The organism is Pedobacter gandavensis, assembly GCF_032678745.1.
GTDB lineage: Bacteria > Bacteroidota > Bacteroidia > Sphingobacteriales > Sphingobacteriaceae > Pedobacter > Pedobacter gandavensis_C.
In genome coordinates this window covers 115,343-173,013 of the sequence record NZ_JAVTST010000003.1, presented here as the reverse complement: position 1 = coordinate 173,013, position 57,671 = coordinate 115,343, and the positions used below count along the sequence as shown (strand labels likewise).

The 57,671-nt window shown below is 39.5% G+C and carries 44 protein-coding genes (2 of these 44 running past the window's edge); 36 read left to right on the top strand and 8 right to left on the bottom strand.

Annotated features, from left to right (window positions below):
- From R2S10_RS12095 to R2S10_RS12060, 8 genes are all read right to left on the bottom strand, one after another.
- Positions 1 to 523 carry the 5' portion of an adenylyl-sulfate kinase gene (locus R2S10_RS12095; RefSeq protein ID WP_316840698.1) on the bottom strand. 41 nt of this gene lie to the left of the window's left edge, so the window shows 523 of its 564 coding nt (coding positions 1-523); its start codon is at positions 521 to 523; its stop codon lies off the left edge, out of view.
- Position 524: 1 nt separating this feature from the next.
- Complete coding sequence (locus R2S10_RS12090; protein WP_316840697.1) at positions 525 to 1,478, bottom strand: phytanoyl-CoA dioxygenase family protein; 954 nt, start codon at positions 1,476 to 1,478, stop codon at positions 525 to 527.
- The gene (locus R2S10_RS12085) at positions 1,456 to 2,442 is read right to left on the bottom strand and encodes a hypothetical protein (RefSeq protein WP_316840696.1); all 987 of its coding nucleotides are present in this window, start codon (positions 2,440 to 2,442) and stop codon (positions 1,456 to 1,458) included. Before R2S10_RS12085 ends, R2S10_RS12090 begins: the two co-directional genes overlap by 23 nt.
- Positions 2,426 to 3,118 (bottom strand): aspartyl/asparaginyl beta-hydroxylase domain-containing protein, encoded by a 693-nt coding sequence (locus tag R2S10_RS12080; protein ID WP_316840695.1) that lies wholly within the window; start codon positions 3,116 to 3,118, stop codon positions 2,426 to 2,428. Before R2S10_RS12080 ends, R2S10_RS12085 begins: the two co-directional genes overlap by 17 nt.
- A gap of 91 nt (positions 3,119 to 3,209) precedes the next feature.
- A complete protein-coding gene (locus tag R2S10_RS12075; RefSeq protein ID WP_316840694.1) occupies positions 3,210 to 4,100 on the bottom strand; it encodes a PorP/SprF family type IX secretion system membrane protein in 891 nt (296 codons plus the stop codon).
- Positions 4,101 to 4,136: 36 nt separating this feature from the next.
- A complete protein-coding gene (locus R2S10_RS12070; protein WP_316840693.1) occupies positions 4,137 to 12,083 on the bottom strand; it encodes an MBG domain-containing protein in 7,947 nt (2,648 codons plus the stop codon).
- A gap of 45 nt (positions 12,084 to 12,128) precedes the next feature.
- Entirely contained in the window at positions 12,129 to 12,695 is a 567-nt protein-coding gene (locus tag R2S10_RS12065; RefSeq protein ID WP_316840692.1) for a phage tail protein, read from the bottom strand.
- Positions 12,696 to 13,169: 474 nt separating this feature from the next.
- Positions 13,170 to 14,162 carry an LCP family protein gene (locus R2S10_RS12060; RefSeq protein WP_316840691.1) on the bottom strand — a complete coding sequence of 331 codons (993 nt, stop codon included), beginning with the start codon at positions 14,160 to 14,162 and terminating at the stop codon, positions 13,170 to 13,172.
- A 385-nt stretch (positions 14,163 to 14,547) separates the two neighbouring features.
- Here R2S10_RS12060 and R2S10_RS12055 point away from each other — a divergent pair, with 385 nt between their 5' ends.
- From R2S10_RS12055 to R2S10_RS11880, 36 genes are all read left to right on the top strand, one after another.
- Positions 14,548 to 15,249, top strand: coding sequence for a hypothetical protein (locus tag R2S10_RS12055; protein WP_316840690.1), 702 nt, complete (start codon positions 14,548 to 14,550; stop codon positions 15,247 to 15,249).
- A gap of 303 nt (positions 15,250 to 15,552) precedes the next feature.
- The gene (locus tag R2S10_RS12050; RefSeq protein ID WP_316840689.1) at positions 15,553 to 15,903 is read left to right on the top strand and encodes a hypothetical protein; all 351 of its coding nucleotides are present in this window, start codon (positions 15,553 to 15,555) and stop codon (positions 15,901 to 15,903) included.
- A gap of 6 nt (positions 15,904 to 15,909) precedes the next feature.
- Positions 15,910 to 16,104, top strand: coding sequence for a hypothetical protein (locus R2S10_RS12045; protein WP_316840688.1), 195 nt, complete (start codon positions 15,910 to 15,912; stop codon positions 16,102 to 16,104).
- A 370-nt stretch (positions 16,105 to 16,474) separates the two neighbouring features.
- On the top strand, positions 16,475 to 17,611 hold the full coding sequence (gmd, locus tag R2S10_RS12040; protein WP_316840687.1) for a GDP-mannose 4,6-dehydratase: 1,137 nt from the start codon (positions 16,475 to 16,477) through the stop codon (positions 17,609 to 17,611).
- A gap of 95 nt (positions 17,612 to 17,706) precedes the next feature.
- Positions 17,707 to 20,223, top strand: a complete 2,517-nt coding sequence (locus tag R2S10_RS12035; RefSeq protein ID WP_316840686.1) for an SLBB domain-containing protein — start codon at positions 17,707 to 17,709, stop codon at positions 20,221 to 20,223.
- 34 nt (positions 20,224 to 20,257) lie between these two features.
- Complete coding sequence (locus R2S10_RS12030) at positions 20,258 to 21,349, top strand: lipopolysaccharide biosynthesis protein (RefSeq protein ID WP_316840685.1); 1,092 nt, start codon at positions 20,258 to 20,260, stop codon at positions 21,347 to 21,349.
- On the top strand, positions 21,342 to 22,619 hold the full coding sequence (locus tag R2S10_RS12025) for a nucleotide sugar dehydrogenase (protein ID WP_316840684.1): 1,278 nt from the start codon (positions 21,342 to 21,344) through the stop codon (positions 22,617 to 22,619). The genes R2S10_RS12030 and R2S10_RS12025 overlap by 8 nt, the downstream gene beginning before the upstream one ends.
- 16 nt (positions 22,620 to 22,635) lie before the next feature.
- Complete coding sequence (gene wecB, locus R2S10_RS12020; protein WP_316840683.1) at positions 22,636 to 23,727, top strand: non-hydrolyzing UDP-N-acetylglucosamine 2-epimerase; 1,092 nt, start codon at positions 22,636 to 22,638, stop codon at positions 23,725 to 23,727.
- A gap of 118 nt (positions 23,728 to 23,845) precedes the next feature.
- Positions 23,846 to 24,367 (top strand): acyltransferase, encoded by a 522-nt coding sequence (locus R2S10_RS12015; protein WP_316840682.1) that lies wholly within the window; start codon positions 23,846 to 23,848, stop codon positions 24,365 to 24,367.
- A 1-nt stretch (position 24,368) separates the two neighbouring features.
- Positions 24,369 to 25,679 carry an oligosaccharide flippase family protein gene (locus R2S10_RS12010; protein WP_316840681.1) on the top strand — a complete coding sequence of 437 codons (1,311 nt, stop codon included), beginning with the start codon at positions 24,369 to 24,371 and terminating at the stop codon, positions 25,677 to 25,679.
- A 5-nt stretch (positions 25,680 to 25,684) separates the two neighbouring features.
- Positions 25,685 to 27,514 (top strand): asparagine synthase (glutamine-hydrolyzing), encoded by a 1,830-nt coding sequence (asnB, locus tag R2S10_RS12005; RefSeq protein ID WP_316840680.1) that lies wholly within the window; start codon positions 25,685 to 25,687, stop codon positions 27,512 to 27,514.
- Complete coding sequence (locus tag R2S10_RS12000; protein ID WP_316840679.1) at positions 27,514 to 28,836, top strand: glycosyltransferase; 1,323 nt, start codon at positions 27,514 to 27,516, stop codon at positions 28,834 to 28,836. Before asnB ends, R2S10_RS12000 begins: the two co-directional genes overlap by 1 nt.
- A 91-nt stretch (positions 28,837 to 28,927) precedes the next feature.
- Positions 28,928 to 30,223 (top strand): O-antigen ligase family protein, encoded by a 1,296-nt coding sequence (locus tag R2S10_RS11995; protein ID WP_316840678.1) that lies wholly within the window; start codon positions 28,928 to 28,930, stop codon positions 30,221 to 30,223.
- Between the two features lie 7 nt (positions 30,224 to 30,230).
- On the top strand, positions 30,231 to 31,406 hold the full coding sequence (locus R2S10_RS11990; protein ID WP_316840677.1) for a glycosyltransferase: 1,176 nt from the start codon (positions 30,231 to 30,233) through the stop codon (positions 31,404 to 31,406).
- A gap of 6 nt (positions 31,407 to 31,412) precedes the next feature.
- Positions 31,413 to 32,339 (top strand): glycosyltransferase family A protein, encoded by a 927-nt coding sequence (locus tag R2S10_RS11985; RefSeq protein ID WP_316840676.1) that lies wholly within the window; start codon positions 31,413 to 31,415, stop codon positions 32,337 to 32,339.
- A 42-nt stretch (positions 32,340 to 32,381) separates the two neighbouring features.
- Positions 32,382 to 33,233: a hypothetical protein gene (locus tag R2S10_RS11980; RefSeq protein ID WP_316840675.1), complete on the top strand. Its 852-nt coding sequence runs from the start codon at positions 32,382 to 32,384 to the stop codon at positions 33,231 to 33,233.
- 50 nt (positions 33,234 to 33,283) lie between these two features.
- Positions 33,284 to 33,685 (top strand): FdtA/QdtA family cupin domain-containing protein, encoded by a 402-nt coding sequence (locus R2S10_RS11975; RefSeq protein WP_316840674.1) that lies wholly within the window; start codon positions 33,284 to 33,286, stop codon positions 33,683 to 33,685.
- Complete coding sequence (locus tag R2S10_RS11970) at positions 33,685 to 34,794, top strand: DegT/DnrJ/EryC1/StrS family aminotransferase (protein WP_316840673.1); 1,110 nt, start codon at positions 33,685 to 33,687, stop codon at positions 34,792 to 34,794. The genes R2S10_RS11975 and R2S10_RS11970 overlap by 1 nt, the downstream gene beginning before the upstream one ends.
- The gene (locus R2S10_RS11965) at positions 34,794 to 35,804 is read left to right on the top strand and encodes a hypothetical protein (RefSeq protein WP_316840672.1); all 1,011 of its coding nucleotides are present in this window, start codon (positions 34,794 to 34,796) and stop codon (positions 35,802 to 35,804) included. Before R2S10_RS11970 ends, R2S10_RS11965 begins: the two co-directional genes overlap by 1 nt.
- A gap of 5 nt (positions 35,805 to 35,809) precedes the next feature.
- The gene (locus R2S10_RS11960) at positions 35,810 to 37,015 is read left to right on the top strand and encodes a glycosyltransferase family 4 protein (protein WP_316840671.1); all 1,206 of its coding nucleotides are present in this window, start codon (positions 35,810 to 35,812) and stop codon (positions 37,013 to 37,015) included.
- A complete protein-coding gene (locus R2S10_RS11955) occupies positions 37,008 to 37,607 on the top strand; it encodes a GNAT family N-acetyltransferase (RefSeq protein ID WP_316840670.1) in 600 nt (199 codons plus the stop codon). Before R2S10_RS11960 ends, R2S10_RS11955 begins: the two co-directional genes overlap by 8 nt.
- A gap of 2 nt (positions 37,608 to 37,609) precedes the next feature.
- Positions 37,610 to 38,818, top strand: a complete 1,209-nt coding sequence (locus R2S10_RS11950; RefSeq protein WP_316840669.1) for a DegT/DnrJ/EryC1/StrS family aminotransferase — start codon at positions 37,610 to 37,612, stop codon at positions 38,816 to 38,818.
- A complete protein-coding gene (locus R2S10_RS11945) occupies positions 38,818 to 39,414 on the top strand; it encodes a sugar transferase (protein ID WP_316840668.1) in 597 nt (198 codons plus the stop codon). The genes R2S10_RS11950 and R2S10_RS11945 overlap by 1 nt, the downstream gene beginning before the upstream one ends.
- A gap of 91 nt (positions 39,415 to 39,505) precedes the next feature.
- Positions 39,506 to 40,615, top strand: a complete 1,110-nt coding sequence (gene gmd / locus R2S10_RS11940; RefSeq protein ID WP_316840667.1) for a GDP-mannose 4,6-dehydratase — start codon at positions 39,506 to 39,508, stop codon at positions 40,613 to 40,615.
- Between the two features lie 156 nt (positions 40,616 to 40,771).
- A complete protein-coding gene (locus R2S10_RS11935; protein ID WP_316840666.1) occupies positions 40,772 to 42,730 on the top strand; it encodes a nucleoside-diphosphate sugar epimerase/dehydratase in 1,959 nt (652 codons plus the stop codon).
- A 13-nt stretch (positions 42,731 to 42,743) separates the two neighbouring features.
- Positions 42,744 to 44,369 (top strand): gliding motility protein RemB, encoded by a 1,626-nt coding sequence (locus R2S10_RS11930; RefSeq protein WP_316840665.1) that lies wholly within the window; start codon positions 42,744 to 42,746, stop codon positions 44,367 to 44,369.
- Between the two features lie 120 nt (positions 44,370 to 44,489).
- Entirely contained in the window at positions 44,490 to 46,166 is a 1,677-nt protein-coding gene (locus tag R2S10_RS11925; protein ID WP_316840664.1) for an AMP-binding protein, read from the top strand.
- An 80-nt stretch (positions 46,167 to 46,246) separates the two neighbouring features.
- Entirely contained in the window at positions 46,247 to 47,395 is a 1,149-nt protein-coding gene (locus R2S10_RS11920; protein ID WP_316840663.1) for a cytochrome P450, read from the top strand.
- A 1-nt stretch (position 47,396) separates the two neighbouring features.
- Complete coding sequence (locus R2S10_RS11915) at positions 47,397 to 47,648, top strand: acyl carrier protein (RefSeq protein ID WP_316840662.1); 252 nt, start codon at positions 47,397 to 47,399, stop codon at positions 47,646 to 47,648.
- Complete coding sequence (locus R2S10_RS11910) at positions 47,641 to 49,320, top strand: carbamoyltransferase (RefSeq protein WP_316840661.1); 1,680 nt, start codon at positions 47,641 to 47,643, stop codon at positions 49,318 to 49,320. The genes R2S10_RS11915 and R2S10_RS11910 overlap by 8 nt, the downstream gene beginning before the upstream one ends.
- Positions 49,321 to 49,329: 9 nt before the next feature.
- Positions 49,330 to 50,919, top strand: coding sequence for an MBOAT family O-acyltransferase (locus R2S10_RS11905; protein WP_316840660.1), 1,590 nt, complete (start codon positions 49,330 to 49,332; stop codon positions 50,917 to 50,919).
- Positions 50,906 to 51,874, top strand: coding sequence for a hypothetical protein (locus R2S10_RS11900; RefSeq protein WP_316840659.1), 969 nt, complete (start codon positions 50,906 to 50,908; stop codon positions 51,872 to 51,874). The genes R2S10_RS11905 and R2S10_RS11900 overlap by 14 nt, the downstream gene beginning before the upstream one ends.
- A 140-nt stretch (positions 51,875 to 52,014) precedes the next feature.
- Positions 52,015 to 54,588 (top strand): TonB-dependent receptor plug domain-containing protein, encoded by a 2,574-nt coding sequence (locus R2S10_RS11895; protein ID WP_316840658.1) that lies wholly within the window; start codon positions 52,015 to 52,017, stop codon positions 54,586 to 54,588.
- Between the two features lie 8 nt (positions 54,589 to 54,596).
- Positions 54,597 to 55,805 (top strand): DUF4876 domain-containing protein, encoded by a 1,209-nt coding sequence (locus tag R2S10_RS11890; RefSeq protein ID WP_316840657.1) that lies wholly within the window; start codon positions 54,597 to 54,599, stop codon positions 55,803 to 55,805.
- Between the two features lie 38 nt (positions 55,806 to 55,843).
- Positions 55,844 to 57,370, top strand: a complete 1,527-nt coding sequence (locus tag R2S10_RS11885) for a DUF6850 family outer membrane beta-barrel protein (protein ID WP_316840656.1) — start codon at positions 55,844 to 55,846, stop codon at positions 57,368 to 57,370.
- A gap of 8 nt (positions 57,371 to 57,378) precedes the next feature.
- A protein-coding gene (locus tag R2S10_RS11880; protein ID WP_316840655.1) for a cytochrome-c peroxidase crosses the window boundary here: on the top strand, positions 57,379 to 57,671 show its 5' end (the start). 829 nt of this gene lie beyond the right edge of the window; the window shows 293 of its 1,122 coding nt (coding positions 1-293); its start codon is at positions 57,379 to 57,381; the stop codon falls past the right edge of the window.

The following is a 57,671-nucleotide window of genomic DNA, read 5'->3' as shown; positions in this document are numbered from 1 at the left end:
CTTCAACAACCTTGTTCGATAAAAAGGAATACAAGCAATCCAGGCTTTCGGCTAATGACAACACATCTGTTTCAATGATCAATCCTGCTTGTTGAGGTATTTCAAAAACATCATTTACACCGGTCAGGTTATAGATTTTATCCGGATGTCCATCAGGTAAATAGGCTTTAAAGTACAATCCTTTTGTGTCTCTTTTATTTAGAGTAGGTAAGCCACATTTAATCCAGATCAGCTCCGCAGGGCCTGCTACAGAACCCCTTCCTTCTTCATATGGATTGATTAAGGCCATTAATATCAGGTCATAATCTGGAATCAGTTTTAGGGCTTCTTCCTTTATCCTGCGCACATTTTCCAGCCGATCTGCTTTACTAAAACCCAGATCTTTACACAGCGATTGTCGATATTGATCCCCATCCATCACCAATACATTTAACCCTTCTGCCTCCATTTTTGAAGCAAGGGCAACTGCTAAGGTCGTCTTTCCGGCACCCGACAATCCACAAAACTGAACAAGGATCCCCATCTTATAACTTGCTATAACTTATATATTGCACAAATCTTGGCAGGTCAGAATAATTTGGACTTGCAGCATGGGGACACGTATTTCGCCATAAGATTAAATCTGCTTTTACACCAGGCACTAATATTGGTTTTCCGGTAATTCTGATATATTCATGTGCTCTTTCCAGCGAAGAAAAGTCCTTTATCCATTCTTCAAAATGGCGATGAAATCCGGGGATGATTTGTAGTGGCCCTCGGTTTTCAGGAACTTCATCCAAGTATACCATTCCTTGAATACGGAAGTCTATGGCTTTCTCGAGGTTCAGGTCCCAGTGTAATTTTATCTGTGCTGGCACCCAGTTCTCTGTTTGTGGCGGGTTATATCCTAGTTTTTCCGGTACAGCAACCAAATGGTTTGTTTGATAGAGTTCTGCAAAAATCTGCCTGATCAATGGCGACTGCCTGATCACTTCTATATCTTCATTTTGGTAGAGTTGTAGCATCGTCCCCTGCCAGTTTGGATGTGGGTTATACCAGGTCTGAGGATAATCCATATGTAAGTTCAAATACTTGCAAATTCGTTCTTTCACACGATCACAATAGATGTCTTCTACCACCGCTGGAATTCTTAAATAGCCATTCTCTTCCCAAAAACTTAACTGAGCGTCGCTGAGGACTCTTGGAATATCCTCTTCATCAGCAAGAGGAATGTTTTTATGCGTCTGCCAGTTATTAAACACCTGACTTGCATTACTGATAAAATCGGCTCCTTTTAACTGTGTTGCCCATTCTATAAAATGAGGAAAATCGAGGCAATCACGATAGATAAAAGCATAAGTCTCAAACTTGCCGAGGCCATAAATATTCAGCCATATCTCTTCTGTATGATGAAAATCTGTGGATGGTGGATTTGATTTTCCTTTTTTTATGAGTTCATGGTGTTGGTAAAATAAGCTACTGAAACTGCAGTCTTTCATGGTTATTCTTTATTTGTTGGTAAGCCTCCATACAATCTGGATACTGGTGTTTAAGTTCCGGTTTCCGATCTTTCTGGAAAGGCATTGTGGTTGATTTACTATGATAATTTAGGCGATTGTTGAGTTTTTCCCGATCTCTGATACTAATCCCAGAAAATATTGAAAACCGCTCGATTAATGTAGATACTCCCTCGGCATAATCTGCAAAAGCATTCTTTGGATGTTGCGATTGCTGAATGGCATAGATCTGTTGGTAAAATCCTTTTAGAACATCGGCTGTAAACCGACTAAAGTTGCCGCCATAGTCCATCTGGGGATCAATTTTAAGTAGTTGTTTATTGACCATTCCGGGAACGGTGTGTATGCCGGCCTGCTTCTCGTGTGATGCGAGAACCTCATCTGGTCTCCGCGATAAAAAGAAAAATGGGGTATCTGGGAACCAGCTGCGGAGCTTGTCATAAAAGTGCAGGTGCCAGCTGTCGAGCTTAATGATATAGGCTTTCTCTTTTCCTGTTCTAAGTTGTCCCATCAGCTGGACTGCGGCCATAAACCACTGCTTTCTCTCCAAATCCGTTACATGCGTTTTTTCCGGGGCCCTTAGAATCTGATCCAATAAAGGCGCTTCAGCGATGATAATATTTTCTTCATCCTCAGTAAAAGCCTGACTGATCAAGGTAGAGCCGCAGCGTGATACGTGAAACACAAAAGCTGTGGGAGGGAGGTGTGGAATTCCAGCGGCTACTTCCGAAAGAAAATCCAATGTACTAACGCTTGGCAGTCGTTTTTTATCTTTTCTTCGCCAGCGACAAATGCCAATGGTATCGTCAAAGAAGGGTTCTGCCGCCCGGCGGTCTTCCATGTCCATCCAATTGAGCACCCATTCCTTATCCTCTAAAAGAGATAGTTGGTAAGGAAACCAGTTGATCAATGGGTGTAGGGAATTACGATTATTCAGCTGTTCCATTACTTTTCATTTTTTGAATGATACTTCTGGCCGTATCACTATCCAGTAGCTCCAGTTCTGCGATAATCTTACGTTTAGTATCCTCATCATAAGAGGGGCCTTGTGGCTCCTGTTGAATAGGATATCCATGCTCTTTAAATAACTCGTCAGTCCAGGCATTCCTAAGCCCATCTATAATCAGGTGAACGCGGGTTTCATCTCCCTCATTTATGATGCTATGTGTTTCATTAAAATCCAGGTACCAGCATTCTCCTTCCTTCAAATACAGGCGTTGTTCATTAATCATAAAATGAACTCCTGGATTGGTTACAATAGGAATGTGGATCCTAAAGTTCCCTTCAGCATAACTACAACCACGATCCCGGTGTGGCTTGATGATACTCCCTGGGGCGAGGGCAAGGAGACGAATGGATTCCTTTTCACATCTCCATGAGCCGATAATACTATTAAAATATGGGCTGTCTTTTAGCAATTGTGTGTCCTGATAACTGCCTCCATGGGCATATATATCATTACTGCGACCGGATGCAGAGCGCAAAGAAATACTCCGCCAATCTCCATTGAAATCTGCGGTATTGAAATGCATTGGCCATTCCTGTTGCAGGCAATAATTCAATTCTTGTTGCAACTGACTGCGGTCGTAATTGATGTTAAATTTGAGATGAGTTGGGAGCATAATTTTATAATTCTAATATATACAAAACAGGAGATTAAAATAATCTCCTGTGCTGATTCATCATGAATATTTTACAACCAATAGCTAGTTTTTATTTGCTGAGGTTGAGTCTGAGGTTGAGTTCAAAACTGCCATTGGTATACCCGCTTAACGCAGAAGTTTGCGTAGTATAGTTTCCAGAGATCAGGTATTTCTTTTTAAAGTCCATTCCCAGACCGAATGTCGCATTTTCTGTGCTGTGGTATAATGCGGTTAGGAACACCTGTTTGTTGGCGATTTCCAGTTGCGCACCGGCATCCCAGATGTTATCATAACCTTGAACACCTCTATATGCCACCTTAGGTTCAAGATCGAAACCATTTAATCCTTCTGATAAATTGAAGCGGTAACTTGCTGCGGCATAGAAAGTAGAAACATCGGCCAGTTTAATCACATCCTTTTTCAGGACGCTTTTTAAATTGGGAATAGAAGCCTGCAGGGTCAGTTTTTCGGTGGTATACGCCACTCCGAAATCACCGTCCAGGTAAGTTTTACGATCGTTATACTGACCTACCGATGGATCATTCGGGTTGCCATAAAGGTCGCTGTTTTCCAAGCGTTGACTCATAAAACCGATAGACACCCCGAAATGAAGTTGATTTGCTTCATTGTTCATTTTCAGGTGATAAGCATAGGTTCCTACTACGCGTGTTTGCCTTTGCAGACCAGCACTTTCATTGTAGACATTTAATCCTATCCCCACTTTATTAAAACCGTAATCTGCAGTGATGTTTTGGGTGAGTGGGGATCCCGGAACATTGCTCCATAATTTACGATAGGCACCATTCAGTTTCAGCCCCTGATCAGTTCCAGCCATGGCTGGATTGATCAGATATTGATTGCTGTAATATTGTGCTGCTAATGGATTGAGCTGTGCTTTAGTGGTGCTACTTATGGCGAAAACCATAAGTAGCCCTAAGCCATATTTATAAGTATTTTTCATCTTAAAGATGTTTGTTCAGTGAATTTAAAGCGTTCATTAGTTCTGTCTTACAATGGTGATAAATCCTTTGAATCTCGGTCTGTCTTTACCAAAGTCAATCACGTAGTAATAGGTGCCTTCGGCAAGCGGCATGCCGTTCAGCATTCCGTCCCAGCTATTGTCATAGCTCTTTTTACCATACACCATTCTTCCTGATTTGTCAAAGACTTTGACTTCATTATTCGGATAGAAATCAATGTTGTCAATCACCCATTTATCATTGTAACCATCGCCATTAGGAGTTAAAATATTGGTGGCTCTGATGGTCACCAGGTCATCCAATACGTTAACGGTAAAGCTTTTCTGTTCCGAGCAGCCATTTGCATTCGTTACAGTAACGGTGTAAGTTGTGGTTTCTCTAGGTCTAACCACAAGGTTGGCAGTAGCTTGACCGCTAACAATGCTATTGTCAAGTGCCCATGCATAGCTGGTGCCACCTACAGCAGTTAATCCCACTGATTCTCCTTTGCTTATCGTTGTGCTGTTACTGTTATTGTTGATACCCTTGTTGGCATTAATAGTGATTACTGGTAAAGCATTTACGGTGAGTACAAACGTTCTGCTGTAAGTATCTATGCCACCATTGTCGGTACCGCCATTATCTTTTACAGTAACGGTGATTGTACTTGTTCCAGAAGCACCATTTTTAACTCGATAGCTAATTGTTCCTGTGCTGCCACCGGAACCTACAGTTAGGCTTTGCAATAGTGCAGCGTTGCTACCAGTTACAGTAACCATGGTATTCTGACCTGCATCCGGACCCGCACTGATACCTGTTAGGTCGATAGTCTGACCAGTAGTTGTATAGCAAATGGTTTTATTGGCAATGGCATCCAGCGTTGGAATTTCATTGACATCACTCAGGTTGATGGTAATCGTTTTGTCTAGAGAGAAGTTATGTTGAGTAGTACTCCTTACCTTCACACTGTATACCTTTTTATCTTCATAATTCAGGCTTGCAGTCGTTAACAACTGATCACCATTAATGCGGAAGGAAGCATTGTCTGTGTCGCCGTTTCCGTTAACCAATGAATAAGTGAAGGTCGCATTTGGATCATCAGAGGTGCTACTTAAAGTACCTGCTCTGCTTCCTGCAGCCTGGTTTTCATAAAGTGTAGTTCCTGCAAATAACACTGCTGTTGGCGCACCTGCTACTACGGTTAACACCCCATTTATTTGGGTAATTGTGTAATTCGCGGCTACTGCTCCAGAAGTCACAATAGGATAGGTTCCAATCTGACTGTTTATCGTGGCAGCAGAAGTAAATGTTGCCGGACTAGTTAAGACAGACTTCGTTTCGCCATTTACAAAACCGGAATACTGACCATCGAACACTGGATTTGCAGTACCTACAAATTTCGTTTTCGGATTGGCAGTAATCGTTAATGGTGCTGGATCAATAACGAAATTGGCATTGTTAAACGTTACGGAATAATCGGTGCTTGCTGCTAAAGTACCTTTGGAAATCAGGTAAGTTCCTTTGTTTTCTCCTGGGGCTCTGCTGATGGCGCCGGTAAATACATCACCACTTTCCAATAATGGTATACTCGTATAATTCAGTTGTGGCTCTGCAGCACCGTAAGTTTTACCACCTGCCGTGATTTGAACAGCTATTGACTTAGCTGTAATGGCCAAATTGGCTGGCGTATAATTCAGGGTGTAATTTGAACTTAAAGTAAGGTCTCCTTGTTCGATGGCATAGGTACCCACATGGTTACCTGCAACACGTGATAGCGCACCACTAAAACTATCGCCAACAACCAACGTTGGATTAGAATTATAAGTTAATGAAGGATCGTTACTGCCATAAACTTTAGTTTGCGCCTGGGCAATTACATTGATTTCTTTTTTGTTGATGGTCAATGATGTACCAGGATTTAAAGTCAGACTATAATTGTTGTTCACTTTCAAATTGCCTAAGGACAGGGCATAGCTGCCTACTTCTTCTCCTGTAGCTCTACCCAATTTTCCGGTAAATACATCTCCGCCAATTAAAGTTGCGCTACTTGTATAATCAAATTCCGGATCGTTATCCCCATACGTTTTGGCATTACTTACCGCAGTAATCACAATTCCTTTCGCCGTAATGGTAAGATCTGCAGGGCTAAAGGATAGGTCGTAATTTGTACTTAATGACAGGTTCCCCTGGTCAATTGGATAGCTTCCTATATCAGTTCCTGGAGTTCTGCTCAGTTTACCAGCAAAAGCATCTCCGGTTTCTAAAGGAGTAGATAATGTATAAGGTAAGGATATTGGATCTGCAACACCAAAAGCCTGACTTACTGGGGTAGCGGTTACCATGATTGGTTTCTTGGTAATTGCATAATTTTCAGTAGCGAGTTGCAGGTTGTATTTTTGTGGATTACTGGCTACAAGGCTACCGATTCCGATGGAATAATTATTCACAGCCGAACCTGCAGCTCTGCCTAAAGCACCACTAAAGGTATCGCCATCTAATAAAGCCGGACTCGAAACATAATTGATCGTTCCGTCTACCTCGCCGTATACTTTCCCCTGACCCGCGGTAGGCGTAATGCTGATGTTCTTCTTAAGCACGGTAAAGTTAGCCGGGACAGCACTAAAGTTAAGGGTGTAATTGCTACTTAAAGCCAGGGTACCTTGATTGATCAGGTAAGTGTTTGGCATGTTCCCAGGGGCTCTTTCCAATGTTCCTGTAAAGGCATCGCCAGTTTTCAGTGCGGGTACGTGGTTGTAACCTAACGTTGGTTCTGCATCCCCATATTGTATACTTGCAGTGATTGGCGTTACCGTAATCACAGACTTATTGATGGTGAATTGAGGCGATGGGCTTAAGACCAGGTTATAATTTGTACTTGCGGTGATGGTTCCTAAATCGAAGTTATAAGTGCCAGCATCTTCACCAGGTATTCTTGCTATTGTTCCACTGAGGACATCTGGTGATACCAATGGTGTAAAATTAAACTCTAATACCGGTTCTGTTGCACCATAAGTTTTTGAATAGGCTAGTTTTGGCGTAATCGTTACTTGTTTCTTGCTGATCGTAAAATTAGCAGGAACATAAGTCATTGCGTATTTGTAAGGATCTAAGGCAAAGGTGTTCTGCTGAATTTCATAGCTACCTACATTTTCTCCAGGCGCTCTGAGTAAGATTCCCGTAGCAAGGTCTGTACCTACAAGTACTGGGCTGATAGCAGGAGTAGCTAAGGCCGGCTCGGTATCGCCAAATACTTTCGTCTGTACGTTAGCGGTTACTGTAACGGGTTTTGGCAGAATTTGTAAAGATCTGACAACCGATGGTGCAGCAGAATGAGTAAGGTCTCCGCTTTGTGAAGCAGTGATAGAGACTGATTGCAAACTATTTGCACCTACAACCGTTACTATGTTGCCTGAAATAGTGGCAAGTGCAGTATTGCCGGAGGTTAAAGTAACCGGTAAACCGGAAGTACTTGTTGCATTGATGGTAAATGAACTTCCGTATTCTGCTGGTGCCGGTTGACTAAAAGTGATGGTCTGTCCAGGTAAAGGCCTTCCAAGAGTTGTTAGGCTGGTGATGGCATTACCAGCTGCATCAGTTACCCTAAGCGCATAGTAATAAGTAGTTAAATTGGTCAAACCAGTTTGCGTAAAGGTCATTGGGTTAGTCGCATCTGCAACAAGAACGGTGTTTAGAACGCCGCTGCCCAATGAAATAGGAGTTCCACCGATCAACTCATATTTGGCCACATCATTATCTAAGCTCCAGGTCAGGGTGTTTTCCTGGTCTCCGGCTGTTGCAACTAATGAAGTTGGTATTGTAGGAGCGGTTTTATCAAAAGTAACAGTAGAAGCATCATTGGTGCTACTTACTGGCAGACCAGCATTTCCTGCATAATCTGAAAACTGGATCCCAAATGGAATCAACCCGGTTGTATTAAGGGTAGTTAGTGCTAAAGTTGCCGTCCACACATTATTTGCTAATGAAGTCACAGTTGCCGGCATTCCATCAATTGATACGGTTGGTGTACCGATACCTTCTGAAGCCGTAAATGTCACTTTAACCTGATCGCCGGGTTTCGCTAAACTAGTGTTAGGATTATTGCTGATGATGCTCACATTACTTAGTGTAGGAACAGTTTTATCCAAAGTAACCATGCTACCAGTAGTCACTGTACTTTGTTGAATTCCATTATTTCCAAATGAATCTTTGAAATTGATGGTAAAAGGAATTTGGCCTTCTGCTAAAGTAGGAGGTACCGGATACATGGCCATCCAGTTCAATCCACCCATTGGCAATACTGTAGGCGTAACGCCTCCAATTGTTACGGTAGGAGTAGGGACAATCTCAGAAGTAGTGAATAATAAGGTTAGCATAGAGCCAACTTTTGCATAAGCAGGATAGCTAACAATATTAGATGCAATAGTTACTGAGGTTAAGGTTGGTGCAGTTTTATCAAAAGTTACTAAAGAAGCATCGGAGGTACTTGTACCTGCTGTACCCACATTCCCAGCTTTGTCCGTATAGGCAATATTGAAGGGAATCACGCCATTGTTATCGGTGGCCAGAGTGGTATAGGTAGCTACCCAGTTATTCCCTGAGGGGTTTTGAACTGTGGCTGTACCTCCATTGATGGTCACAATAGGAGTAGAGATGATTTTAGAGGCAGTAAAGTTGAGGGTAATGATGTCACCAGGTATTGCGATAGTCGGAATACCGGAATGATTCGATTGTATGGTAATGGTGCTGAGTGTCGGTGGAGTTTTATCTATTTCATAGACCTCATTCGAATAAGGAGTGATTTCCACTGGATTTCCAAGGATGGAGACAATTCCGGTAGACACAAGCGTTTTCAGCTGGAAGCCTATAATGCCATTCCCTGTTCCTGTGTTTGCAATTAAAGTATAGACGCTTGGACTAACAGGAGTTACCGATGCAAAAGTTGCAGTTGGTCCGGTGCTATTTAAATTAAAGTCAGCTAGGTCTACACCTGTTACAGCCTCTGAAAATGTTAAAGTGAAGCTTGCGGTACTCGCATTTGTCAAATAAGGAGCAGCTCCTGTGCGAACAATTCCAAGGACAGTTGGTCTGGTAGTATTGATGACAATATTTCTGCCATTTCCTAATGAACCAACACCTCCTTGAGGAGGAAGTGTTAATGACACAGCGCTGCCAGTCTCATCGACAATTGTTCCTGAGTTTAGGCGGAAGGGGTTGTTAATGTGGTAATCTAGTTTACTGGTCACTTGATTTGCAGCTACCGTATAATTGAAGGTCAGAACTGTTGTGCCTGAACCAGAGGTGTAATTTGCAACACCTATTGAATTTAAATTAATAATTGGCATTCCAGTGACTACTACTGGCTCATTAAAAGTAACCGTGATTGGAATCATATCTCCAATTACATAGGTGCCATCTGGAGTTGTCGTATTTACCGAAGTAGCCGTTGTTGCTACGTTATCTACGATAACTTTACTGCTATTACTAGTACTCGTAACTTGTGTCGCAAAATTCCCAGCGAAGTCATTACCATCCAAAGTAAAAGTAATGCGACCTTCTGTAGTACCAGCGGTTACAGGATAGCTTACGGTGTAGTTGAGTCCAACTGGACTGTTGGCGTTAACTGATTGCCCATTAATCGTAGGTGATACTGAGCCAAGTGCTTCAGAGGCAGTGAAAGATAGGGTAACTATATTTCCTGCTCTTGCGATTTGAGGGTTAGCATTGTTGGAGACAATACTAACTGCTGAAAGCGTAGGCGCCGTCTTATCGACAGTATAGGTTTGGCCAGTGGTAAATCCACCTGAGATGGCATTCCCAGAGGCCACACTCGTAATACCTGTACCCGAAGCTTTTAAATCAAAGCCAAGAATTCCGTCTCCAGTTCCAGTGTTTGCGATAATGGTAGCAGTTAAACCACCGCCAATTGCAGGAGGAGTAAACGTGGTGATACCGCTACCCGTAGGTGCGCCTGCTTTAATACTGAAATCACTTAGATCTACTCCAGATACTCCTTCGGAAAATGTGACCGTGAACCTCACCTCATTAGCTTTGGTTAATTCAGCGGCATTGCTTTCCCGGACAATACTAACGATTGTTGGACGAACTCCATTCACCACGATGTCTGAGGTGTTCGCCAGAGAGTTGGTCAATCCAGGGCTTGCCAGTGTTAAAGTGGCAACATTTCCTGCAGCATCCTTAATCGTCCCTCCAGCTAAGGAAAGTGCAGTCGTGTTGGTATAGTCCAGATCAGCACTGCTCTGACCAGCAGCTACCGTATAATTGAAAGTTAGCGTTGTGGTTCCCGTGCCACTGCTATAATTAACATTCGCAGCTGGGCTACCAGCATCAAGAGCTAGTGTAGGTGTACCGGTAACGGCAACGGGTTCTGAAAAAACAACGCTTATTGGCACAGTTGTACCTATATTATAAGTCCCGTTTGTGCCGCTTACGCTGGCAACAGTTGGGGTAGTGGTGTCGATAATGATAGCCGCATTGGCTCCTAAAGAGCCGGGTGTTCCTGCGGGAGATAAAATGAAGGCGCCACTATTCCCTACAAGATCTTTGAGGGTTGCGCCGCCGGGTAAGGTTAATGCAAAACTATTGACATAATCAAGGTCAGTAGTATTCTGACCTGCTGCTACTGTATATCTGAATTCTATAGTGGAAGTTCCAGATCCAGAATTATAACTTGCATTTACTCCGGTGTTTAGGGCAAGTACCGGTATGCCGGTGATGTTGACAGCTTCATTGAAATTTACGTTTATGAAAATATTGGCTCCTTCACGATAACTGCCATTTGCTGTAAAGGCGTTAACAGAGGTTATGCTTGGTGGAAGAGCGTCAATCACAATGCTGCTGCTACCGCCTAATGATGAGGCGCTGTTTACAGCTGGTAAGGTAAGAACAGCATCATTATTATTTGGGTCTTTCATTGTCCCTCCAAATAGTTCTAATGCAGTAGTGCTGCCATAATTAAGGTCGGAGGTAAATTGGCCTGCACCTACTACATAGTCGAAAGTAATCACCTCGGTACCACTTCCTGAGACATAATTGGCAAAGGCAAATTCGGTACCTGCGGCTAGTTTAATTCTGGGAAATCCAGTTACTGTAACCACATCACTGAAGGTAACCGATATAGCGATATGCTCGCCAAAGGCTTTAGTACCTGTTGAAGGGTTTGAAGTTACCGTCTGTGGTACACTTCCCAATGTGAAAGTAGGCTGTGTGACCGGGAAAACATTTCCTGCACCTGGTCTAAGGTCTGAGGGTGTTTGCCCACTTTGTGTCCAGTTGTTTCTATCTTTAATAGAACTGAGTATGCTGGCTTTTGAACCTACAAAAGAACCAGAGTAATAACTATAAATCAGAAAGTTTGGACCGGCTAAATTATTATGATAATCCCCTGTTTTCAAAGCATCAGGAAGATAGGAAACAGAGGCATTGGCAGCTGTGCCACTGCCTACCCATCCAAAGGAATCTGGTGCGGCACCTAGTGGATTTAGGGTAGCCCAGTTTGCCAGGCCATAGATAAAGTTTGGTGTAGCCTCCGCTCCGGTGTAGATCAGCCAGGAATCACCTGCATTACCAGCTAACGTAGCTCCGGCCCATACCCCAGGATCAATAGCAATAGTTCCCACATTTGGATATACAGTAGCTGTGGGAGTTGCCCCACCGGTTATCGTAAAGGTAAATGCTGTACCTGCAGTAATCCCGATTGTGGTCAGGGTGATGGTACCATCAGCACCCGAAGTAGTAAGCGCCTTGGTAGCGCCCAGCCATCCTTTATCTGTAAATTTGATCACAGTATTGGGCGCGATAGTTTTTAAAGCAACCACAGCCAGGTTGGCAGAAGGTCCATTATTGTTAATTCCAATAATCGCTAAATCACCGGGATTGAGCGTCGTTTGTGCAGTGCTGAATTTTGCTGAAAAGCAAAATAAAGAAAGCAGGATCAATACCGCCGTATTTCGTAGTCGTTTGTTCATAATGAGAGCGTTAATTTATTATGGCTTTAATTCAAAGAATTAAGTTTAGTTTCTGCTAGGGAAGCCACCCTCGATACACATAATATAAGTGATGGCAAGTGTTGGTTGTAGTATAGATATCGGCTGACTACCACCAACAGCGGCAATGGTTGTCGCTACTGTGGCACCTGCAATTTGAATGGTTGGCGCTGCTGCATTGTAACCATTTACCAGATCAGTGTTGGTATCTACCATTGCGGCAATCGAATTTCCTGCTACCGGAATCCCTAAGTTTCCTTTCTCATCACTCACTTTTACCGAAACTGTAGAAATCACAGGATGGTTGTGATTTGGCATGTTTGTGATTAAAATAGAGGTATTTTCTGTACCTATTTTCTCTCCTAGAGCGTGATTAATCTGTAATCCAGAGCCTTGTCCGATACCAATCATAGAGCGGCCTCTAAGGTCTGGGACGCCAAAAGTTGTTTGTCCGTCTCCCCCATAGTTGGTGCCCAAAAGGGCATAAAGTGCCGAATATTGTGCAATTGACATCATTTGACCATTGCAAGGAACATATCCCCTTGGTGTAAAATTTCCAGCGAATGCTTTGATCATTCCTAAGTACTCATCCATAATGAATTTTGGTTTAATATAATTGATTGGTTAATTTGAGATGCGAGAAACAATTCAGATCCATCAGGATAGAGGACTTTTGAATTGCAATCAAGATATTTTATTGGAGAATTGAGGATATAACTAAGCCCTAAAAGAGCAAATTCGAAAATTTGATCTTTTAGCAATTTGCCTTTAATATAAAAGGAAATGTCCATGAGACAATTAGGTTGAGGCGTTAATTATCAATACTTAAGGTAAAATTATGTAAAAAAAAGTAAGTTGTGTAATTTTGTTGAAACTTATTCTGTTGGTTGTTTGGATGTAATGAAAACAGATATTCTCTGATTATTTGATGATTTATTTTATAATTGATGTAAAATTTTGATCAATAAAATTTATTTCGGCTTTTTTTGAAAAGCCAGAGTAGTTCATTTATGCGCTGTTTGCTATCGGATTGTCTTGTTTTTTTGCAAATGGTTGCTGTGGTTTTGGCTATCTTTTTGTTTTTACCGCGTTTAAACCATAAATAAAGGTATGTAAGGAAGCAGTGGTTGCTTTTAAGTCGGTAGTCAGATACCAGATATTGTCAATTCTTTTTCCAATACTTTGTTTATCCAATGGAAATCTGGCCTGTTCTATCGTTTTGTTTTTTGAATTTAAAATACTTCCTGCAAAACTAAAAAGCGTAAAATTGTTCATACTGGTTTCCAGGTTAGGGAGTACTTCTGTGGCAAAAACGGGAAAAATTTCCTTACCCTTTATCTTTAATTGATTAAAAATAGCGATGAGTACCAGGCGCTGACGTTCCGTTCTTTGGGCATCGCCATGGCCAACCGCACGGATTCGGGTATAAGCAACAGCCTGTTTCCCATCGAGTTTTTGTAAGCCTGGCTGTTGAAGAGCAACTGCGGGGATTTTATCATAAATAGACAATTCAGTCAGGTAGTTATTGAGGTAGGAAAGCTCTTCTGTTTTTACCGGAATTTGTACCCCTCCCAATGCATCTACAATCTTTGCGGCGCCATAGAAATCAACGTTAATATAATCTCTGATATCCAGGTCGAAGTTCTGATTGATGGTTTTGATCGCAAGCTGCGGGCCACCTATTGAGAAGGCTGCATTGAGCTTATTCATGCCTGAACCCTCAATATTCACATAAGTATCCCTCATGATGGACGACATTTTGATTTTCCCGCTGAGCTGATCGATAGAAATGACCATCACCACATCGGAGTTTCCAGCCTCTGCTGCAGTACGTCTGTCGACGGCAAATAAGGCAATATTTATAGGAGGATTCTGCTTGCTTTTTTGCCTGGTTATTGCTTTCGCCGAAATGCCTAAGGCCGCATCGGAACGGTTCAAATGAACGACTGTTTTTGCAGCTGGAGGAACCATAAAATCGACTTTGTTCTCCGTACTGTCCTGCGCTTTTAGCTGGAACAGACCGAAATACATACACACTGTCGTTAGGATGATTGTTCTCATTTTTTCTGGAGAGGATTTAAAAACCTCATCCTTGTACTTCAATAACCGTACCTCTCCGACCTCTAAAATAGGCTGTAGCTTTAAATGAATGCTTGTAATTTTAGTCAATGAAACGGAACCTTCATTAATTGAAAAATTCTTATATTGTGGCACGTTTTTAGTAGTCTTCAGGAAAATATAAATAATTCAATGTTCTACAGCCTTCTTATGGTACTTTTTCAGATGAAAATGGGCCTATCGAACTTAATGCGGTGCTTAAAATGACACCATTAATGAAGGAATTCTACACCGATATCTTTGATGTCGAAATCAAATCTTTAGCTATTGTCTATGTTAATTATTGCTGTATTTTTATGGCTCAATTAAAATCCGTGGGGGAAAATTAATGAAAAAACAACTACTCATTCTAGTGCTGATTTTATCTGGGGGAACTGCGTTTTCTCAAATGAATGCTGACTACAACTATTCCATCACCCTGAGGGGGTATGGGGCAATGCAAATGCCAAAACTCTTTAATGAAACAGATCCTGTAAAGTATGTGAATACTTACTTTTCAGGGATCATGGTGAAGTTCAATGACAACCAAATCAATTACCGCTTGTCGGGAAGTTACATCAAGCAAGGAAAAACGTTCTACAACAATTGTAGCAATTGTGAGATTGTAACGGGTAACATGACGGATTATACTTTTAAAGTTGGTTTTGAAAAGAATATGAACTTCTCAAGGGTACAACCTTATGTCGGCGCAGATGTAGGATACAGAGCGCATCGTTTTATCGGCACTTCTGAAAATGTAAATGCCTTAAAAGCTGGCCAATCTGCTGCGGTGGTGCTGCCGCCAAATAAAATGGAAACTACAAAAAATGGATTTGTACTTGCTCCGGTAATTGGTATTAAAGTTCATCCAATTTCGCAGCTGACGATTTTTGTGGAAAGTAGCCTGGATTTCTTTTACTCTTATGAGCGACAAGAAGCTGTTACGGACGACGCAAACAACTATCGGTCCCTTGCAAGAACCAATAAATCGGAGTTTCTGTTGAATCCGATTTCAGTAGGAATAAGCCTTCATATCGGAAGCAATAAGTAAGATAGTATTATAGTATCTGTTCGAATAAGGGGAAAGCAAAACCAGTCAGACAAACCTGACTGGTTTTGCTGCGTATCCCCCCAATTTCCCAATCATCCATAACATCTTTTAGTTAGTGTTTGATCTAGGTCCCTTAATTGGGTCAAGACTTTCAGTTAATTGATATATTCATAAGAAAGCTCTTCAGGTACCATCTTTTTAATATCATTGACCAGTTCTCTCAACATCTGTTCCGGATCTACAGCAGGAATGTTCTCAGGGAGGATTGGATCCAAAGTCTATTATGTTAGAAACGGAAAACAGATGGTGAAGGATTTACCAGATCCATTAGCTCCTAAGCGGCCACCAACAGTAGCGCAAATCCAACATCGCAAGAAGTTTAGGTCTCTGCAGGAATTCTTAAAACCTTTTTCCCCAGTGCTGGAGATCGGATTTAAAAATCCTCCACGACAATTTACGCCTCAATCAAAGGCTTTTTCGGTCAATTTCCCTAAAATCTTTAAGGATACTGAGCTGAAAGTAAGTTCCGCTGATTTGCAGCTTAGCGATGGTTATGCTGCACAACTGTATAATTTGCAGTTGGAAGATAGGGGTGATGGACTTTTTGGTTTAAGCTGGAACGAGTGTAGAGATTCGATAGGTAGGTATAATTAGGTCGCGTTGGTACTGTACGACGACATCCAGCATAAAGTGTATTATACACTAAACCTTGCCCCTGTTGGCCATCAGAAAGCAGAGTTTCAGTTAAACGAAATCAGCGGACATCGCGTGCATGTTTATGTATTTACGGTAGGGCCACAATTGGTGCCTAAAAGTCCGAATTCCAGGAGCCAATATTTAGGCGTATTATTTTAGGGAGTTTTTGTGTTTTGAAATGTCTTTGGCAAGCTGTTCTCTGATTCAAAGAACAGCTTTGCTAAATGACTCATTGGTTTTATCCAATTTTATTTGTCATGAGGGGATTTTAAGTGAGAAGCAGACGCTGCTTTGCTTCTGTCTCTGTCCAAAATAAGCCAGCAAGGATAATCTGTAATAATTTATTTTGCGTTTAAAAAATTTCATGATTTTGTCTAATTCCTGTATTTTTTTTACATCAACAAAATTCCTACAGAGAATCATCCATTTTTCTGTTATAAATTTCGAGTGTCCCATTGTCATGAATTTCTAACAATTCAAATAAATTCATATATATTTGCTTCTTACACCAAGACTATACGAATACTAAATGAAAGTTGCATTAATAACAGGCGTCACAGGACAGGATGGAGCATATCTTGCTGAATTTTTACTGAAAAAGGGATATTTTGTGCATGGATTGAAAAGACGTTCTTCTTCTTTTAATACAGAACGTATTGATCATTTGTACCAGGATCAGCATGAGAAAAACCTAAACTTTAAATTGCATTATGGCGATTTAACTGATTCAACGAATCTGATCAGGATTATTCAGGAAACTCAGCCGGATGAAATTTATAATCTTGCGGCAATGAGCCATGTGAAAGTGAGTTTTGAAACTCCTGAATATACTGCTAATGCAGACGGTATTGGCCCGCTAAGGTTACTGGAAGCGATCAGAATTTTAGGTCTTGTTGAAAAAACTAAGATTTATCAGGCATCGACCTCAGAATTATATGGATTAGTACAGGCAGTTCCACAAAGTGAAACTACGCCTTTCTACCCGCGTTCTCCTTATGCAGTAGCAAAAATGTATGGTTATTGGATCACTGTAAATTACAGAGAAGCCTATAATATGTATGCTTGTAATGGGATTTTATTTAATCATGAAAGCCCGGTTAGAGGCGAGACTTTTGTAACACGTAAAATTACTCGTGCAGCTTGTAAAATCGCTTTAGGTTTACAAAACTGTGTATACCTGGGTAACTTATCTGCTCAGAGAGACTGGGGGCATGCAAAAGATTACGTGGAAGCAATGTGGTTGATTCTTCAACAAGAAAAACCAGAAGATTATGTGATCGCAACTGGTGTAACCACTACCGTTCGTGATTTTGTGAAAATGAGTTTTGCAGAATTAGGTATCGAAGTCGAATTTAGCGGAAAAGACCAATATGAACGTGGGGTAATCATTGATGTTGATCAGGAAATTATACAAAAATTGGGATTAAATGATGAATTTTTAAAACCGGGTACGGTTGTTGTTCAGGTGGACGAAAAATACTTCAGACCAACGGAAGTTGATTTGTTATTGGGAGATCCTACAAAGGCAAATACACAGCTGGGTTGGACACCAAAGTATGATTTACCTGCATTAGTTCAAGATATGGTTCATTCAGACCTGCATTTAATGAAGAAAGATGAATACTTGAAACAAGGTGGATTTAAGACTTTAAATTACTTTGAATAATATATAAAATAGTACAATACATTATTAGGGGGGCGGCTTCCGCTCCTTAATAAAAGTTCTGATCAGATCAGAATGGGGGCCACAAATTTTACTATATGAACGTTAGAAATACCTTTACCGCTGTTCTTTTTTTTGTTACGGTGTTGATTGCACAAAGTGCTTACTCACAAACTAATTATGCTGATGTTAAAGTTGATGACTTGACGGATGCGCAAATTAGACAATTAATTCAGCGCGCTGAATCGATTGGATATGGTGATGCCCAGTTAGAACAAATGGCCGCTGCACAAGGTATGAAACCTGCTGAAATTGAGAAGCTAAGGGCCAGGGTAGACAAAATAAGAGGAGGAGCAGGCAACACTGGAGCGAAAACTGTTTCTGAAAAAGGCGATGTAGAGCAACCAACCGATCGTGAAGTAGATATCTCTTCCGGTAGAACCGATGCCAACAAAAAATCCGGGGATAAAAAGACCGCTGCTAATCCATCTGCCGATATCTTTGCAGACCTTAAACCGAAAATATTTGGTGCAGAGTTGTTCGCTAATAGTGACATCTCTTTTGAGCCTAACCTAAGAATGGCCACACCTAGAAGTTACGTAATTGGTCCGGATGATGAACTATTGATCGATGTTAGTGGTGATAATGAAGCCAGTTATAAGTTAAAAGTAAACCCTGAAGGAGTTATTCGGGTACAATATGTAGGTCCGATCGCTGTAGGCGGACTTTCGATAGAACAAGCCATCTCGAAAATCAGTGCGAAGATGGCAAGTACCTACCCTGGATTGAAAAACGGTAGAACCAATATCTCTGTTAATCTTGGAAATATCAGAAGCATTAAGATCACGCTACTCGGCGAGGTTGTCAAACCAGGATCTTATACCCTTTCCTCTCTATCAACTGTATTTAATGCGTTAAACGCATCTGGAGGACCGAATGTTAATGGTTCCTTTCGTAAAATACAGGTTATCAGAGGGAATAAAGTGGTGAGTACCATTGATGTATATGACTTCTTATTAAATGGAATTCAAAAAAATAACATCAGATTGCAAGATCAGGATGTCATTAACATTCCAGTATATCAAAGTAGGGTGGAAATTGCCGGAGAGGTTAAACGCCCTGCACTATTTGAGGTATTGAGCAATGAAAGTTTATCAGATGTGATCAGATTTGCCGGCGGATTCTCTAACAGAGCGTATACTGCGCAAATTAAAGTGTTGCAAAACACCAATAAAGAGCGTAAGATTTCTGATATAACTGCTGAAAAGTTTGATGTTTATGGTCCACTAAATGGCGATAAATATATTGTAGAAGGTATTCTGGATAGATTTGAAAATAGAGTGGAAATTGTCGGTGCAGTTTTTCGCCCGGGAGAATTTGAACTGGATAAAGGACTAACCTTAAAAGGATTGATCGGAAAAGCCGATGGAATTAAAGAAGATGCCTTTTTAAATAGAGGTTATATTTCAAGGTTAAATTCTGACAACAGTCTTTCTTTAATTTCTTTTGATCTGGATAAGGTCCTGAAAGGTACAGAACCAGATGTACCGCTTTACCGTGAGGATAAAGTAACGATTTCATCGATTTTTGATTTACGCGACGAATATAAAGTAAGCATCCAGGGTGAAGTAAGATTCCCTGGTTCATTCGATTACGCAGATCATATGAAACTGGAAGATATCATTCAAATGGCTGGAGGATTTAAAGAAGGCGCAACACCAACACGTATTGAAATTTCCAGAAGAATAAAAAACAGCGATGCCATGTCGGCCTCTGCCTTAACTGCCGAAGTATTCAATGTAAGCGTAGACCCAAACCTTAAAATCGTAGATAGCGATTTCGTATTGAAACCTTTTGATGTAGTGTCTATTCGTAGTGCTGAAGGTTACCAGGTGCAGAAACAGGTGAAGCTGGAGGGAGAGGTTTTATATCCGGGTACCTATACCATCATGCAAAAAAATGAACGCATTTCTGATGTGATCAAAAGAGCTGGAGGTTTAACGCAAACAGCCTATGCAGATGGTGCTTCCTTAAAGAGACCAGGTGCGGAAAAAGTGAATCCAAATGATAAAAATGCGATCAACAATAGAGAAGAAGACGATAAGAAGTTTTTAAATCTGAAACGTGCACAAGAGGTAGGTGTAAAGGATACGGTGAAACCAGATGTGGAACAGAAATTAATTCAATCAGATTTGGTTGGGATAGACCTGGCTCAGATTCTGAAAAAACCGGCATCAAGATATGACCTGATTGTAGAAGATGGTGATGTGATTCGTGTGCCAAGACAATTGCAAATTGTTAAGGTAACTGGTGAGGTGCTGAACCCGAACGGAATCGTTTTTCTCCCAAGTAAGAATTTTAAACAGTACATCAATGGTGCTGGTGGTTATACCGCCAATGCCTTAAAGAAAGGTGCTTATATTAAGTATGCAAATGGTTCTGTAGAGTCAGCAAGGAAATTCTTATTCTTTAATAACTTTCCAAAGGTGAAGCCTGGTGCTGAAATCTTAGTACCTAAGAAAGCGGAAAGAGAAAGAATGACCGCACAAAGCTGGATTGGAATTGGAACAGCTGTGGCTTCATTAGGTGCCATCATTGTTTCTTTACTCCGATAATTACTAGTTATTTATAGCATTTGCATTTTATATAATGGATTCTGAAAATCAAAAAAACATAGGAAACGGAGCTGACGAGATATCAATGAAGGATGTCGTTTTTAAAGCCAAAGCATTGTTCTCCTATTTACTCTCTAAAAGCTTAATTATTATATGTTTTGTTATCATCGGTAGTGTATTAGGCGTACTTTATTCGATGTCTAAGAAAATGATGTACACTGCCACCACTACTTTTGTATTAGAAGAAGCAGCAGGTGGTGGAGGTGGGGGCTTAGGAGCCTATGCAGGCCTGGCTTCCATTGCAGGAATTGATTTAGGCGGTGCCGGAGGGGGAATTTTTCAGGGTGATAACATCCTCGAATTGTACCGTTCCAGAAAAATGATTCAGAAAACATTATTGACGGAAGTTCAAAATCAGCAAAAAAAGGAATTGCTGATCGATATGTATATTGACTTTACAGGGCGTAGAGAGCTTTGGCAGGAAAATGCTGCGCTAAAGAACATTACTTTTAGAAATGAAGGGTCATTTACGAGGTTACAAGACAGTGTTTTAGGGGCTGTTTGTAGTGATATTGCTAAGAATTATCTGATAGTAAGCAAATTGGATAAAAAATTGAGCATTATCAAAGCAGACATTAAAGCAACCAATGAAGTGTTTGCCAAGGTTTTCAATGATCAGATTGTTGCCAATGTAAATGACTTTTACGTACAGACAAAGACGAAAAAATCATTAGAAAATGTAGCCATTCTCCAGCAAAAAACAGATTCTGTAAGAGCGGTGATGAATGGTGCAATATACACTGCAGCGGCAGTTACAGACGCTACGCCAAATCTTAATCCAACCCGACAAGTTCAAAGGGTTGCTCCTGTTCAACGGTCTCAGTTTACAGCAGAAACCAATAAAGCTGTATTGGTGGAGTTGTTGAAAAATCTGGAGATGTCAAAAATTGCACTCCGCAAAGAAACACCTTTGATTCAAGTTGTAGATGAACCCATTTTTCCTTTGTATAAAGAGAAGTTTGGTAAATTAAAAGGAATAGTAGTAGGAGGTTTTATTTTCGGCTTCCTGACTGTTTTATTCCTGATTTTGAAATTAATGTTTAAAAATACTTCACCTAATGAATAATCAATATATTGCCGTTATTGGCTTAGGCTATGTGGGATTACCACTGGCTATAGAGTTTGCTAAAAAATATCCCGTTTTAGGATTTGATATCAATACCACTAGGGTTACTGAACTATCTAATGGAGAAGATCAAACCAGAGAAGCAGATTTAACTACTTTAAAACAGGTGTTAAATGCTGAAGGACCTGCTTTCTTAAACTTTTCAGCAACAGTTGAAGATCTGAAAAAAGCAAATATTTATATTGTAACAGTTCCTACTCCTATTGACCAATTTAAAGCACCGGATTTACGCCCATTATTGAAAGCCTCAGAAATGTTAGGTGGCGTATTGAAAAAAGGAGATATCGTAATCTATGAATCAACGGTATATCCTGGTTGTACAGAAGAAGAATGTGTGCCAGTATTGGAGAAATTCTCCGGATTAAAATATAACGAAGATTTTTATTGTGGTTACTCTCCGGAAAGAATCAATCCTGGAGATAAAGTAAATACACTTACTAAAATTAGAAAAGTAACTTCTGGTTCTACACCTGAAATTGCAGATGTAGTAGACGATTTATATGCAAGTATCATCGAAGCAGGTACACATAAGGCCCCAAGTCTTAAAGTAGCTGAAGCATCAAAAGCAATTGAAAATGCACAAAGAGACGTAAATATTTCTTTTGTAAATGAGCTGGCCTTGATCTTTGACCGTATCGGTATTGATACCACAGATGTAATTGAAGCAGCAGGAACAAAATGGAACTTCCTAAAATATAAACCCGGACTTGTTGGTGGACACTGTATTGGTGTTGATCCATACTATTTGGCACATAAAGCAGAATCATTAGGCTATCATCCTCAGGTAATCCTTTCGGGAAGAAGAGTTAATGACAATATGGGGATGTTTGTGGCGAATAAAGTGATCAAACTGATGATCAGAAAAGGTCACAGAATTGATGGCTCTAAAGCGCTTATTTTAGGGATGACTTTCAAAGAAAATTGTCCGGATATCCGCAATTCAAGAGTGATCGACATCTATAATGAACTAAAGCAATTTGGTTTACAGGTAGATGTTTATGATCCACATGCCGAAGCGATTGAAGTGAAGAAAGAATACGGTATTAATCTAACGGGAGAGCTGGTAGCTGCTTACGATACGATTGTGCTGGCCGTTTCTCATGATGAGTTTTTACACCTTGATTATACGCAATTGAAAAATGGAGCCCACTCCGTAATTTTTGACACAAAATCCTTTTTAGATAGAGGAATTGTAGATGCGCGTTTATAATTATTTTTAAGATAATATGATTTTAATAGATATCATTGCTGGTGCAAGGCCAAACTTCGTTAAAGTTGCGCCAATCATTAGTGCCATACAAAAAGCCAAAAAAGAAGGTCATGAAATTGACTACCGATTGGTTCATACCGGTCAGCATTACGACCCGAAAATGAGCGGCAGTTTTTTTGAGCAATTGGAAATTCCTATGCCAGATGTGAATCTGGAAATCGGATCCGGTACTCAAGCAGAACAAGCTGCAGGTATTATGGTGAAGTATGAAAAGTTATTATTAGAAAGCCCATGTGATTATTGTCTGGTAGTAGGCGACGTGACTTCTACGATGGCCACCGCCATAGCCGCTAAGAAATTAGGGATTAAAGTGATCCATGTGGAAGCAGGAATTCGCTCAGGAGATTTAACAATGCCTGAGGAGATCAATAGGATCGTTACAGATTCCATTACAGACTACTTCTTTACTACAACAGAATTGGCTGGTCAGAACCTAATGAATCTAGGCGTTAAAGCATCGCAGATTTTCTTCGTTGGGAATACCATGATAGATACGTTGTTAAAACAGCAACCTAACTTGAAAAAACCTGACTTTTTTGATGAGTATGCCCTGGTAGAAAAAGGATATATTGTAATGACCTTACACAGGCCTTCAAATGTAGATGAGGCCAAAAACCTTAAAACATTATTAACTGCAGTTCTAGATGCTGCCAGGACCACAAAAGTGGTTTTCCCTGTTCATCCAAGAACAGCGAAGAAATTGGAAGAGATTGGCTTTGTAAGTGATCAAATCCATTTCGTAGAGCCAATGGGATACCTGGAGTTTAATTATTTAGTGAAGCACGCCTTGGCAATCATTACAGATTCTGGTGGAATCACCGAAGAAACTACAGTCATGGGTGTACCTTGTATGACATTAAGGACATCAACTGAAAGACCTGAAACTTGTACGATTGGAACGAATGTCTTGCTTGGCATTGATCCGGAAGCGATCAAACCAGCAATGGATTTACTATTCGCAGGAAACTGGAAGAAAGGTGCTATCCCAGAGAAATGGGATGGTAGAACTTCTGATAGAATCGTTCAGGAAATTTTAAAATTAGGATAGCCTAAATTTCACTGCTTCTAGCTTAGAGGCAGCGAAATTTAAATATTGATACCATAATAATGTTATAGGATATATGAAAAAGGTGGTTTATCTAAAGATTGTATATCCTTTTTTAAAAATGATATTTGGTCTTTTCTTTGATAAAAAATACTTGAGAGGGAGATACTTTGAACAGAGTATAATGGGTTGGAAATGGGTGTTCAGAAGTATGATTACCCAGAAATTATGCCGAAATAATGCACATATTCCATGGCCCGCAAGTACTAAGCTGGCGATAGATTATCCGGAGGGAATTATTTTCGATCCTGATGATCTCAATAACTTCCAGCATTTTGGATGTTACTTTGCCAACACTAATAATGGCATTATTCATATCGGAAAAGGAACCTGGATTGCGCCGAATGTAGGAATTGTGACTACAAATCATAAACTCAGTAATTTTGATGAACATGATCCTCCAAAGGACATTCGGATTGGCGAACGTTGCTGGATCGGAATGAATGCAGTTTTATTACCCGGAGTTCAACTCGGCCCCAACACGGTGGTCGGTGCAGGAAGTGTCGTGACAAAGAGCTTTATTGAAGGTAATTGTGTAATAGCAGGAAATCCTGCGAAATTTATAAAGAATATAAGCGGATAATATGTCTAAAAAACTAGTAAGTAATAGTGCTTTTTCCATATTAAATAACCTGGTGCAATTGGTCGTATCCTTAGGGTCCGGAATGCTGATTGCAAGGAGCTTAGGTCCAGAGGGAAAGGGTGAAGTCTTCTTGATCACCCAGATTTTTAATTTAATTACTGTTATTTTTTCCTTTGGATTTGGACCCGCAATCATCTATTTTTTAAAAAATGAGATGATTAATAAAGCCCGTGTCAATTCTTTTATTCTATACTATTCTCTTGGATTAGTCGTATTATTTGCTTTGAGTTTAACCTTTTTTGGTGACCAAATCGGTAGGCTCTTTAACGAAAATTTCCAATTTAAATTGTTAGTACTCACATTCTTGATCGCACATTTGAATATTGCTTCCTCATTGGTAGGTAATAAACAAATGGCTAAGGAAAATGGAGTAAAAAGATGGTCGGTGATCACCTTGATCAGTAACCTTTGTTATCTAATTGCATTAGTAATATTCTTGTTGTTATTTAGCTTGCAGATTATGGGGGTGGTTTATGCGCTGATCTTAGGAGGTGTAGTGAAATTACTCTTACTTTTTTATAAAACCGACCAGGTTGCAGATGAAGGATATCAGCGGATTTATATGGATGATGTCAAAAGATTGGCAGGTTTTGGCTTCAAGATTTTTCTTTCCAATTTATTCCTAACCACTGTATTTCGGCTAGATACGTTTTTCTTAAATAAAATGGTCTCACTATCCGAGCTAGGTTTATATTCCGTATCGGTAAATGTTGGTGAGCTTTTATTATTGATTCCTAGCGCTATCGGAGTCGCATTATTTCCCCATTTATCGGGCCTGGAGAAAGAAGAACAAAAGGAAGCCATGTGTTTAGTGGGAAGAATTAGTTTTGTGATCGGATTTATAGGAATCGTAGGTTTGGCAGTGATTGGTTATCCATTTATTCTGGTAGTTTTTGGCCGTAGTTTCCTCCCTGCATTTGTTCCATTCTTGATGCTGTTGCCAGGATTAATGGCGATGACCTTAAATTATGCCTACAGTAATTATTTTAGTTCTGTGGGTCGGCCTTTAACCGGTGCGATGATATTCATGGTTGGATTAGTGGTGAATGTGTTGCTAAACCTATGGCTAATCCCAATATTTGGTATCTCTGGTGCGGCAATTAGTTCCTCGATCACTTATTTAGTGATTACTGTAGGATTTATTGTAAAGGTGAGGCAAATGCATCGAATTCCATTGACGGAGTTTGTTTTCCCCAAGCTTTCAGATTATTTCTATATTAAAAATCAAGTTGTTAAATTCTTAAAAAGATAATATTTATGTGCGGTATAGTTGGATATTGGAATATCCGTAATGGGGTAAACGCCGAAAATGAGATTTTACATAAAATGGCGAAAACCATTGCTCATAGGGGTCCTGATGATGAAGGATATTATATCAATGAGTATGGCTTAGGCTTGGCTCATAAAAGACTTAGCATCATAGATTTAACAGCTCAAGGTCATCAGCCTATGGTGAGCCATGATCGTCGTTTTGTGATGGTTTTTAATGGCGAAATCTATAATTATATTGAATTAGCCGAACAACTATCAAAAGAAGGGGTGCAATTCAAAGGACATTCTGATAGCGAAGTGCTGTTGGAATGCTATAGACAATACGGCGAAAGTTGTCTGACCATGTTTAATGGGATGTTCGCATTTGTGATCTGGGACAATGAAAAGAAAGAAATTTTTGCGGCCAGAGATCGTGTAGGGATTAAACCCTTGTATTATTATTACAACCAGGAATTGTTTGCCTTCGGCTCTGAGATTAAAGCAGTCATTGCGCATCCAAATATCCCGGTTAAACCTAATCCTATCGGGATTAATAGCTATTTAACGCTATCACATCAGGTCGATAACCAAACCTGGTATGCTGATGTGTTATTGTTAGAACCAGGTCACCAGTTAACTATTAAGGCAAATAACCTGGAAAAGAAATGCTACTGGAAACCCGAAGTGGCCATAGATTATTCACGTAGTTATGATAGCTTCAAGGAAGAATTAACCGGGAAAATTTACGATGCGATCAAATTACACCAAAGAAGTGATTTGCCAATTGGTGCCCATTTGAGTGGTGGTATAGATTCTAGTGCCATTGTAGCCATTGCCAGTAAAATGAGTACCCTAGGTTTTCATACCTTTTCTTCAGCATTTGAAGGATTAGGAAAGCAGTTTGATGAGAATAAAGAGATACAAGAAGTACAAAAGAAATTCAATACCATACACCATCAGATTTCTGCGAATCCTTTAAAGGTAATGGAAGTACTGCCAGATCTGATTTCTTATCTGGATGAGCCTGTTGCCGGTCCGGCAATCATTCCCATGTATTTTGTGAATGAACTGATCAATCAGCACGGAATTAGGGTAGTGAACGGTGGACAAGGGGTAGATGAATTGTTTGGAGGTTATAGGCCTTCTTATACTTTAGCTGCAAGAAACCTGTTATCCTTAATGAAAAGTGGTCAAAAGGTACCCCTTTCAGAAGTGGCAAGAATTCCTGGATACCTGCATAAAGGAGGAACTTTTAAACGATTATACAATAGGGCAAGTCCAGCCGCTTATTCCATTTTCCGTAATGCCAAAGCTTCGGAAGAGGTATATGGAAGATATTATGAGGTAGTGAAGGGCCTGGGTGCGGGAATGTTAGGTTTTGAACAGAACATGTTGATGTCTCTTAAGTTCTATTTGCCGGCATTACTCCATCAGGAAGACCGCATGAGCATGAAGTGGTCTATTGAATCCAGGGTTCCATTTTTAGACCATAGGTTAGTAGATTTTAGCATGACCATCCCTAGCTATTATAAAGTTAAAGCCGGGACTTTAAAATCGATTTTCAGAGAATCATTAAGGGGAATAGTACCTGATATGATTCTGAATAATAAAATTAAAAGAGGCTATCCTACGCCAATTAGCGTCTGGTCTAAAAAGGAAATGGCTCAGTTTTTTAGAAATAACCTGCAGAAAGATAATTCTATCATCAATGAATATATAAACATGGATGATATTCAATTGATGTTAAATGATCATATGAGTGGTAAATCAGATTATACCATTCCACTATGGTCAGTTTTATGTACAAAAATCTGGTTTAATAAGAACTTCGGATAATGAGTAGAAAAGTGCTATTTATAGTTGGTGATTTTTGGCCAACTCGTACAGGGGGAACTATTAGAGTTGAAAAACTAATTAAGTATTTACCAGCACATGATTGGAAAGGGGTTGTTTTTACTAAGAAAATGCCACTAATGAACGATTATGAGCAGATTGATGGCACATCAATTTATAGGAGTAATGCTTATAATCTTCCCTCAGTTTATATAAAGATTAAGCAGTTCTTTCAGCGGAAAAATAATAATAGAACCCCTGTATTGGATGCGAAGGTTAAACCGGGTACAGAGAAAAAAAACGGAACTAAAAGTCCAGCAGCAGCAGCTGGCAATGCAAATAATCGTTTAGCAGATTATGTTTTTGTACCAGACGTAGATATCTTTTGGGCATTAGGCGCTTTAAGGAAAATTCGGACTACGGTTAAAAAGGAAGAAATAGAGGTGATTTATTCAAGTTCTCCCTTTGCTAGTGTACATATTGCCGCATTGCTGTATAGGAAGTTCATGAATAAGTCTATAAAATGGGTGGTAGAATTTAGGGATCCCTGGACATTTAATCCATTTAGAAACAATAAACTGCCCTTTTTTGAACAAATGGATCATAAATTGGAATCTATTGTTCTGAAATCCTGTGATCAGATCATTGTAACATCAGAAGCATACAAAGTCGAATTTCTTGAAAAATATCCTTCGCTGCCAGCAGATAAGATCACGTTTATCCCTAATGGTTATGATTCTGATGATTTCTCTAGTTTAAAACCGAAGGATACAGTCTTAAATTCCAAGCTGAAAATCATTCATGCAGGTAATTTTTATGGAAAACGCTCCATAAAACCATTTTTAGAGAGCTTAAATGCCATTTATTTACAGCAGCCAGATCTTATAAATAAGGTTCTTGTTACCCAATATGGTGTAATTGACCCTGATGGCGAAGCTTATAATTTGGCAAATCCTAATCCTTTATTTGAATTGAAAGCAGCTATTCCACATAAAGATAGCTTACAAGAGATAATGAATGCCGATTGGCTATTACTTGTTCCCGGTCCCGGAGCAGGAACAATGCCAGGGAAACTTTATGAGTACCTTGCAACAGGGAACCCAATTATTGCATTGGTAGAGGAAGGTCCGGCCAAAGAGTTAATTTTGAAATTGAATATTGGATATATCTCTTCCCCAGAAAGGGTGGATGATTTGTCGAAAATTCTACTAGAGGTTATCGAAGGTAGATCTCCTTATAAAAGATTGGATAATGACAGTCCTGAATTGAAGAGATTCGATAGGAAAAATATAGCCCAGGAGGTCGCACAACTCCTAAATGTTTGAGTTGTTTAATAGGAATTAAAACTATTGATTTCGAATATGAATTTGATTAAAAACATACCAGGGTACGCGATATTAAAGGCTGATAAAAAAAATGAAGATTTATAAGTTACTGACGCTTCTTGCACTTTCTTTGTTTTTTGCTGCTATCCTGCTAGTAAGGATACAATTTGGCAGTTATAGCTTTTTTCATTTGGGTCTGGTAACTGTTCTGTTCTTATTGGTACTTTTCCCCAAACAGGGGGCATTCAAATCTTTTTTTAAACTGGATCAACTGCTGATTTATCAGTTGATTTTTTTTCTGGTGGTATTGATCAGTTTTCTCTTGAACATTCCAAATGTTGACTCAGTATCAAGTATTTATTCAGCGAATACAGGGGAGACTCCTAGCTTTTTATATTGGAAAATTATGCTCAACGGGCTGATATTTGTCCTTAGTACGATAGTCGCTTACTTATTAGGCCGGACGGTATGTACTTCTAAAGAGCGATTTATAAAAATATACAATTTTGTAATTGCACTTTGTCTGTTCAATGCGTTTGTAAATGTGGTCACCTGGTTTTTCGCAACAGGAGGGTCAATCGGCAGGTATAATTTTGTACCTCCCATTACTTTTTCTCCAGGTATGAGTATTCAATATAGTTCTATTGGATTTCTACTCGGATTAGGAGCCTTAAGCGCAATCCAGCTTAAAACTAAAAGAAAGCTGATGAGATTTGCATTGGCTATTTTGTTGTTTAGTATTCTGATTATATTAACCAGACAGAGCCAGGTTAGTTTTGTGATCATGTGCATCTGGTATTTCTGTAAAACAACCAATATGTCCATTAAAAAGATGCTTTGGGCAGTTCCTCTATTGATTACTGGTTTGATCGGTGGAATAGCAGTACTTTTTCTTACCGGGGCATTTGACTCTTATGGAGGAATAGACTCCACTGAGAGTGTGGATGTCGCCATCAGGATCTTGATGTTAAATTCTGCTTATGAGATCTTTATGAATAACCCCATATTTGGAATCGGATTCGGGATGTTTGTAGGACACAATACCACGCCAATTGTAATTACCGGGGTACCAATTTATCTTGCCAGTCCGCATAATGGCGTAGCAAGTATCTTATGCGAACTCGGTTTGGCAGGAGTCATCACGGTATTTTTCATGACACTGGCTGTGATTAGAAAAATGGGACAGGCAATAAAACAGGTACAAGATCAGACACTTTATAAATATTGCTGTGCCATTTATGTGGTACAGGTTGTTTTTCTGCTCTCTATTTTTATTAGTAATTCGAATTTATACGGTCCTCCATCAGAGGTTCCTTATCTATACCTTTCTTTTATCTCCTGGTTTATGATCGGTTCAGTTATTGGAATTAAAAACGCTAAATTATAGGATACACATGCATATTTTAATCATACCATCATTTTACCCTGAGAAAAATACGCCTGTAAATGGATTGTTTTTTAAGAACCAATCCAAAGTGTTGCTTCATAAAGTAGGAAAAATTGGAACGGTTTACACGGAACAAAAAAGCCTAAAGAAGGTGTTTTCTGGTATCAATGAAAATCTGTACCAGCTGACTAAAGAAAAGGAAGATGGCTTGTTAACCTATCGCATTCGCGGTATAAATCTTCTCAATCAATACCCATTAGGTAGCGCGATCTGGATAAAGGTTACGCTATCCTTGGTGAAAAAATATATAGCAGAAAATGGTAAGCCTGATATCATTCATGCGCATAATGTATTCCATGCAGGTCGGGTGGCAATGGCTTGCTTTAAAAAGCACCAAATCCCATATGTAATTACCGAACACGATTCGGCCTACTTACTAAATGATTATACAGCTGAAAAACTAAAGATTGCGACTCGGGTCTTGAAATCCTCTGCAGGTAATATTGCCGTCAGTAAAAATCTCGCAACTGCAATTGCTAAATCTTGTAATGTGTCGCCACTTCAAGTGATCCCCAATGTGGTGAACCTTGGTCTTTTTCAGTTGGATTTTTCCAATAGAAAAGAAGATCAGTTTAAAGTGATTTCCGTAGGCAATCTGTTGAAAAATAAAGGACATCATATCCTCATTCAGGCCTTTAAAATTTTCAAAGACACAGGTGTAAATGCTGCCCTTGAAATTTATGGAGAAGGACCGGAGTTTGAAAATTTAAGTCAGTTGATCCTCGATCTTGACCTCAGCGATTGTGTAACGCTGAAAGGGAAAATTAGTCCCCACAACTTAGTTGGCTGTTATCAAACCTCACATTGTCTGGTATTGCCTTCTTTTAGGGAGACTTTTGGTGTAGTGATTATCGAAGCAATGGCCTGTGGCCTGCCAGTAATTGCAACGAAAAGTGGTGGTCCAGAGGATATTATCATTCCGGGGACAGGAATTCTCATCGAATCGGGCGATATTTTAAAGATGGCAGCATCTTTGTCTGAGCTGCATCGTAATTACTCGGCCTTTGATCCTGCAGAAATTAGAAAATTTATAGAAAGAAATTATAGTGAAGATGTTGTTGCGGATCAACTACTCTCTTTATATAGAGCAGTTGAAAACTCAGCTAACGTCGAAAAGAAATAAAACCATATGAAATTAGCACCTATTGTAGTATTTGCGTACAACCGCCCCTTAATATTGGAAGAAACATTAACCTCTCTAAGCACTAATAAAGAATCAAAAGATAGTACATTATATGTTTTTTGTGATGGACCAAAACCAGATGCATCAGAGCAGGAACTACAGCTAATTAGAGAGGTGAGGGAAATGGTGAAAAGCAGACAGTGGTGTAAAGAAGTGATTGTTTTTGAAAGTGAAGTAAATAAAGGGCTTTCTAAAGCAATTATCAGTGGAGTAAATCAGATTATGGAAAGCCACGAAAGCATCATTGTATTAGAAGACGACCTGGTTGTGTCTCCATTTTATCTGGATTACATGAACCATGCTTTGAATCTGTACAAAGACAATGATCGTGTGATTTCGGTTGTAGGATACAATTATCCATTGGCTTTTAAAAAGGATTTTCCGGAAACCTACTTTTTGAGAAATGCAGATTGCTTAGGATGGGGAACATGGAGAAGAGGCTGGAAGCTATTTGAAGAGAATGCTCAGGTACTGATGGATAAAATCGAAAGTATGGGAGCAGAAAAGGAATTTGATTTTGATGGTCAATATCCATACTGTAAGATGTTACAGCAGGTAGCAGATGGAACGGTAAACTCATGGGCGATCCGTTGGTATGCAACCTCTTTTGTATATAATATGCTCACCTTATTCCCGCAAAAATCTTTTGTAAGACACATTGGTCATGTTGGAAGTAATATCAAAGCAGATAATAGCGATGTTTTTGGCTGGGATATCAATATGGAGAAGGTGACTTATTATGAAGAAAATACCAGAGAAATACCAGAAAATCGCTTAAGACTATCAAAGCATTTTAGAAAATATAACCGTAGAAGATTATCGTTATCAAGTATAAAATATGCATATAAAAGATTTATCTTGTCAAGATTCTAATTTTGATCTAATCATCCTTTAACCTAAAACCGCTACTATAGAATGGCCACTTTATTAAAAAAAATTCAATTGTTTTTGCCCCCCATTGTCACCGATTTTCTGAAGAAAAATATTGGCTATGTGGGTAGAGCACCATGGGAATATTTTCCTGATGGATTTGATAGTAAAATTAAAACTGGTGGATGGGGATTAGACAGTATTGCTGCTTTACAAAGAGAAAAATGGGGTTCTTATGCAAATCGCATTGGCTCTGCCAATGCCTTGGGCGTTAATCATGAAAGTCCGCAGGTGTCTCATGAAAATGACCCCTTCTTTCATAACTTGTTGCTCTCTTTTGCTTATGTACTGGCTTTATCTGCTATAGACAAAAAACTAACCCGCGTATTGGACTGGGGTGGAGGAATTGGCCATTATGGATTATTAGCAGAAGAACTGGTAAAAACTACAAATGTAGAAGTGGATTACTATTGCTATGATTTTGAAGTGTTCAACAATCATGGAAAAGCATTGAATCCTGCTTACCATTATTTTAATGATGAAAATCTACATCAGGATGTAGACTTTGATTTAGTAGTGGCCAGTAGCTCTTTATGGTATGAAAAGGACTGGAAAGCAGGAGTAGATAAAATATGTAAGTATAATTCTGATTATGTATACATCACCAGAATGATCTTTATTTTGGATAAACCCAGCTTTGTAGCCATCCAAAGACCGAAAACAATGGGCTATGAAACGGAATACCTGTTTTGGATTTTAAATAAGACGGAGTTCCTGGATTATTTGAAAAGTAAAAACCTTTCTCTGGTTAGAGAATTTGAATTTGGACCGGTCACCCCAATCTTTAAAGCACCGGAACAAGGTACGATGATGGGCTTCCTGTTTAAAAAGAATTAATATGAAACCCTATGCTTATTTAATTAATTTTGATTACTAAAATATAAATAATGAAATCACCCTATATTATAAATTTCCAACATACGGGAAGTGCTGAGTTTGGTTATCTTGATATCGCTGAGGTGGGAAAAACAATCCCTTTTGAGGTGAAAAGAATGTTTTGGACACACTCGGTTCCCAATGGAATAGTTCGGGGAAATCATGCTCATAAAGCGACTGAACAAATTTTGATTGCTATTGAAGGGCGAATTATCGTAACAACTGAAATGCCTGATGGGCAAATCGACACCTTCGAACTGACTTCCTCTACTCAGGGTATTTATTTGCCTCCTCACGTTTGGCATAGAATGGAATACCATGATAATGCGGTGCAGATTGTGTTCTGTTCCGGCCTATTTGAAGAAGCAGATTATTTAAGAGAATACACTGACTATAAAGAATATTATAAATAATGAAAATTCCATATCTATCTTTTGAATATCAACACGGTCTTCTTAAACCTGAATTAAAGAGCGCATGTGAAAAGGTAATTGATTCTGCTTGGTTCATTATGGGGAATTCCTTGAAAGAATTTGAAGAAAATTACGCTAAACTAGGACAGACTAAATCGTCTGTAGGTGTTGGAAACGGACTTGATGCACTGATACTTTCTCTAATGGCTTTAGGCGTAGGAGAAGGGGATGAAGTTTTGGTGCCTTCCAATACTTATATCGCTTCCTGGCTTGCAGTTTCTGCAGTAGGTGCAATTCCAATCCCTGTAGAGCCTAATCTAGCGACCTATAATATCGATGTAGATCAGATCGAAAGTAAAATCACCCCTAAAACAAAAGCAATTTTGCCAGTGCATTTGTATGGTTTGTCATGCGAAATGGACAAAATCATGGAAATTGCAAAAAAACATAACCTGTTTGTAGTTGAAGATAATGCACAAGCTCATCTGGCTACCTTCAATGGAAAGCTGACCGGGTCTTTTGGTGATTTAAATGGAACTAGCTTCTACCCAGGAAAGAACTTAGGGGCACTTGGTGATGCAGGCGCTGTAAGTGGCGACAATGCGGAACTGATTGAAACGGTTCGCGTATTGAGGAACTATGGTTCAGAAAAGAAATATTATAATAAAGTCAAAGGCTTAAACTCAAGACTTGATGAAATGCAGGCCGAACTTCTGAATGTTAAATTGGGCTATATTGAACGCTTTACTCAGGAAAGAACGGTAATTGCAGCACAGTATGACGAAGCTTTAGCAGGTATTGAGGGATTAACTTTACCTCATGTTAATGAAGGCTCGTCGCATGTATACCACATTTATTTGGTTAGAACTCCAAAAAGAGATGCACTAATGGCACACCTTGCTGAGCTTGGCGTAAATGCAATGATTCATTATCCTCGCCCTCCGCATTTGCAGGAAGCTTACCAGGAACTTGGCTATAAAAAAGGAGATTTTCCACTAGCTGAAGAAATTGCAGATACCTGTTTAAGTATCCCACTTTACCCTGGCCTAAAGGACGAAGAAATCGAATACGTTGTGAAGTCCATCAAGTCATTTTTCCAAAATAATTAATGCGTTATTACTGTACCTTGTTCGATGTGAATTATCTGCCAAACTTTTTGGCACTTTATGATTCACTCCTACACACCTCTACTAAATTGAAGATCTATGCTTTCTGCATGGATCAAAAATCATATGACTATTTATCTAAGTACCAAGGTAACTCGGTAGGAGAAATTGTTTGTGTCAATCTTAGTCAGCTAATGAATGAATTTCCAATATTGACGGAGCTAAAACAGCAAAGGTCAATAGTGGAATTCTATTTTAGTTGTAGCCCCTTCATTTGTAGCTATGTCTTTCTGAAAGAACAATCATGCGCATTGCTGACTTATCTGGATGCAGACCTGTACTTCTTTAGCTCAGCAGAGAAAATATACGAAGAGATTGGGGATGCTTCAGTAGCCATCATTGAACATAAGTTTCATGGATGGGGCAAGAGATACATGAAATACGGTAGATTTAACGTAGGCTGGGTATCTTTTAGAAGGGATACTGAAGGCCAGAAATGTTTAAAATCCTGGTTAAACGATTGTCAGGAATGGTGCTTTGATTATTATGACGAAGCAGGACAACGATTTGGAGATCAGAAATATTTAGACAAATGGGAACATGAGTTTTCAGGCGTTAAAATCATCAAGCAAAAAGGAGCCAATGTTGCCCCTTGGAATGCCGGACAATATAAGATTTCCAAAAATGCTCAAAACCAGATCTTTATTGATCAGGATGTTTTAGTGTTTTATCATTTTGCGAGTTTCAAAAAAATCGCTCCTGATACTTATACCACCAGTATGAGTAGGTATATGGTTAGACCTTGTCCCGTTCTTAAAACAGATATTTACAAGAAATACCTGAACGAGGTTGCTAAATATTCTGAAATAATTAATAAAGCATTGGCAAGTGACGCTGCAGAGGTAATGAAAAAAAACAGAACAGCAGTCAATCAAAACAGTATCAGAAAGAGCGCAACTCAACTGTTTACCTCATTTAGAAGATGGTACTATAATGATTACATTTACAAATAGCATTAATGAAAATACTTATTGTTAATTGTGTTTATGATCCGGAACCAGTGGTTTCTGCCCAAATTGGAAAAGCACTTGCAGAAGAGTTATCTAATAATGGACACGATGTTGAGGTGCTTGCACCTTTCCCATCCAGACCCGCAGGCTTTAAATTTAATGCCGACTTTGTTAAAGACAAAATCAATACCCAACAGCTGAGTAAGACATTAAAAGTCTCTCGCCTGCCTTCTTTTATTTGCCCTAAATCTAATGTACTAGGCCGTTTATGGGAAAGCATCTCATTTGGATGGCATACTTACCGTTATATCCTGGATCATGCAAATGAAATAGATCGGGTGTATATGAACACCTGGCCGTTATTTGGTCAGTATGGAGTAGCAAAAGCCTGTAAAAAAAGGAATATCCCTTATGCAGTACACATTCAGGATTTATATCCGGAGTCTTTAACCAACAAATTACCAGGAGTAATTGGCAAACTGGCCTACCCGCTTCTTTTTAAATTTGAAAAGTATACCCTAAAGAATGCCTCGAAAATAATCGCCATCTCCCGGAAAATGAAAAATTTCATTGCTAGTTCCAGAGCGGTTGATGCGGATAAAATTGAAGTCGTCTTAAACTGGCAGGAACAAAAAGATTTTATTCCTTATGGAGATACATGGCCGTCTACCAAGCGTACATTTATGTACCTCGGTAATATTGGTCCGGTAGCCGGACTTCCTTTAGTCTTAAATGCTTTTATAAAAGCCAATGTAAATGCCCAACTGGTGTTGGCTGGAAGTGGTTCTAAACTGGAGGAATGCAAGGAAATCGCTGAAAAGAATCCGGGATTTGATATTGTATTTCGCGAAGTACCCGGTGGTCAGGTACCAAAGGTTCAGTCTGAAGCACATGTGTTGTTACTTCCAATGATTAAGGGAGCAGCAAGCAGTTCTATTCCATCAAAATTGCCTGCTTATATGTTCTCAGAAAGGCCGATCATTGTGCTTGCCGATAAAGGTAGTGATACTGCGAATGCAGTGATTGAGGCACAATGCGGCTGGGTTGGAGAGGCCGAAGATGTAGATTGGCTGGCCAATACCATTCAGGAAGTTGCTCTTGAGCAGGATGCCAGTCTAAAAAAGCTGGGACTAAATGGGCGCGATTATTGTTTAAGGAACTTTAGTAAAGAGGTAAATTTAACTAAGTTAGTGTGGAGTATTGTCAATGAATAAATTGGTAGAAATAAAAAAACTGAATGAAGATCATATAAAAGAGGTCACACATTTACATGACAACTCTTTTAAAGGGTTCTTTTTAACCTCTCTTGGGAAGTCTTTTCTAGAAGTCTTCTACAAAGGGATCCTAGGCCATGAACATGGATTTGGATTGGGTGCATTCCATGGAGAGGAATTGGTTGGCTTTGCGATTGGAACCAATAATAACACTGGATTTTACAGGGCAATTCTAAAAAAGAATTCTCTAAAAATGCTGCTCGCCTCATTTCCTAATCTGATCGTTAATCCCAGTAGTGTAAAAAGAATCATCTTATCGCTATTGTCATTTAAAAACACAGAGTATAGCGATATTCCAGTATTACTGTCCATTTGTGTTTCTGGAAATAAAGAAGCCAAAGGAATAGGAAAGAAACTTTTGGGCGCATTTGAAAATGAAATTAAAGTAGCTGGAAATTCCCAATTAATATTAACCACGGATGCAAAAGATAACGATTATGTAAACCAGTTTTATGGACGTAATGGTTATATCCTTGTTCAGTCTTTTTTACAACATAAAAGAGAAATGAACCTTTACCACAAAAATGTATAAATATGAAAATTCCCTTTTCTCCTCCATTCGTAAATGAGGAAATTATAGCTGAAGTTGTTGATACTTTGAAATCAGGATGGATCACAACCGGCCCAAAGGTGAAATTATTAGAGAAAGAAGTAACAGAGCTTACGGGATGCCCGGAAGCACTAGGAGTGAATTCATGGACCTCAGGCGCTATTTTAGTCTTAAAATGGTTCGGTGTAAAAGCTGGTGATGAAGTAATTATACCAGCATATACCTATTCCGCTACCGCATTAAGCGTCCTTCATTGTGGTGCTACACCAGTTATGGTAGACGTTCTGGAAGATTTCACTATAGATCCGGTTAAATTGAAAGCAGCCATTACTCCACGTACAAAAGTGGTGATGCCAGTTGACTTTGCCGGATTGATGTGTAACTACGAGGCGATCAATGAGATTATAAAAGATGCAGATATCATTAAAATGTTTAGCCCGGATTCTGAAAAACAAAGTCAGTTGGGACGCATTCTCGTACTTTCTGATGCGGCGCACTCTATAGGAGCCAAGTTTAAAGGAATTCAATCGGGTTGTGCAACGGATATTACGATTTTCTCATTCCACGCAGTGAAAAATGTAACCACCGCAGAAGGTGGAATGATCTGTATCAATTTACCGGAAAGTTTTGACAACGCAGATGAGTATAAGTTGATGCGTCTTTGGTCGCTTAATGGACAAACAAAAGATGCGTTCACTAAATCTTTGGCGGGAGGCTGGAAATATGATATCCTATTCGCAGGCTTAAAAGTAAATATGCCTGATTTATGTGCAGCGATGGGACTAGGTCAAATTCGTATGTATCACCAGTTGATGGCAGAAAGAAATGCTATTGCAAAAAATTACGAGCAATTCTTTGCCGCCAGAGATTGGGCTTTCTGCCCGCTGCTGGAAGATGAACAACGGACTTCCTGTAATCATTTATACGCATTAAGAATCAAAGGCATTACAGAAGATCAACGTGATCAAATGATCGAATTTATAACTGGTCAGGGTGTAGCAGTAAATGTTCACTTTATTCCAATGCCTATGTTAACGGTGTTTAAAGAATTAGGGTATAGAATGGAGGATTATCCACAAGCCTACAAAAATTATTCAGCGGAAATCTCGCTCCCAATCTACCCTCAGCTAACAGAGGAAGAGGTAGCGTATATCTGTGCGGTTGTGGAACAAGCCTATAAAAATATCGCCTAGTGAAAAGAATCTTTGACATTTTTGTTTCTTTTTTAGGGATCATTATCTTGTCCCCGATATTCATTATTCTGATCATTATCATTAAATGTACCTCCAAAGGTGGTGCATTCTACAGGCAAATTAGAGTGGGGCAGCATAATCAGGACTTCGGATTGCTCAAATTCAGATCTATGTATGTGGATTCGGATAAAATGGGCTTGCTGACGGTCGGAAATCAGGATCGTAGAATCACGCCGATAGGAGTAACGATCAGGAAATTTAAATTAGACGAATTACCTCAATTATTTAATGTTCTTTTTGGTCAGATGAGCCTGGTTGGACCTCGCCCGGAGGTCAGAAAGTACGTAAATCTATACAAAGGAGCTGAACTTAAAGTTTTGGATTTAAAACCCGGAATCACAGATTATGCCTCCATTAAATATAGGAATGAGAATGATATTCTTCAACATCAGGGAGACCCTGAAAAATATTATATAGAGGTGATTATGCCCGATAAAATCCGTATGAATTTAAGTTCTTATGAGATGACAAAATCGGTAAGCGGTTCGATTAAAATTATTATTTTAACCATCAGAGCCGTTTTTTTTAGCAAATAATTATCAGCACACACAAGGACTCAGCAAGTATTTATTCGTTATCCATTTGGGTTTAATATAAGCTGGAGTTGAAAAATAATTAGATAGTAGCATGAAAAAAGCATTAATAACAGGTATTACCGGACAAGATGGAGCATACCTTGCAGATCTCTTATTGAAAAAAGGATACGAGGTTCACGGGATTAAACGGAGAAGTTCATTATTCAATACCGATAGGATTGATCATTTATATCAAGACCCTCATGAGGAAAATGTTCGCTTTAAACTTCATTATGGAGATTTAAGTGACTCCACGAATTTAATTCGTATTGTTCAGGAAGTGCAGCCGGATGAAATTTATAACCTGGGTGCAATGAGCCATGTTAAAGTTAGTTTTGATACCCCTGAATATACTGCTAACGCTGATGGAATAGGTACACTACGTATTCTTGAGGCCGTGAGGATCTTAGGATTGGCACAAAAGACAAGAATTTATCAAGCCTCTACCTCCGAATTATACGGACTTGTACAGGCCGTTCCGCAATCAGAAACAACACCTTTTTATCCGAGATCGCCTTATGCAGTAGCCAAAATGTATGCCTACTGGATTACGGTTAACTATAGAGAAGCCTATCAAATGTATGCTTGTAATGGTATTTTATTTAACCATGAGAGCCCGCTTAGAGGGGAAACCTTCGTTACCAGGAAAATTACACGCGCGGTTTCTAAGATCGCATTAGGGCTTCAGGATAAATTGTTCCTGGGTAACCTCGACGCAAAGAGAGATTGGGGCCATGCCAAGGATTACGTAGAAGCCATGTGGTTAATCTTACAGCAGGATGTTCCTGAAGATTATGTAATCGCTACTGGAGTAACAACTACAGTGAGAGACTTTGTGAAAATGTCATTCGCTGAAGTAGGCATCGAACTGGAATTTAAAGGAGAAGGAGTAGAAGAGAAAGCTTTTGTGAAAAGTAATACTTCGGCTTTTTATGTGGAGATAGGAAAAGAGGTCGTTTCTGTAGATCCGGCATATTTCCGCCCAACGGAAGTTGATTTGCTAATAGGTGATCCTACTAAATCCAATACAAAACTGGGTTGGAAACCTAAATATGATTTACCTGCCCTGGTCAAAGAAATGATGGAATCTGATTTAGATCACTTCCGCAAAGAGGTCATGTTGAAAGAAGCAGGATATAAAGTGAAAAATCAATTTGAATAGTTTAAATCAATATTCACCTGAATTTTTTCGATTAATATTCGATGTTGAATCGCATTACTTATACTTTCTAAACTTTATCAATGTGTAAGAAAAGGCACTCATTATTTTTTTGGTTTAATTATTGTTATTTTTGGAAGAACGCATTAATTGGGCTCTATGTTTACTAAACTTGAAATTGTATCTCGCTGGATAATTTTTACTATAGATATCTGTTTAAGTCTACTTGCATTGCTATTTGCTGTAATTCTGCAGCACAATTTTATGATTGATAAAATTAACTTTATAGGATTTTATAAATCAGTACTATTAGTAATTGCAGTGAATACTTTGGTATTCTATAGTGTCAAAACTTTTTCAGGAATTGTAAGGTATACCTCTGCTCAGGATTCTTTTAGGATTTTATTCTCTGTGATCCTAAGTTCACTGATCATATTCTTTACTAATGCAGTAATCATCGTAACGACCGGTTCTTCTGTAGTGAGCAATGTCGCAATTGTCATTTATACATTGTTTAGTTTTTTAATGCTGATTACCTATAGAATCATCGTTAAATACTTCTTTATGTACCTTAAAAATGCGAAACTGGATAAAATCAGGGTCATCATTTATGGCGCTGGAGAGGCTGGAGTAGCAACAAAAAGAACTTTTGATCACGATGTGAAAGTAAATAAAACAATCATTGCCTTTGTAGATGATGATTTACGAAAAGTTGGGAAAACGATAGACGGGGTGAAAATTCTAGACGCTTCTGAACTTGAACACTTGATCGTTAAGCATGAAGTAGACGAAATCATCTTTGCCTCTTACACGATTCCTTCCGATAGAAAAAATCAGGTGGTTGACGTGTGTTTAGCACATAGTGTCAAAATTCTAAACATCCCTTCTCCGGATGTCTGGGCAAGAGGTCAGGTTACCACAGCCCAAATACAGAATTTAAATATCGAAGATCTTTTGAACAGGAAGACCATTGAAATCGATATTGATGGGATCCAACGTCAACTTAAAGATAAGCGAATATTGATCACTGGTGCCGCAGGCTCCATAGGAAGTGAAGTGGTAAGACAACTCTTGAAATTTGAGACTGGATTGATCATTTTATGTGATCAAAGTGAAACCGCTTTACACAACATCTACCTCGAATTAGAAGAAACGAATGCAAATACCAATTTCCATGCTTTTATTGGAGATGTAAAGGATGAGAAGAGAATGGAATTTCTTTTCGAAACCTATAAGCCGCACTATGTATACCATGCAGCAGCATATAAACATGTGCCCCTAATGGAAGACAATCCTGCAGAAGCTATTAAGACAAATGTAATGGGAACCAAAATGATTGCTGATAAATCAGTGAAACATGGTGTTCAGAAATTTGTAATGATTTCTACGGATAAAGCCGTAAACCCAACCAATGTGATGGGGGCCTCCAAAAGAATTGCAGAGATTTATGTACAATCACTAAATAATTCCTTGCACAATACAGATTACATTTTTAGTAATGGCTTAAGTTATATCAATGAACTGAAAGTTAAGCCGATTACGAAATTTATAACCACCAGATTTGGAAACGTATTGGGATCTAATGGATCTGTAATTCCTCGCTTTAAACAACAAATTGAAAAGGGAGGTCCGTTAACCGTAACACACCCGGAAATTACCCGCTATTTCATGACCATTCCTGAAGCCTGCAGATTGGTATTAGAGGCCGGATGTATGGGAAAAGGAGGGGAGATCTTCGTGTTTGATATGGGTAAATCTGTTAAAATTGTGGAACTGGCCAAAAAGATGATCCGACTTGCCGGTTTAGTGCCTAATAAAGACATTATGATCGTATACTCCGGTTTGCGTCCTGGAGAGAAGTTATTTGAAGAGTTATTGAATGATAGTGAAAACACAATGCCTACTTATCATGAGAAAATAATGATAGGACAGGTTCGTGAATACGATTTCACTAATATAGAAATTCAAATGTCTCAATTGTTCAAATACGCATTATCTGACCATTCTACCAAGGTAGTGGAGCAGATGAAAATCATTGTCCCTGAATTTAAAAGTAAAAATTCTATATTTGAAGAGCTGGATGTAGAACGTTCAGAGCTATCTGAAAACGCTCATTGATATACTGTACCCTATGAATTTTAATATGAAATACTTCTTCTGGATAGGAGTTTTGGTGTTTTTTTGCCTAAACACTAAGGCCCAAACACCTAACGTAAACATCCCTTATTCTTATCCCTTTTATCAAAAATTGAATAAATCCGTTTATGATGTAAATAGCCGATCGCATTCTTCTATTAAAGGATATTATGCAGACGATTCTTTATTGGTTCGTCGTTATGATGAATTGATGAAAATGGGTACAGATTCCTTAAACCGTAGATCCTGGGTAAGAAGAAAAGTCACAGAAGAACACCTCCTTAATTTTAAAGGAGAAGATTATGAAGTGTATGCTGATTTTTTACCCGATTTCCAGATAGGAAGAGAGTTTAATCAAGGTAAAACAACCTGGTTGAACACCAGAGGCTATCAAATCGGTGGTAAAGTAGGGGAGAAATTCTCTTTTTATACCAATGGTTTTGAAAATCAAGGCGAATTTGCCAGATACATAGACGATTTTATCAATACAAATAAAGTAGTGCCAAGTCAGATGGCTGGCGATATTAAATTAAATAAGCCGGTTAAAGATTGGGCATATGTAACAGCCTTGCTTTCTTATACGCCAAATAAGCACTTGAATTTCGCATTGGGATATGATAAGAACTTTATTGGTGATGGATATCGTTCCATGCTACTTTCCGATGTTGCAGCAAATTATTCCTTCTTAAGGATTAGAGCAAGTTTAGGGAATGTACAATATCAAACTATTTTCGGTTACATGTTAGATCCCGGTGCACCGAAACTAACTACAGACAGACGTCTGGGCGACCGTGGTAAATGGGCTGCAATGCACTATATAGATTGGAATGCGACTAAAAGATTCTCCATCGGATTTTTCCAGGCAGTTACCTGGGCTGATGCCGAAGTGGAGGGGAAACGTGGTTTTGATTTTAATTATGTTCATCCTTTTATTTTCCTTCGCCCAGTTGAAGGCGCAAATGTGAACTCTCCTGATAAAATGCGTTTAGGTATCAATACTAAATACGAAATTCTGGATAAAACCACTGTGTACGGTCAGTTTATGTTTGATGAATTTGTGGCCAAAGAGGTGTTTAGTGGAAAAGGATTCTGGGCTAATAAATGGGCACTACAAATCGGTGTCAGAGGATCTGACTTATTGAATGTAGAAGGCTTAAATTATCTGGCAGAATTTAATACAGCCAGACCATATACTTATGCTCATTTTGACAGAGTTTCTAATTATGGCGCATCTAACCAACCACTCGCACACCCACTAGGTGCAAACTTTAAAGAAGTATTGGGAATCATGAACTATTCTTATAAAAGATTTGATTTTCAAGGGCAGCTGATGTACGCGAGATATGGTTTGGATCCGGAAGGATCAAACTATGGCAAGGATATTTTTAAATCTTACAATACCAGACAATCTGATTATGGCAACTATGTCGGTCAGGGCATCAAAACCGACCTATACTTCGCCGAAGGCCGGGTAGCATTCCTTTTAAATCCAAAATATAACCTCCGCCTGGAAGTTGGAGGAGTGTATAGAAAGGAAAGTAATACTCTGGGCAATAAGAATACGGGCTTAATTACTTTCGGATTAAGAAGCACCTTCAGAAATCTATATCAGGATATGTAAGCATCCTATTCCAAAAACGACTAAAAAAGCCCAGTTTCATGCGATATTGGGCTTTTTTTATTTCTACACCCTTACTATTTAGGGAATTAATTTGTTACTTTTGGACATTAATTGCTCTCAATGCTAAAAAATCTCAACTTAAGTCAAGCTTTTTCTCAAAGCTTCGCTGCTGTTGGCAAAAGAAATTCTGCCATCTTTTTACCGAAGGGGGATCCTTTAAGATCCATCCCCCTTACTGGAGCGGAACTCCATGAAAGAGCCGTAGAAATGGCCCATCGTATCCTGGGAAATACACAAGTATTAAAGCATCCTAGCCGACCAGTCTTATTGGCGATGTCTCCGGGATTAGATTTTATCATCGCTTTCATCGCAAGTCTGTATGCAGGTGTTACCATCGTACCAATTCCAATTTCAAGGAATAAATTGCAGGAAGAAAGAATCAGAAATATCATCAGTGATTGTAATGCTGAAGAGGTACTCTGTGATGAGAGTGGATATGAAGCTTTAAAAGGCTTCTTGAATTTCCCGCCATTTAAGCTGTATCGAATAACAGGTGATCAGGATACCATTGCTGAGAGAAATATGGAACTGCCTGGATTTTCCAGTACGCTTGATGATCCAGCCTATATACAGTATACCTCCGGATCATTTCAAAAGCCAAAAGGAATTCTACTTTCACATGCCAATGTATTGCATAACCTGAACCTGGTAGGTCTGGTATGTGGTTTCAATGAAGAAATGGTTACAGGGAGCTGGCTCCCTCATTATCATGATATGGGGCTGGGGACTATTTTAGTAAGCTTGATACACGGATCTACGATTGTTCTGATGTCTCCGCTGGCATTTATTCAAAGACCGGTAAGATGGCTTAAAATGATTTCTGATTACAAAGTAGTATTGAGCGGAGCGCCCGCTTTTGCCTATAACCTTTGCTGTAACAGAATCTCAGCAGATGAAATCCTTGATCTGGACTTGTCTAGCTGGAAACAGGCATTTCTTGGCTCCGAAATCGTGCGCAAAAAAGTAATCGACTCTTTTTATGATAAGTTTTCGGCAACTGGCCTTTCTTCAAATTCACTCTTTGCCTGTTATGGTATGGCCGAAGCTAACTTTTTCATTGCAGGAGAACGGTCATTTGGAGAAGATGTAGAAGAAAAGGACGAAGAATTAATAGCGCCATGTTACTTGAGTGAAATCGTTAAAAAGTCGATCATCGTAGTTGATTTCCATACCAAAAAACAATTGCCGGATGGGGAGAAAGGAGAGATCTGGGTACAGTCAGACTCATTGGCAAAAGGCTATATTTTATCCCCAACAGATCATCTCATCCCTGTAAACTCAACTGAATTTACACAAATCTGTGATGGGAAAACCGGGCAATGGTTCAAAACCGGGGATTTAGGTTACCTAAATGGCGATAAACTATATGTGCTTGGCCGACAAAAGGACACCATTAAAGTAAATGGCCTGAATATTTCTGCTGCAGATGTCGAATGGTACGCCGGAGAAGTCAACTCTAATCTGAATCCTTTAGCTGCTGCAGCTTTTAGGGTAAGCGAAGAAGAGGATGGCAGAGCCTGCCTGTTGATTGAAACATTTTCATCAATTCCGATGAATATCGAGGAAATCAAATCACAGATACGGTCGAAAATGATCTCTAATTTTTCATTGGATTTAGAACATATTCTGATCTTAAAAAGTGGTACCTTGGATCGTACATCTAGTGGGAAGATAAGGCGTTACGCCATCGGTCAGGATTTTAATATTCATACTTACGGAAAAAATATCCTGGCTTAGGTCAACTAGATAACGCTGCTTTTTAAGCAAATCATAAGGGGTTCTTAATAATACTGACTGAACGTTTTAATTCTAAAAACATGAACAGTACTTCTGAAAAGATAATAATACCGGAACATTCTCATCCGGGCTTTAGCTATGTATACGATATAGAGGTGGCCAATGAGGTAAATAAAAATAGTGATTTTGCACCTCCTCATATGGAAAAGTACCTGCTCGATTTGCAGGCTGCCAGCGGTAGAGACTTTTCTAACCTGATCCGGGTTTCAGGCAATGCGCTCTTCTTCATGACTGGAAACAAACACATCCAGCTCCGAAAAAAAGTAATGAATACACTAGGGAAGGGGCAGATTAAAGAATGGATCCCGGTTTTTGACCTGGCGATCGATGCGGCAATCCTTAATTTGAAGGATGCAGTAAACCCAGATATCGTAGCAGATTTTACCTATCCTTTATTTCTGGAAACTACCCAGCGCGTGCTGGGAATGAGACCACAGGATCCGGAAAGATTTGACCATTGGACACAACAACTACAGACTTTGCTCCAGCCGCTGCTTCCTTTAAGACAATTGATTAAAATGGAAGCCGGTTTTGGTGATTTGTTAAACCAAATGCGCGAAAGAGACACGCGTGCTAATGAAGAAAGCCCAGTATCACTACTTACCGAGCTGATGGATTTTAAGATGGATGGTTATACCCAGGATGATGTACTTGCGACAATCCTGGTGCTTTATGGTGCTTCTATTAATATCTCCCAGACGATGGCCAATGTGGTTTGGCATTTGCTATCTGCACCCGAAGCCATTCGCAGATGTGCGGCCGATCCGCTATGGGTATCTAATAACCTGGAATATCTTATAAAGATCGGCGCTTCTCCAAGATATATCCACTCCATATCATTGACAAATAAAACAGTTGGTAGTCAGGAATTCAGTAAAGGCGACAACGTGTTGATCGACCTGCTGGAAGTCCATGCAGTAGGCTGCCCATTTGCAAAAGAGAAAAATTGGACTAAAGAAGAACTCGCAGATGATGCACACATCGCATTTGGGAAAGGGATTCACTTTTGTGTAGGTGCTTTTCACAGTAGAGTTCTTATAGAACGTGCCATTCCTAAACTATTCGCCAATTTTCCTGAAATCAACAAACTCAGTGATGTGCCAGATGTGAGTGACCAAAAACAAACAGTAATCCTAAATACCTTAAAAGTTAGCCTAAATCAATTATAATATGCCAGAATTAAACAACACAGAGATTATTGAATTATTAAGAGCAAAGATAGCTGACCATGTGAAAATTGAAATAGATCAGGTAGACCCAGCTAGAAATCTGGATGAAATCGGACTGAGTTCATTACAAGCAGTGATCATCTCCGGAGAATTGGAAGATGTACTGGAAGTTGAAATTGATCCGATGATTATGTTTGAAAATAAAACTATCAATGAAGTAGCGGAAAAAATTATGCAGCTGACCAATGGATAAGTATTTTATCGGCTTATCCACCTCAGGTCATGATCCAGCTTTTAGTGTGGTGAACAGTAAAGGTAATGTCGTGTTCGCGGAAGCGACAGAGCGCTTTGTACAGCAGAAAAGAGCCTGGGGGATAGATGCAGACCACCCTGAACACATCAGGAGCATACTGCCAGACTTGATCAGTCCCGGTGCGGAGATTCTGATGTCCAGAAGCTGGCTTAAAGCAAAAAAGAGTTTGCCAATTGATATTGCGGGGGGACTACTCGTGGAGTCCTCCTCTGCAAAATGGTTGGTGTCTTTACAAGATAAGGTTTTTGCAAATTCAGGCGAAAATTTAAGAGAATACCTGCTATTGAAGGAGAACAACGCTGTGGAGGGCTTTGACCATCACCTTTGTCATGCAGTAAATGCATGTTATAGTACTGATTTAAATTCGGGATTATGCCTGGTTATTGACGGGGAAGGGGAGGTTGGAGCAGTTAGCCTTTACCGGTTAAAAGACCGAATGCTACAGCGGATTTGGCGCTCCTGGGGACCTGGCAGTTTGGGGAGCTATTACGGATGGCTAACAAAAATCTGCGGTTTCGACACCCGTAGGGGTGAAGAATGGAAAGTAATGGGATTAGCAGCCTTTGGAAAACCCCTTGAGTTTATCGTTGAAACTTTAAAAAACCTGATAGAAGTAAAGGAAGGGCGGTTATTGTTTGCTTCGGAAGCACAAATGCGTAATGTAATCGATCAAATAAAACCCTTTTATAGAAAACCAGGGGAAGAACTGATGATGGCTGCCGACTTAGCCGCCAGTGGACAAGCGGCATACGCTTATTTTGCCGATCAGATCTTATCACATTGTGAAAGTTATGGGGAAGAAAATTTAATCCTATCTGGTGGCTGTGCATTGAATTCTTCCTACAATGGCAGCATTGTCGGAAGGTTCTCATTTTTGAATATCCATGTGCCGGCGGCTCCTGCCGATGATGGGAATGCATTAGGTGCGGCATTATTAAGCTGGATGAAAGCAAATCAAACAAGCAGAATTCCTTATCATAATGGATCAGCATATCTAGGTAGGCAAGTAAAAACAGATGCCAAAATTATAAGTACCCTAAGCAAATATGGCGCTTCTTTAAAAGTCACAGACTTGAAAGCAGAGCGTGCTAAAATTATTGCAAAGAAACTCTATGAAGGAAAAATCATTGGAGTAATGCAAGGTGCCGCTGAATTTGGGCCACGTGCTTTAGGCAATAGGTCTATTCTCGCAGATCCAAGAGGAGCGAAGACCAAAGATTACATTAACAATGAGATCAAAGGCAGAGAATCTTATCGCCCATTTGCTCCAATTGTATTTGAACATCAGGTAGCAGATTATTTTCAGAAAGCACATCGTTCACCCTATATGTCCTTTACACTTCCATGGAAATCAGTAATGAGAACAATAGTTCCGGCTGTAGTCCATGAGGATGGAACCGGAAGACTGCAAACGATAAATGAAAGAGAGAATCCATGGATGAGCGAATTATTAACTGAGTTTGGCGAATTGACTGGAGTCCCTGTTTTGTTAAACACAAGTTTCAATGTGATGGGGAAACCAATCGTAAATTCCTTGGACGACGCGCTTGTAGTATTGCTCAACTCTGGCCTTGATGCCATTTTATATGATACTATTCTGGTCGAGAAATAAAACGATAACATGCTATTCCAATCCATAAAGTTCATATTCATTTTTTTTCCAGTTACACTGGCCATTTTTCTGCTACTCAACAAGCAGTATCCAAAACTGGCCTCAGCCCTGCTGATTCTGGCATCGCTGTTATTCTGTGGATATAATGATTTTAGAGCGGTTATTGTCTTAATTGGATCGGCTGTTGTTAATTACCTTTTCGCCTTTATTATTGACAAAAGTAAAGAGGGTTCGCGATTGAAAACGCTCTACCTGGTTACTGGTGTTTTTCTAAATTTCTATGCCCTTTTCTGGTACAAATTCTTTTCAGCAAGTACTCAGCATACCGTACTGAGCAACGACAGTCAAACCAACTTAATCCTGGAATTTGGCATCCCTCTAGGCTTATCTTTTTATACCCTGTACCAGATTTCATTACTTGTCGATATCTACACTAAAAAAGCAAAGCTTTATGATTTTAAAAGCTATTTGTTATCAGTAAGTATGTTCGCTCATTTGCCGGCCGGGCCAATCCTAAGGTATAAAACCTCAATTAAGCAATTTGCTGAACTGGGGATGAAAAACATCACAGAACATAGCATTGCATTGGGAATGAGTTTGTTTACTTTCGGTTTGTTCAAAAAAACCTTGCTGGCCGACCCGATGTCCATGTTTACGACTCAAATGTTTACCAGTATCAACTCCGGTGGGCATTTTACAATCTTAGAATCATTAGCTACAGTTTGGGCTTTCCTTCTTCAGCTATACTTTGACTTTTCTGCCTATTCCGACATGGCCATTGGGCTGGGACTTTGCTTTGGACTAAAATTTCCGGTGAATTTTAACTCGCCCCTTAAAGCGATTTCCTTTACGGATTATGTGGCAAGATGGCATATCTCCCTGATTGCATTTAATCGGGACTATATCTTTGTTCCAGTGTCCAAGCTAATGTTAAAACTTTTAAAAGGAAATTCGCCCTCTAAATATTACCTGGCTGGAATTGTGGCCACAATGGTCGTCTATATTTCTATAGGCTTCTGGCACTCGCCATCCCTGCAATTCTTATTCTCCGGTGTATTGATCGGTCTGATTCTGACACTAAGCCAACTCATCATGATGGTATTGGGAAAGTGGTTCCCATTGAAGCTAAAGATGGGGCCTGTTGGGACGAGATTGAACCAGATAAAAGTGCTGCTCACCGCTGGTATTGCCGGTAGCTTATTGATGCTAAAAGACCTTCCTTCCTTCTGGTCACTGCTGGCTGGCTTTGGGAGATTAGATCTGAATACTAACAGAGGACTGTGGTTTTATTTGAATCAGTCTGTCGGTAACAATGATTTTTTTTCTATGATAAAAAAACCGATTTACCTGTTTGGTTATGAGGAATTTATGTTGCCCTTCCCTATTTTTATCCTTATATGTTCTGTATTTGCACTAAGAGGACCTAACAGCATGGAAATTTTTGGATTAAAAGCACACAGCGGTAGTAAATGGAGTCAACGGATCAGTTGGAAACCTACTTTAACTTTTGGGCTGGTTACCGGCTTTTTATTAGCACTTTATTTGATCATCAAAATGGACAATAGAGTATACCAGGATTTTCTTTATGGACAATTTTAAGCTTTTGATGTTGAACTGGCGGAAACATCGCTTCTTAAGAGGGGTTGTGATGGCTATGGCACTGTTTCTTTGTGTAATTGGTTTATTGAATTATTTCACGGATCCGTACTGGTACAAGGAAAATCGGACCAGGAACTTCAACTATTACCCCATAAACGAAGTGGTGAATGTGATCCCAGTGATGAATGTGTTCAGGCTTTATGCTAAAGGACCGGAAGTGAAGTATAGTATAATCGGTACTTCCCATATACTTCGTGGCGTATCCGATGCGGATCAGCCCGCTCTTGAAAAGATCGCCGTTTCGGCAATGGATATCAGCGAAAGTACCGAAGTGCTGAAAAAGATTTTATCAGAAGCCACAGTCCCGAAAACAATCTTTATCGAAGTTTGTGGCATTAATAATGAAGCAAATATTAGAGATGGTAGCTTTTACACTAAGGTGTTTAGTCTAAGAACGACCATATTTTCCTTAAGAACGATTAAGTACAACCTATTTAATCAAGACCATAACATAAGGATACTTAAGCAACCAAAAAATCCGGATACGCTAAAATCCTTAGTGGAACTGAATGGCGAAATTATACCCTTGCGACCAATTACAAATGAAGAGATCCGCATGATGGATGAAATGTGGATGGTAAATCATCAGCTTAAAAATAACCTGCAGCATAAGGTGGTTTTTTTCATATCACCATTGCCAAAGGAAACAATGGAAGAGGAAAAATATAAACTGATCAATCAACAGGTTTCGAAACAAATGCAGGGATTAGTGGACTCCATGCAACTCCGAAGTCATCGCCTCAAATTCGGATTTATAAACCTGGCAGACACCAAAATTGGGAACGAATACCAGTTTCGTAATGGGAATTTTTATAAAGGATGGTATGATGGAACCCATTTTAAACCCATCATCGGAACACAGGTAGTCCAATATTTGATCGATCATGCTAAATAGCTGATCTCCTTTCTCCTATTCTTATCATTTTTGATATTCCCCTTTTTTTTTAGAAAATAAACCCTACTTTTGCGTTTAATTAGATTTCTTCTAAATAACGAACAGGGATTAACTCGTTATTTTTCAATTATTAACAAGGGATGCGGGGTAGTGACTATTTTCTTTTTTTACTTTTTTGTCTGATCAGTTTCACGGTGGTTTTACCGGCTCAGGCGCAACAAAAAAATCAAAAAAGCAATTCTTCTAAAAAGGATACAGTAAACAAGAAAGTCGACAGTCTAAAGACAAAACAAGTCTCCCTGGATGAAGTAGTCATCACGGCCAAAGAATCGAAAGGATTAAGTACCTCTTCGATTATCGATCGTAAGGCCATGCAGCATTTACAACCTTCTAGCTTCAGCGATTTATTGTCGCTATTACCCGGTGGAAGGACCTTGGATCCAAACTTGAAAACAGCCAACCTGATCGGCTTAAGACAAACAGGTACTCCAAGCACAGATTACGATATTTCTTCCTTAGGAACCTCATTTCTGATTGATGGTGCGCCCATTAGTACCCGTGCAAACATGCAATATACAGGAGGTTTAATGGCACAGGGTGATGTCAATACCAAAAGAGACATTACCGGAAAAGGCCTGGATATGCGTACCCTCTCTACCGACCAGATCGAAAGAGTGGAAATCATTAGAGGGATCCCTTCTGTAGAATATGGCGACATTACCAGTGGCGTCGTGAAAATCACCCGTAAACAGGGAGAAAGTGGTGTGGAAGCAAGGTTTAAAGCCGATGGTTTCAGTAAACTGGCCTATGTTGGAAAAGGTTTCGCCTTCCCGGAGAAGAAAATGTTCCTGAATGTAGACTTCGATTTCCTGAACGCCAAGTCAGATCCCACCAATAGTTTCGAAAATTTTAAAAGAGTAAATACCTCCATCCGCCTCAACAAGCTTTGGGAAAATAATACAAGAGATATCGATTTTAGGAGTAACCTGGATTATGGGACTTCTTTTGATAACCAACGAGTGGATCCTGATGTGGATGTATTGGGTGTAGATAAATATAAATCTGAATACAATAGACTGGCATTTAGCAATAGCCTGAAAATAGATTTTCATCAGCAACGCTTCCTGAAATCAATTCAGGTAAACTCCTCATTGAGCATGCAGCGTGATCAAATCAATCAAACAAAGCGTGTACAGGCAGGGGCAGCATCGATATTAAACCCCTATACGGAACCGGGGGTATACAATGTTGGTTTCCTACCACCAAATTATACCGCACACCTGCTGGTAGATGGTAAACCAGTAGATGCTTTCCTAAAAGCAATGGCAAACCTGGGTTTTAAATCTGGAAAAATCAACCATGCAATTCTGATAGGTACAGAAGCCAACTACAGTAAAAACCTGGGCCGCGGACAAGTCTTCGACCCTTATTTTCCACCTGCAATAGGCATGACAACCAGACCAAGAGCTTACAAAGATATTCCAGCTACAAAAGACCTGTCGTTTTTCGCAGAGGACCGCATCGATTTTAAAGCAGGAGCGCATAAGTTTGAAGTAGTAGCAGGAGCGAGGGCAATGATGATGGCCGGTCTTTCGGCAGTAGATCCTCGTGCTAATGCACACTGGACCTTGCCAAAGATCAATATCGGTACACAACAATTGCAGATCGAATTAGGCGCCGGAATTGGTTGGCAGAGTAAATTTCCGGTAATCGCTCAACTCTATCCGGACTATACATATATAGATCTGGAACAGCTCAATTACTACCACAATAATCCGGAATATAGAACGGCCAATGTGAAAACCTATAAATTCCTGGTAGAGAATGCAAACCTGCAACCCGCAAGAAATAAGAAATGGGAGCTGAAAGCAGATTTCTCTATGAACAGAAACAGGCTAAGTATTACCTATTTTAAAGAATCGATGTCCAATGCCTTTAGAAATGGCTCGGAGTTGGCGTTTATGGATTATAAAAGATACAATGCTTCTGGTCTGGATCCAGATAAAATAACTGCTGCACCGGATATCAATGACCTTCCTTATGAAGATTGGAGATGGATGCAATTATTGAGCTTGGTACAAAACGGGAGTGCTTTGTATAAAGAAGGAATTGAATACCGTTATTCGAGTCCAAGGATCAATAATATCAATACAAGAATTACCATAGATGGCGCCTGGTTCAAGTCGGTTTACGAGAACAGTTTGCCTGTTTATAAAACAAAAAGACTGATCATTGACGACAAGGAGCTAACCTACGCAGGGCTTTACCCTGATAATGATGGTTACATCAGATCGCAATTGAATACTAATGCAACTATAGATACCTATTTGCCAAAAATCGGATTGGAGTTTTCTACTTCCATCCAAAGCAGGTGGTTTTCTAGTGCACAGAACGCCAGAAAAAGTGGTACGCCATCAGAGTATGTAGATATAAATGGTATTACCCGCCCTTATACTGAAGCCGATAAATCGGATAAATACCTACAATGGCTAAACACGAATTATTCAGAAGAGCTGTTTGTGAAAAACACGATCCCATTGGATGTGAACGTCAATTTTAAAGTAGTCAAAAACTTTAAAGACAAAATTCGTGTGGGCATGTTCGTGAATAGGATTTTTAACTATGCACCGGACTATAAGGTGAACGGTTTTACGATCAGAAGGTCTGGATTTAACAGCCCTTATTTTGGAATGGAATTGAACTTTAATTTATAATAAAAGAGATGATGAAGATGACTTTACGTAGTTTATGGATCCCCTTATGTGCATTATTGTTGCTTGGTGCTTGTAAGAAAGACAGCACTTTGCAATTGAAACAAGTGGCCTTAACCTTAACATTGGAAAGCCCTGAAGGCCTTACAGATGCTAAACTGTCTGATGTAAAAGTGACTTTTAGAGAAATAAATACAGGTAAAGAAACAGTAAGTACCAATGTAGTGAATCAAAAATTAGACATTACATTGAGCGAAGGTTCTTATGATGTGAGCCTGGAAGGTAAAGCGGAATATTTGCTGGATGGTAAAACTGCCAGCAGAAGAGTAGCTGGCCTGAAGCAAGGAATGGTCCTTACAGGAACACAAGCTGCGGAGAAATTAACGCTGTTTATCGGACAGGAAGGTTCAGGCTTTGTGATCCAGGAGATCTTCTTCACCGGAACATTAACAGCCGAAAGCAAGCAATATACAGGAGATAAGTACTTTGTAATCTATAACAATTCCGCAGAAACATTATATGCAGATGGTTTGGTCATTGCACAGTCGGCATTTTTAACAACGGATAAAAGAAACTATACCCCGGATGTAATGTCACAGGCAGTAGCCGTAGCAGGAGTGATCAGGATTCCTGGATCTGGAAAAGACCACCCGGTATTGCCAGGTAAATCCATTTTAATCGCTGATGATGGAATCAACCATAAAGAGTTTAACCCGGCTTCTATAGACCTGAGAAAAGCAGATTTTGAGATCTTCAATCAAAATATGGATGATATCGACAATCCTCAGGTAACCAATATGGAAAATACTTATGATAAAATGGTTTTCCATAACAGAGGTTTTACCAGCTACGTTTTAGCCCGTTTCCCAAATGGTACGGACGACTTTTTGACCAACCAACAATATAACTACGAATACAGCCTGATCGTAAATGGGATTGTTTATCCAATGGATCAGCAAGAATATAAAATTCCAAATGCCTGGATCATCGATGCGGTAAACCTAAGTGTACAGGCTTCCTTCCAATGGATCGTAACAGACCCTTCTTTGGATATGGGATGGACTTTCTGCGGTAAACTGGCCAATGATAAAACTAGATATGGTAAAAGTGTAAGACGTAAAACGCTTTCTACTACAGCTGAGGGTAGGGTAATTCTTAAAGATACCAATAACTCCAGCCTTGATTTTGATGCGGAAGCGAAACCTTCCTTAATGCAATAAATATAATGTTGAAGCAAATAAAGGTTCTTATAGTAATCATGATCACTGGCATAGGTTTTTCCCATGCCAGTGATACCACCAGGCTAGATAGTACCCAGGTTAAAAAGCTGGATAGCCTTGCCTTACTACAGAAGCTGAAAGAACATTACAGTCCGATTTCCAGCTTTACCGATGGCTTTTATAGCAATCCGGCAATGAAATACCATTCCCGCAACTATGCTTTAACCGAGTTCAATCTCGGTTATAATGAGAATAAACAGGGAAGGTATCAGTTACAACAGGGGGATGGCGGACAACGCTTTGGCTTCGATACAAAAGCATTTTTGAAGCATAAAGACAAAGATGCACTCTGGGGTTCAGCAGGCTATTCCAATGGGAAAAGAAAAAACGTGATGTGGAATGAAAGTTCCGATTACGCCATTGTAGCCCCTTATGTAATGGCCGATACCGTTGGTGGTGACCTTTCTTATGAAGAATATTCATTTAGTGGCGGATATGGCATCCAACTCGGTAAAACGATGCTTGGAATCTCCGGAAAATATAGAGCCTTGCTCGAATATAGAGATATCGATCCAAGACCCAAAAATGTAGTGTCTGATCTGGAGTTTGAATTTGGTGCCGCACGCGCCCTAAATCAGAAATATCAATTGTCCTTCGGACTTTCCGCCAGAAAGTATACTCAGGAGAACTTAGTTAAGTTTTATAGCCTGGTAGGTGCGCCACTGGTTTATCACATGACGGGTTTGGGAACAGACAATAAACTGATTGCGGGTAATAAAACAAATACCTATTATAATGGTGGTGGATATGGTCTTCAACTGCAATTGGCACCAAAAGATAAGATTGGCTTATTTACCAATCTGGAATATCGGAACTTCTCATTTGAAAAAACGATTCTCGATTTGCAGGCATTGCCCGTATCAGAACTTAAATCTAAACTCTGGAAAGGGGAACTGGCTTACCTACTGGGGGATCAGGAACGTCAATATGGTTTGAAATTGGCTGCGAGTAATGAACAAAGAAGCGGAATTGAAGCTAAATTCGACAACCGTGGACAAGACAATTATGTGCTGATTTCTAAGAATAAGAATTACCTGAATCAACAGTCTGATTTTCGCTTAACAGGGATCTATAATGTGCAAAATCAAAAAGCACTATCCTGGCAGGTATTAGCCGATATTGGTTATTCAGCAGATAAAACCGAGTACGTAGATCCCGCAAGAAGCATGGATTTTGCCGCCATCAGCGGAGGCTTAAATGTTGGAATAAGTAGTCAGATGGGAAAATCGCTGTTGCAAGCAAATGTGGGAGGAAGGCTTTCTAAAAATACCAATGCAACACGCTCATGGTCAGATTTAAAGACATCCAGCGAGGTTTACCGTATGCTGGAAAATAATTATGCCTACCACATTTCTGATTATCAACAGTTAAATTTGTCCGCAAGATGGAACTATCCACTAAAAAATGGATTGGGCATCTCACTAAAATCGACTTATAGCTACACAGCTTTCGATTCAAAATATAACGGAAATCAATTCCTGCTTACTGGAGGAGTTACTTTTTAAAAAATACAATGAACAGAATATTTATCATCCTTTCTTTTCTTTTGATCTTCGTGATCGGATCTGCATTTTATGCTGAAGATGAACAAGAAACACTCAGAGCGCAATACAGTAAACCAGTAAGTCAATGGCCAAAACCAACGATCGATAGCGGTGTAAATTGGACGGAAATGAGTTCCCTTCCTGCTATAGACAGCAATTACTTTGCAAAAATGGAAGAACCAAAAGTGATGTTGGGACAACTTCTGTTCTTTGATCCTTTGCTTTCTGGTTCCAATCAGGTTTCTTGTAGCAGTTGCCATGA

Excerpts from the sequence above, each read along its gene's own strand:
- R2S10_RS11930 (WP_316840665.1), top strand. The coding sequence starts at position 42,744 with ATGAATTTTAATATGAAATACTTCTTCTGGATAGGAGTTTTGGTGTTT.
- R2S10_RS11955 (WP_316840670.1), top strand. The coding sequence starts at position 37,008 with ATGAATAAATTGGTAGAAATAAAAAAACTGAATGAAGATCATATAAAA.
- R2S10_RS11890 (WP_316840657.1), top strand. The coding sequence starts at position 54,597 with ATGATGAAGATGACTTTACGTAGTTTATGGATCCCCTTATGTGCATTA.
- R2S10_RS12010 (WP_316840681.1), top strand. The coding sequence starts at position 24,369 with ATGTCTAAAAAACTAGTAAGTAATAGTGCTTTTTCCATATTAAATAAC.
- R2S10_RS11975 (WP_316840674.1), top strand. The coding sequence starts at position 33,284 with ATGAAATCACCCTATATTATAAATTTCCAACATACGGGAAGTGCTGAG.
- R2S10_RS12000 (WP_316840679.1), top strand. The coding sequence starts at position 27,514 with ATGAGTAGAAAAGTGCTATTTATAGTTGGTGATTTTTGGCCAACTCGT.
- R2S10_RS12065 (WP_316840692.1), bottom strand. The coding sequence starts at position 12,695 with ATGGATGAGTACTTAGGAATGATCAAAGCATTCGCTGGAAATTTTACA.
- R2S10_RS12055 (WP_316840690.1), top strand. The coding sequence starts at position 14,548 with ATGAAAAAACAACTACTCATTCTAGTGCTGATTTTATCTGGGGGAACT.
- R2S10_RS11995 (WP_316840678.1), top strand. The coding sequence starts at position 28,928 with ATGAAGATTTATAAGTTACTGACGCTTCTTGCACTTTCTTTGTTTTTT.
- R2S10_RS12035 (WP_316840686.1), top strand. The coding sequence starts at position 17,707 with ATGAACGTTAGAAATACCTTTACCGCTGTTCTTTTTTTTGTTACGGTG.
- R2S10_RS12060 (WP_316840691.1), bottom strand. The coding sequence starts at position 14,162 with ATGAGAACAATCATCCTAACGACAGTGTGTATGTATTTCGGTCTGTTC.
- R2S10_RS12080 (WP_316840695.1), bottom strand. The coding sequence starts at position 3,118 with ATGCTCCCAACTCATCTCAAATTTAACATCAATTACGACCGCAGTCAG.
- R2S10_RS11950 (WP_316840669.1), top strand. The coding sequence starts at position 37,610 with ATGAAAATTCCCTTTTCTCCTCCATTCGTAAATGAGGAAATTATAGCT.
- R2S10_RS11935 (WP_316840666.1), top strand. The coding sequence starts at position 40,772 with ATGTTTACTAAACTTGAAATTGTATCTCGCTGGATAATTTTTACTATA.
- R2S10_RS11885 (WP_316840656.1), top strand. The coding sequence starts at position 55,844 with ATGATCACTGGCATAGGTTTTTCCCATGCCAGTGATACCACCAGGCTA.
- R2S10_RS12025 (WP_316840684.1), top strand. The coding sequence starts at position 21,342 with ATGAATAATCAATATATTGCCGTTATTGGCTTAGGCTATGTGGGATTA.
- gmd (WP_316840687.1), top strand. The coding sequence starts at position 16,475 with ATGAAAGTTGCATTAATAACAGGCGTCACAGGACAGGATGGAGCATAT.
- R2S10_RS11985 (WP_316840676.1), top strand. The coding sequence starts at position 31,413 with ATGAAATTAGCACCTATTGTAGTATTTGCGTACAACCGCCCCTTAATA.
- asnB (WP_316840680.1), top strand. The coding sequence starts at position 25,685 with ATGTGCGGTATAGTTGGATATTGGAATATCCGTAATGGGGTAAACGCC.
- R2S10_RS11980 (WP_316840675.1), top strand. The coding sequence starts at position 32,382 with ATGGCCACTTTATTAAAAAAAATTCAATTGTTTTTGCCCCCCATTGTC.
- R2S10_RS11970 (WP_316840673.1), top strand. The coding sequence starts at position 33,685 with ATGAAAATTCCATATCTATCTTTTGAATATCAACACGGTCTTCTTAAA.
- R2S10_RS12075 (WP_316840694.1), bottom strand. The coding sequence starts at position 4,100 with ATGAAAAATACTTATAAATATGGCTTAGGGCTACTTATGGTTTTCGCC.
- R2S10_RS12030 (WP_316840685.1), top strand. The coding sequence starts at position 20,258 with ATGGATTCTGAAAATCAAAAAAACATAGGAAACGGAGCTGACGAGATA.
- R2S10_RS11905 (WP_316840660.1), top strand. The coding sequence starts at position 49,330 with ATGCTATTCCAATCCATAAAGTTCATATTCATTTTTTTTCCAGTTACA.
- R2S10_RS11915 (WP_316840662.1), top strand. The coding sequence starts at position 47,397 with ATGCCAGAATTAAACAACACAGAGATTATTGAATTATTAAGAGCAAAG.
- gmd (WP_316840667.1), top strand. The coding sequence starts at position 39,506 with ATGAAAAAAGCATTAATAACAGGTATTACCGGACAAGATGGAGCATAC.
- R2S10_RS12085 (WP_316840696.1), bottom strand. The coding sequence starts at position 2,442 with ATGGAACAGCTGAATAATCGTAATTCCCTACACCCATTGATCAACTGG.
- R2S10_RS12015 (WP_316840682.1), top strand. The coding sequence starts at position 23,846 with ATGATATTTGGTCTTTTCTTTGATAAAAAATACTTGAGAGGGAGATAC.
- R2S10_RS11920 (WP_316840663.1), top strand. The coding sequence starts at position 46,247 with ATGAACAGTACTTCTGAAAAGATAATAATACCGGAACATTCTCATCCG.
- R2S10_RS11900 (WP_316840659.1), top strand. The coding sequence starts at position 50,906 with ATGGACAATTTTAAGCTTTTGATGTTGAACTGGCGGAAACATCGCTTC.
- R2S10_RS11925 (WP_316840664.1), top strand. The coding sequence starts at position 44,490 with ATGCTAAAAAATCTCAACTTAAGTCAAGCTTTTTCTCAAAGCTTCGCT.
- R2S10_RS12070 (WP_316840693.1), bottom strand. The coding sequence starts at position 12,083 with ATGAACAAACGACTACGAAATACGGCGGTATTGATCCTGCTTTCTTTA.
- R2S10_RS11960 (WP_316840671.1), top strand. The coding sequence starts at position 35,810 with ATGAAAATACTTATTGTTAATTGTGTTTATGATCCGGAACCAGTGGTT.
- R2S10_RS11910 (WP_316840661.1), top strand. The coding sequence starts at position 47,641 with ATGGATAAGTATTTTATCGGCTTATCCACCTCAGGTCATGATCCAGCT.
- R2S10_RS12050 (WP_316840689.1), top strand. The coding sequence starts at position 15,553 with ATGGTGAAGGATTTACCAGATCCATTAGCTCCTAAGCGGCCACCAACA.
- R2S10_RS11990 (WP_316840677.1), top strand. The coding sequence starts at position 30,231 with ATGCATATTTTAATCATACCATCATTTTACCCTGAGAAAAATACGCCT.
- R2S10_RS11895 (WP_316840658.1), top strand. The coding sequence starts at position 52,015 with ATGCGGGGTAGTGACTATTTTCTTTTTTTACTTTTTTGTCTGATCAGT.
- R2S10_RS11965 (WP_316840672.1), top strand. The coding sequence starts at position 34,794 with ATGCGTTATTACTGTACCTTGTTCGATGTGAATTATCTGCCAAACTTT.
- wecB (WP_316840683.1), top strand. The coding sequence starts at position 22,636 with ATGATTTTAATAGATATCATTGCTGGTGCAAGGCCAAACTTCGTTAAA.
- R2S10_RS12090 (WP_316840697.1), bottom strand. The coding sequence starts at position 1,478 with ATGAAAGACTGCAGTTTCAGTAGCTTATTTTACCAACACCATGAACTC.